This is a genomic window from Streptomyces sp. NPDC056128 (assembly GCF_042263835.1).
Lineage (GTDB): Bacteria > Actinomycetota > Actinomycetes > Streptomycetales > Streptomycetaceae > Streptomyces.
On sequence record NZ_JBHJVQ010000014.1, the window covers coordinates 94,562 to 138,856 of the forward strand.

Here is a 44,295-nt window from a genome sequence, read left to right on the forward strand (position 1 = left end):
CGGGGGCGGCCCGCGGCCACCCCGGGGGGGGGGACGGCCCCGACGCCTGTCCAGCCCCGCCGGGCCCCCGCCTTCGCGAAGCTCGCCCGGCACGAGCGACCCGGTGCCCGCGGACTGAACCCGCCGGCCGGCCGCGGCTCCCGGCTGGAGTCGCTGACGGGCCTGTGCCGGCGAGGCCGGCCGGGCTGGGCTGCCTCGCACTGTGCGTGCTGGTGGCCTGGACGGCGTACCGCTGGATCGAGGTCCCGCTGATGCGGCGGCTGCGTCCCCGCTCACCCGCCCCGGCGGCCGGGGGGACCGGCACGGTCCGCGGACGCCGTCAGCGCGGACCGTACGCCCGCATGAACACGCTGATGCCCCGCTCCACCACCGCGTCGATGCCGGCCTCGTCCAGGGGGGCCTGACCGAGCGTCGACTCCAGCTCGGCCTCACCGATCAGCAGTGCTCGCAGCTGCCGGGCCGCCGTCTCGGTGTCGTCGACATCCAGGTGGCCGGCCCGGCCGAGCAGCGCGAGTTGCTCGGCCACGGCACGGATGCCCGCGTCCCGGTCGATGCCGTGCAGGACACGGCGCAGGGACTCCTCCACCGGGGCCTCCGCCAGGATCCGCCGGCGCAGCGCGGCGGTGTCGCCGAGCATCAGCCGTACCCAGCGCCGGCCGAAGTCCCGGAACTGGGCCGGCAGGTCGGTGCCGTCGTGGGCGGCGATGGTCTCGCGCACCAGCGTGTCGAACTGGCCGGCCAGCGGGTCCATCGCCGCGGCCACCACTTCGGCGACGAGGGAGTCACGGTCACCGAAGTGGTTGTAGAGGGTCTGCTTGGCCACCTCCGCCTCGGCGGCGATGGTGTCGATGCTCGCCCGCGCGAAGCCGTCGCGGACGAACACATCGGCCGCCGCCTGGAGGATCTGCGCCCTGCGGTCCCGTCCGCCGTGCGTGCGGCGCGGGCGGGGCCGGGCCGTCTCCCGGGTCTTCGCCACTGCTGTTCCTCCTGGGACGTCCACGACTTGATTTCTGGACGGCCTAGTCTACTATCGAAATCTAGACGGGGTAGTCCAAGTTTCTGCCCCGCCGTGTTCTCCGGAGGGGACCTTGCCATGAACCGACCCACGCCCGCGCCCACCGTCGCGGAGCAGGACGCCCGCATCGACGGCTCCTTGTGGTGGCTGTGCGGCGTCCTGGTCCTGGGAGCGGTGACCACCCTGCTCGACGGCACGATCGTCAACGTCGCCATCGAGACCCTCACCCACGAGCTGGACGCCCCGCTCGACTCGGTCCAGTGGAGCGTCACCGGCTACCTGCTGGCCCTCTCCCTCGTCGTCCCCCTCGCCGGCTGGGCCATGGAACGCTTCGGCGCCAAGCGGGTGTGGCTGGCCGCCCAGGTCCTCTTCCTCGCCGGGTCGGTCCTCTCCGGCCTCGCCTGGTCCGTGGAGAGCCTGGTGGTCTTCCGTGTGGTCCAAGGCCTCGGCGGCGGCATGGTGATGCCGATGGCGCAGGCCATGCTCGCCCGCGCCGCGGGCCCGGCCCGGCTCGGCAGGGTGATGGCCGTGGTGTCCGTACCCGCCATGCTCGCCCCGATCATCGGCCCGGTCGTCGGAGGGTACTTCGTCGACGAGCTGAACTGGCGCTGGATCTTCTTCATCAACATCCCCATCGGCCTGGCCGCCATCGTGCTCGCCTGGATCAAGCTCCCCGCCGACCGCCCGCGGACCGACCGCCGGCTGGACCTCCTCGGCCTGCTGCTGCTCTCCCCCGGCCTCGCCCTGCTCCTGTACGGCCTGGCCGAGGCGGGCAGCGGCGGCTTCACCGACGCCGGAAGCCTGCCCTGGACCCTGGCCGGCACGGCCCTGCTGACCGGCTTCGCCGTGCACGCCCTGCGCACCCCCGGCACCCCGCTGATCGATCTGCGGCTGTTCGCGGACCGCGGCTACTCCGCCGCCGTCGTCACCCAGTTCACCCTGAACGCCGGTGTGTTCGGCGCGATGTTCCTGCTCCCCCTGTACTTCCAGCTGGACCGCGGCGCCAGCGTCCTCGAGGCCGGACTGATGCTCGCCCCGCAGGGCGTCGGCTACGTCATCGCCATGGCCCTGGCCGGCAAGGCCACCGACAAGGCGGGCGCGGGCCCCCTGGCCCTCGCCGGCGTCCTGATCACCCTGCTGGGCACCCTGCCCTTCGCCCTCGTCGACGACGGCACCGGCCGGGGCCTGCTCGCCGCCGCCATGGTGGCCCGCGGCATCGGCGTCGGCGTGGTGACCCTGCCCAGCCTCGCGGCCGCCTACCGCTCACTGGCTCCCGCCGCGATGCCCCGTGCCTCCAGCACCATGAACATCTTCCAGCGGCTGGGCGGTTCGGTGGGCACCGCCGCGGTCGCCATCGTCCTGCAGAACGGCCTGACCGACACCAAGGCCTCCAGCACCCCGGTGTCCGACGCCTTCGGCACCTCCTTCTGGTGGGTGTTCGGCCTGACCGCCGTCACCCTGCTGCCCGCGCTGCTCCTGCCGCGCACCGCGCCGGCGCCCGCCGCCGGCGCCCCGGCGAAAGAGACCGCCGCCGCCTGAACCCATCCCCCCGTCAGCGGCGGCAACGCTTCGGCCCGGCCCCTTCCTTCAGAAGGGGCCGGGCCGAAGCCGTCTCACCGGGCCGGGCTCAGGGCACCAGCACGACCTTGCCGAACAGCTCGCCCGCGTCCATCGCCGTCAGTCCCTCCCGCACCCGCGACAGCGGCAGCACCCGGTCCACCACCGGCCGTACACCGGTGTGCACGCAGAACGCCGCCAGCCGCGCCAGCTGGTCGGCCGTCCCCATGGTCGAGCCCACCACCGACAACTGGTTGGCGAAGATCCGCCCCAGATCAGCGGGCGGCAGGCCCCCCGTGGTCGCCCCGGACAGCACCAGCCGCCCGCCCGCGCGCAGCGCCTTCAACGAGGCCGCGTACGTGGCCTCGCCCACGGTGTCGATCACCGCGTCCACCTTGTGCGGCAGCCGCTCGCCCGGCGCCATCACCCGCTCCGCACCCAGCTCGGCCAGCCGGCACCGCTTCTCCGCGGACCGGCTCACCGCCCACACCCGCAGCCCCGCGGCGCTGCCCAGAGACACCGCGGCCGTGCCGACACCGCCGCCCGCGCCCTGCACCAGCACCACACCACCCGGCTCGACCCCCGCCTTCTCGAACAGCATCCGGTAGGCCGTCAGCCAGGCACCCGGGAGACAGGCCGCCTCGGCGAAACTCAGCTCGGCCGGCTTGGGGACCAGGCAGCGGCGCGGCACCGACACCCGTTGTGCGAGCGTGCCGGGCCGCTGCACCGAGAGGAACTCCACCGCCGGATCGAGAGTCTCGTCCCCGCCCCCGGCCCGCGGATCCCCGATCACCGGGTAGACGATCACCTCGCGGCCGTCCTCGTCGACGCCCGCGGCGTCACTGCCGAGGACGACCGGCAACTGCCCGGGCAGCACCGCCACTCCGCGCAGGGTCCACAGGTCGTGGTGGTTCAGGGCGGCGGCCCGCACCTCGACCGTGGCCCAGCCCTGAGGGGGGCGCGGCTCGGGCCACGGCCCGGTGCGCAGTCCCGCGAGCGGGTCCTCGGGCACGGAGCGCTCGGCCACGACGGCGTACATCCGCTCACCCCGCCCGCAGGCAGAGGGTGCCCCAGATGAACCCGGCTCCGATGGCCGAGACCACGACCAGCTCCCCCGGCGCCACCCGGCCCGCCTCCATCGCCTGGTGCAGCACCGTGAAGACGGTGGCCGCACCCGTGTTGCCGTACCGGTCCACGCTGATGCCGGCCCGCGAGCGGTCCACCCCGAGCGCGTCCATCGCCTCATGGACGATGTTCAGGTTCGCCTGGTGCAGCATGTAGTGATCCACGTCGCCCGGCCGCAGGCCCGCCTGGTCCAGGGTGGTCAGGATGCTCTCCGGCAGCCGCTTGGTGGCCTCCGTCCACACCGTGCGCCCGTCCATCTTCAGGAACTGGCCACGCGCCGCGACGGTCTCCTCGGTCGTGGGCCGGCTCGCCCCGCCCGCCGGGATCTCCACCGCGTACGACAGCGAGGCGTCCAGGTCCCAGGAGAGCAGTCCGAAGCCCGGTTCGGTCCGGCTCATCACCACGGCGCCCGCGGCATCACCGAAGAAGACCCGCGTCGAGCGGTCCTCGGGGTCGGTGACCCGCGACAGGCACTCCGCGCCGATCACCAGCACGTTGCGGATCCGGTCGTTCTGCAGCAGGTGCGCCGCGGTCAGCATGCCGTACACCCCGCCCGCGCAGGCCGCCTGGCTGAGGTCCAGCGGGAACGCCCGCGTCGCGCCGAGGGCCTCCTTCACGATCAGCGCGGTCGACGGCAGCGGCTGGTCGTAGGTGAACGTCGCGACGATCACCGCGTCGAGGTCCGCGGCCGACCGCCCGCTGCGCTCCAGCGCCTCTCGCGCGGCGGCCACGCACATGTCGGAGGTGGTCCGTCCCTCCTCCAGCCAGCGCCGCTCACCGATACCGGTGCGGCTCCTGATCCATTCGTCGGTGGTGTCCAGCGTCTCGACGAGTTCCGTGTTGGGAACCACCCGCGAGGGCACGTGGCAGCCGGTGCCGACGATTCCCACCGGAACGCGCAGGCCACCGGTGTCGATACGGGAGAGGGCCGGGCCCTCCGTGGTACTGGCGACGGTCATGGGCATCTCTGCTCTCTTCCCGGAAGAAAAGGAAACGCCGGCCCGAGGGGGCGCCTCCCAGGTCCGCGGAACCATAGGCAGCCGCACCGCGCCGGAAGAAGACGCGAAAGTCCAGCAAGGGCGGTGCGTTCGAGGCCCACGTCCGGCGCCGCCGGACGTGGCCGCCACCCGCCCTGCCCATCCGGGCAGGGCAGCCACCGGCCCCGGTGGGGGTGACGACAGGCCAGTCGGAAGGGGCCTTCCCGCCCTCCGGGACGGCGGAAAGACTCCGCCCCATGGAACCCATCGCATACGACAGGCCCCGAGGTGTGGGCATTAGGGCGATCGGCGGCCACCTGCCCGAGCGGGTCGTGACCAACGCCGACCTCGAACAGCGGCTGGACACCACCGACGCGTGGATCAGCGAGTTCATCGGCGTACGGACCCGCCGCTGGTCGGCCCCCGAGGAGTGGTCCTCCGACCTGGGAGCCAAGGCCCTGCTCGACGCGTGCGAGCGCGCCGGGGTCAGCCCCCACTCCGTCGACCTGGTCATCTGCGGCACGTACACCCCCGACAACCTCATCCCGGCCACCGCCGTGGCCATCATGGGCAAGGTCGGCATCCAGGACGTACCCGGCTTCGACGTCAACACCGGCGGTTGCCCCGGCGGCACCTGGGCCCTGGACGTCGGCGCCAAGTACGTGGCCTCCGGCGCCTACCGGCGGGTCGCCGTCGTCCTCGCCGACGTCAGCACCAAGACCTTCGACCCCGAGGACCGCACCGTCGGCGTCATCTTCGGCGACGGCGCGGCCTGCTACCTCCTCGAACCCGTCGAGGCCGGCCAGGGCGTCTCCTCCGCCGTGCTGCGCAGCGACCCGTCCGCCTACACCACCGCCTACGTCAAGCGCGAGAAGCGCACCTGGGACGACGGCACCCCCAAGCAGTCCGCCTTCGGCGACAACTTCGCCCACATGTACGGCCGGGGGGTGCGCGACTTCGCCCTCGATCGGGTCCCCGGCTTCGTGGAGGAGCTGGCCAAGACCAACGGCATCACCGTGGACGACATCGACCTCATCGTCTTCCACCAGGCCAACTACCACCTGATCCACTTGCTGATGGAGAAGCTGGGCCTGCCCGCCGAGAAGACCATGACCAACGTCCAGGAGTACGGCAACACCTCGGGCGCCGGCGTACCGCTGGTCCTGCGCGAGGCCATGGACACCGGCCGCGTCGCCCCTGGGGACAACGTCGTCATCGTCTCCTTCGGCGCGGGCATGAGCTATGGCGGCACGCTGATCCGCTGGACCGGCGCCGACGACTTCGGACAGCGACCGTGACCGTCGAGGCCCCCCGTCCTGCCCCGGCCCCGCGGGTACCGGCCGGCCCGGTCGCGGTCGTCGGCGCCGGCACCATGGGCGCCGGCCTGGCCCAGGTCGCGGCCGCCGCCGGCCGCCCGGTGGTGCTCTACAGCCGCACCCGGGAGTCCCTGGCCCGCGCCCGCGCCGCCATCGAGGAATCGCTGCGCCGGCTGGCCCGCAAGGGCGCGGCTCCCGGCCTGCCGGTACCCGCCGGGGTCCTGGACCGCGTCCAACTCACCACCCGCCTGGAGGACTGCGCCGGCGCGGCCCTGGTCGTCGAGTCGGTCGCCGAGGACCTGGCCGTCAAACAGGAGGTGTTCGCCCGGCTCGACGTGCTCTGCACGGACGCGGCCCTGCTGGCCAGCAACACCTCCGGCATCCCCATCGGCGCGATCGCGCGGGCCACCACCCGCCCCGAACGCGTCGTGGGCACCCACTTCTTCTCGCCGGTCCCGATGATGCGGCTGTGCGAGATCGTCCGCGGCCCCGCCACCTCGGAGCACGTCCTCGCCCTCGCCCATGCCTTCGCCGCCGAGGTCGGCAAGGAGAGCGTGCTGGTCGAGCGCGACACCCCCGGCTTCATCACCACCCGGCTGCTGACCGTGCTGATCCTCGAGGCGGTCCGGATGGTCGAGGACGGCACCTGCAGCCCCGCCGACCTCGACCGGGCCTGCCAGCTGGGCTTCGGCCACCCCATGGGGCCGCTCGCCTCCGTGGACCTCAGCGGGATCGACGTGTTCCACGACGTGGCGAGAGCCCTGCACCGCGCCACCGGCAACCCGGCCTTCGAGGCCCCCGCCCTGCTCGGGCAGCTCGTCGCGGCCGGCCACCACGGGCGCAAGAGCGGACGCGGCTTCCACGACTACCGCGGCGCCGCCGACACCGGCCCGGCCATGACAGGAGCGCGATGACCACCGACCCCGCGGCCCGGTTCCGCCGCATCCAGGTCACCTGGGAGAACGGCGTCACCCACCTGCGCCTGGCGCGCCCGGAGCGGCGCAACGCCATCGACCTCCGGCTCGCGCAGGAGCTGCTGCGTGCCACCCTGCTGGAGCCCACCGCCAACAGCGGCTGCGTTCTGCTGACCGGCGCGGGCGACCACTTCTGCGTCGGCGGCGACCTCACCTCCTTCGAGCAGTCGGGCGACCTGCCCAGCCATCTCATGGAGGTCACCAGCTACCTGCACGCCGCCCTGTCCCGGCTCGCCGCCATGCCCGCCCCGCTGGTCGTCGCCGCCCAGGGCCATGTGGCGGGCGCCGGCCTGGGCCTGGCCTGTCTGGCCGACGTCCTGCTGACCGCTGAAGGAGCCACCTACCGTTCCGCGTACGGTGCCCTGGGCCTGACCCCGGACGCCTCGACCAGCCACCTGCTGCCCCGGCTCGTCGGATTGCGCCGGGCCCAGCACATCACGCTGCTGGGCCAGGTCCTCAGCGCCGAGGACGCCCAGTCCTGGGGCCTGTCCACCGAGACGGTACCGGCCGGCCTGCTGCACAAGCGGGCCGCACAGCTCGCCCAGGAGATCGCGGCGGGCCCCACCCGGGCGTACGGGCAGACCAAGCGGCTGCTGAGGGCCTCGTTCGCGCGCTCGCTGGCCGAGCACCTGGAGGACGAGTCCACCACGCTCAGCGCGGCCGCGGCCACCACCGACGCCATGGAGGGCATCGCCGCCTTCCACGAGCGCCGCAGCCCCCGCTTCGCCCCGGCGGGCCCGGCACAGCCCTGGGCCGGAGGCGCCGCGTGACCACCCCCCTCACCCCCGCCGCCGCGGGCACGCCCGGCGACCCCGGCAACGCCGCGCCGCTCGTACGGTTCGAGCGCCGGGGCCACGTCGCCGTACTGACCCTGGACCGCCCCGCGGTCCGCAACGCGGTCGACTCGGCACTCGCGGCCGCCCTGGGCGCCGCCCTGACCGAACTGGACCGCGACCCGGCGCTGCGGGTGGGCGTACTCACCGGCGCCGGGCCGGTCTTCTGCGCCGGCGCCGACCTGAAGGCGCTGGCCGCCGGCGGCGTCGTACACGACCCGGACCACGAGGAGTGGGGCTTCGCCGGCATCGTCCACCACCCGGTGCGCACCCCGCTGGTCGCGGCCGTCGAGGGCGCGGCGCTGGGCGGCGGCCTGGAGATCGCCCTCGCCTGTGACCTGGTGGTCGCCGCCGAGGACGCCCGGTTCGGGCTGCCCGAGGTGACCCGGGGCCTGCTGGCCGGTGCCGGCGGACTGATCCGGCTGCCCCGGCTGGTGCCCGTGCGCGCCGCCATGGAGGCCGCGCTCACCGGCGAGCCGGTCACCGCGGCCATGGCCCGTCAGTGGCACCTGGTCAACCGTCTCGCCCCGCCCGGCCACGCCCTGCGCGCGGCCCTGGAGCTGGCGGAGCGCGTCGCCGCGCATGCGCCGCTCTCCCTCCAGGCGGCCAAGCGCCTGGTGCGGGCCGCGGCCGGGGGGACGTCCGAGGACGAACTGTGGCAGATCAACGCCGAGTTGAGCGCCCGTCTGCTGGCGAGCCGGGACGCGCGGGAGGGCATGACCGCCTTCGCCGAGCGCCGCCCGCCCGTCTGGCACGGGTGCTGAGGGGGGCACCACCATGAACATGCACGACAGCATCGCGCTGGTCACCGGGGGCACCTCGGGGCTGGGGCGGGCAGCCGTCATGCGGCTGGCCGCCGAGGGCTGCCGGGTGGTCTTCACGGGTCGCGCTTCCGAACGCGCCGAGAAGGTCGCCGCCGACCTCGGCGACCGGGCCGTGTTCGTCCCCGGCGACATCACCCGCACCGAGGACGTGGCCCGCGCCGTCGACACCGCGGCCTCACTGGGCCGGCTCGGCGCCGTGGTGAGCTGCGCGGGGATCGCGGTGCCCGGCCGCACCCTGGGCCGGCACGGCCCGCTGCCGCTGGAGACCTTCGCGGAGGTGGTCCGGGTGAACCTCCTGGGCACCTTCGACGTGGTCCGCCAGGCGGCCCGGGTGATGGCGGCCAACGAAGCGGTGGACGGCGACCGCGGAGTGGTGGTGTGCACCTCCTCGATCGCCGCGTACGAGGGTCAGGAGGGCCAGGTCGCTTACACCGCCTCGAAGGCGGCGGTGGCCGGCATGACCCTGCCGTTGGCCCGGGACCTGGCCCGGCACGGCATCCGCGTGGTGACCGTGGCTCCGGGGCTGTTCGACACGCCGATGGTCGCGGGGCTCGCCGACGAGGCCCGCGCCTCGCTCGCCGCGCAGACCCCGCATCCCGTCCGGCTGGGCCGGTCCGAGGAGTTCGCCTCACTGGTCGCGCACATCATCGACAACCCGATGCTCAACGGCGAGGTCATCCGGCTGGACGGGGCGGTGCGCCTTGGCCCGATCTGACGGCGCCCCGGCCCGCGGCGTCCGCGTCTGGTCGGCCCGTACCGACCGCCCCGCGGCGCAGGAGGAGGCCCTGCTGGACCTGCTCACCCCCGCCGAGCGCGAGCGGTACGCCGGCATGCCGCGTGAGGCGCGCTCCCCGTACGTCACCGCTCATGCCCTGCTGCGCCTCGGCGTGGCCCGGGTCCTGGAGGTGGCACCGCGCCGACTGCACGTGGTGCGGGACGCCGTCGGCCGGCCGGTGGTCCCCGCCGCCCCCTGGCTGCGGCTGAGTCTGTCCCACACCAGGGGCGCCGTCCTGGTGGGCTGTTCGGCCGGGAGCCCGCTGGGCCTGGACGTCGAGCGGGTCCGCCCGGTGCGCGGGGAGCGGGAGCTGGCCGCCCGGGTCCTCGACCCGGCGGATCTCACCCGCTGGTCGCGGCTGGCCCGTCCGGCGGCCCGGCCGGCCCTGCTCGCCCGCTGGACGTGCAAGGAGGCGGTGCTCAAGGGACTCGGCACGGGCCTGGCGGGCGGGCTGCGCCGGGTGAGGGCCGAACCGGCCGATCCGCACCGCTGGTCCGTCGCGGGGGCACCGGTCCCCCATTGGCGCACCACCCCCCTGGCCGTCGGCCCCCACCACGTGGCCGCCCTGGCGCTGCCCGCGGCGGGTTCAGACCAGACCCTCCTGGAGGGCGAGCGCCACGGCCAGCGTGCGGTTGGGGGAGTTCAACTTGGCGAGCAGGTTGGTGACGTGCCGCTTGACGCCGTGCTCGGAGATGGTGAGCCGTCGGGCGATCTGCTTGTTGCTCATGCCTTGGGCGAGCAGCGAGAGCACCTGCTGCTCACGGGGGGTGAGGGAGATCTTGCGTGAGGTTCCCACCGGGCCGGCTCCGCGCACCCGCACCATCAGGGACCGCGCCAGACCCGCGGGCAGCGGCATCTCGCCGCGCTCCAGGCGCACCACGGCCTCGTCGAGGTTGTGGGCCGTCAGCTCGGACTGCATCAGGAAACCGTGGGAGGAGAGCATGACGTCCTCGTCGATGGACTCGAGCCGCAGGTCCTCCAGGAGGAGCAGCACGCGTGCCTCGACGGCCTCGGCCTCCCGTATCAGCTCCGTCGCCGGTCCCCCGCTGCCGTGGCAGACCACGATGTCGGGCCGGTGCTCGGCCAGCAGTTCGCGGGCCGCGACCGGACCGCTGCACGCCCAGATGTCCCGGACCGAGGGGACGGTGCGCAGCAGGGTGGTGACACCGCAGCGCACCAGCTCGTTCTCGAGCACCACGAGCACCGACGTCCGCGCCGGGCCGGGCGCCGTGGCCGCCGCCTGTGTCTGTGTGCGTGTCACGGTCATCGCCCACCTCGCACCAGCGCCCAGGTCAGATCGGCGACCCCGGTCACGCTCATGCCGTTCCCCTGCTCGCCGTCGAACTCGCCGCGCACCCACCGGCCGATGACCGCCAGCACGGCCCCGCTGAGGAAGTGCGCGCGCACCAGCAGTGCCGTCTCGTCGAACGCGTCCGGCGTGGCCTCGGTCAGCAGCTGTTCGAACCACGCCTGCGCCAGAAGCCGTTCGAGGCGGGCGGCGAAACGCGGGCTGCCGTCCTCACCGAGCATCCGGCGGTAGACGGCGCGGTGCTTGTCGACATGTGCGAACAGGCTGGTCAGGTGCACTGGAGCGGTCTCGGACAGCACATGCGTGTGCGCGATCAGCCGGCAGGCGCGGGCCGCCTCGACCACACCGTCCATCGTCGACTCGGTGGCGTCGAGGAGCAGGTCCTCACGGTCCTTGTAGTGCAGGTAGACCGTGGCCCGGTTCACCTCCGCGCGCTCGGCGATGTCGCTCATGGTGATGCCGTCCAGGTCCTTCTCCATCGAGAGGTCCAGGACCGCGGAGCGCAGCAGCGCCCTGGTCCGCCGGGCGCGCGGGTCACGCGAGGCGCCCCGGGTGTTCGAGGTGTTCGGCATGGGACCACGGTTCCACAACACACGACAATAATGCAACACCTGTCTGTTAAGCGACATGTGTCGTACAGTCGGGGAGGAGCCGGCCGCACCAGGCCGTGCGCATACCCCGCAGTCCACCCATCCCCCCTGACAAGGAACACGGTTGAGATGAGCGCGATATCCCAGGCCTACATCGTCGACGCGGTGCGCACCCCGGTCGGCCGCCGCAAGGGCGGACTCTCGGGCGTCCACTCCGCGGACCTCGGCGCGCACGTCCTGAACGCCCTGATGGACCGCACCGGCGTCGACCCCGCAGCCGTCGACGACGTCGTCTTCGGCTGCCTCGACCAGCTCGGCTCGCAGTCCGGGGACATCGCCCGCACCAGCTGGCTGGCCGCGGGGCTGCCGGAGAACGTGCCGGGCGTCACCATCGACCGCCAGTGCGGCTCCTCCCAGCAGGCCGTGCACTTCGCCGCCCAGGCGGTCATGAGCGGCCTGTCCGGACTCGTCGTCGCCGGCGGCGTGCAGAACATGTCGCAGATCCCGCTCACCGCCGCCGCCCTCGTCGGCGACCAGTTCGGCCACCCCGACCCGTACTCGGGCTCCCGCGGCTGGCGCAAGCGCTACGGCGACCAGACCGTCAGCCAGTTCCACGCCGCCGAGCTGATGGCCCGCCACTGGGGCATCTCCCGCGAGGAGATGGAGGAGTTCGCCCTGACCAGTCACCGCCGGGCCGCCCACGCGGCCGACTCCGGCTGGTTCGAGCGCGAGATCGAGCCCTACGACGACGGCGAGCACGCCCTCGCAGCCGACGAGGGGCCCCGCCGCGACACCACGCTCGAGTCGATGGCGCAGTTGAAGACTCTGGACCCCGCCGGCCGGATCACCGCCGCCACCGCCTCCCAGATCTCCGACGGCGCGGCCGCCCTGCTCGTCGCCTCCGAGGAGGCGCTGCGCGAGCACGGCCTGACCCCCCGGGCCCGCATCCACCGGATGACCGTCCTGGGCGACGACCCGATCATGATGCTCAGTGCCCCGATCCCCGCCACCCGCAAGGCACTCGCGGACGCCGGCCTGGCCGAGGACGACATCGACGCCGTCGAGATCAACGAGGCCTTCGCCCCCGTCGTCCTGGCCTGGCAGCGCGAGATCGCCATCGCGCCCGAACGGGTCAACCCCGTCGGCGGCGCGATCGCCCTCGGCCACCCCCTCGGCGCCACCGGCGCCCGGCTGATGACCACGATGCTGCACCACCTGGAACGCACCGGCGGCCGCTACGGCCTGCAGACCATGTGCGAAGGCGGCGGCCAGGCCAACGTCACCGTCATCGAACGCCTCTGACCACGCACGGGGCCCGGACCGCCCGCAGCGGCCCGGGCCCTTTCCCGCACTCACACGCGGCGCCGGCGGCGTGCGCCGCTCATCCGGCCTTCCCGTACTCGGGGTTCATCGCGGCGGCGATCCGCAGATGCAGCGCCGCCTCCTCCCCCTCCCCCCGCCGCTCCAGGGTCCGGCCCAGCAGCAACCGGGCGTACGCGTCGTCCGGGTTCTCCGCCACCAGCCGCTCCAGCCCGCTCCGCGCCCGCGACAGCTGCGCCGAGTGGTAGTGAGCACGTGCGGCGAGCATCCGTACGCTCCGGTCCTCGGGGTGCTCCGCCATCAGCGCGCCCAGCAGCGTCAGACAGCCCAGCGGATCGCCCTTGTCGAGCAGCGCCTCGGCCAGCCGCAGCCGCTCGACCTCGGCCGGCAGCTCGCGCCGCGGCTCGGCCACGGCCCGTGCCACGAACCGCGCGATCACCTCGGGCGCGTGCGCCCCGGCCAGCGCCTCCCCGCCGACGACCAGGGTCGGCGAAGTCGTCACCCCGATCGCCTTGCCCCGCAGCAGGGCCTCCCGTACGTATTCCTGGGCCCCGCCCCCGCCCAGCAGCCGTGCGCCCTCGGAGAACCCGGCCGCGGAGGCGATGTCCTGGAGCGTCTCCATCCGGCTGATGTCCCGCCGCTCCACGAAGTGGGCACGCAACACCCCCTCCAGCACGGCATCCTGAAGGGCGGCCCCACCCTGCTCGTACGCCAGGGCGACAAGCCGGTGCGCGTCATGGCTCGAGGCCCGCCACGCCGCTCCCCACCGCGGACCCAGTCCCTCGGCGGCCGCGATCTCCGAGACCCTGACCCGGTTCTCCGCCGCGCTCATCCCGGGCGCGCACCCCTGCAACGCCCCGTCCACCACGGGGTCTTGCAGCACCTCCTCCAGCGGCTGCGCCCGCGCCGGTGCCATCGGGTCGATCCGGAACGGCCGCCACACCACCTCGACGGACTCGCCGTCCCGTCCCTCGAGCGCCTGCTCCAACCGCCGCTTACCGATGTACGCCCAGGCGCAGACCACGTCCGCCCACACTTCGATGTGCCTCATGCCCCCAAGTTATTCAACACGTGTCGTTTATTCAACACTCGTCGCACTTGGTGACCGGGGCGGGGCCGTCCCCCCGACCCCCGTGACGGGGGGACGGCCCCGGGTCTTTTCCGGTGGCCGGCCGGTCAGTACAGCTTGTTGACGGCCGTGTTCGTGGTCTTCTTGAAGGCGGCCACGGGGGCGTCCGTGAAGTCGCCCAGCTGTCCCCACCGCACGACGGTGACGGTCCTGCCGTCCCGGCCGACCGACAGCAGGGCGATGTCGGTGGCGCCCCAGGACGTCTCGGTGTGCAGGCCGCGGACGCGGGCGCCTTCCTCGACGGGCAGGGTGCCGTAGTCGCGGCCTTCGGCCTCGGTGTCGGGCGTGGTGTCCTCGATGCGGTCGGCGCAGGTGCGGATCAGGTCGTCGTAGTGCCTGGCCAGGGCTTTGGCCTGGGCGGGTGTACCCGTCACGACGGTGAGCTGGACGGCGCCGGTGTCGAGGTCGGTGCGGAACTGCCGGTGGCGGTAGTCGTAGGAGGGGACGCCCTCCGTGCTGACGCAGAGGCCGAGTTGTTCCGGGAAGCCGTCGGTGACCGGGCCGGCGGTCCAGGACGAGGCCGGGTGGGGCGGGAGCTGGGAGGCCGACAGGAAGGCGGGTGCGGGGGTCTTCGGTGCGGCGCCGGCGGCCGGTGCGGTGAGGATCGTGCCTGCGGCGAGGGCGGCGGCGGTGAGTGCGGTCAGGGCGCTGGTCCGGTTGCGGATGGGCATGGGTGGTCCCCCGTGGATGGGTGTGTGGGTGTGGGTGTGGGCGTGGGTGCCGCGGCGCGGCCGGCCGGCCGGTCCGGGCCTGGTCGGTGCGGTACCAGGAGCATCTGCGGTCGGGGCGGCCGGGCGCAACAGCCGGCGGCCGGTCGGGCGGGGTGGAACCATCCCAGCCCGTCTGACGTGCAGGTACTTGGGGTGCCTGGGATGCCGTCCCGGGCCGGGTGGGGCGTACGAGGACGGGGGACGTGTGTCGGCACAGGACGACGGCGGCGGCAGCGGCGGTGAGGTGGCGGAGTTCGCGGCGTTGCTGCGGGCGTTGAAGGAGCGCACGGACCGCAGTTATGGCTCGCTGGCGCGTCGTCTGGGGATGAACACCTCGACGTTGCACCGTTACTGCGCGGGTGACGCGGTGCCGCTGGATTTCGCTCCCGTGGAGCGTTTCGCGGCGCTGTGCGGGGCGACGTCGCAGGAGCGTGTGGAGCTCCATCGTTGCTGGCTTGGGGCGGTGGCGGTGCGGCGTCGGCCTCGTGCGGCGGAGGCGGCGGAGGCGGCGGAAAGCGTGCACGATGCGGCGGAGGGACCGGATGCGGGGGTGGAGGGTATCCCGGTGCCGGAGGGGGCGTCGGCGGCCGGTATGGCCGCGTCACCGCTTCCGCTTCCGGGGCGGCCCTGGTATCGGCGTAGGCGGGTCGTGGTGGGGCTGGCCTCGGTCGGTGCCGTGTTCGGGATGCTGGGGGCGCTGTCGGCGCTGCCGGACGGGCGGCGGGCGTCCGCCGGCGGTCCTGTCCGGGTCGGCGTTCCTGCGGTGTCCGGGTCGGCGGAGGCCAGGGCGCCTGAGCGGCGGGGTACCTCACCCGGGCCGAGCGGTACCCCCGCCTCCGGGCGGCCTTCGGGGTCGGCCACCCCGCAGAAGGAGCCGGGCGCCTCTCGTCCGCCCGGCGCGGCGGCATCCGCGCCGTCCGGCGGCGGTCAGGATGCCGGCGGGCTGCCGTTCGCCTGGTCCGTCAATTCCCAGGCGTGGAAGCTCGGTTGTGGTCACGACTATGTCATCGCCCAGCCGCCGGGCCGGGTGCCTCCTCCCCCGGTCCCGCAGGACGCGGCGCCGTGGGCGGCGGCGCAGGGCGCGGTGCACGGGGGTGAGACGCTCGTGCAGTTGTCGGTGCAGGGGCGCAGCGAGACGGCCGTGGTGCTGGAGGCGCTGCGGGTGCGTGTGGTGGGCCGTGCGGCGCCTGTCGAGGGCAATGCCTATGCCATGGACCAGGGCTGCGGGGGCTCGCTCACTCCGCGGTATTTCGCCGTGGATCTGGACAGGGACCGCCCGATCGCCCGTGCGGTCGCGGGGAATGATTCGGGCACGCCGATTCCGGCTGTGCGCCTGCCTTATCGCGTGTCGGCGGAGGATCCCGAGGTGCTGCTGATCACGGCCGAGGCCGGTTCGTGCGACTGCCGTTGGTATCTGGAGCTGGACTGGTCCTCCCAGGGCCGTACGGGCACGGTGCGCGTCGATGACGGCGGGCGCCCGTTCCGTACCAGCGGCATCGAGGGTCTGCCCCGGTACATGTACGACACTGTGGGGCGCCGGTGGGGGCCCTACAGCTGAGGGATGCGGGTCTACAGGGCGATGTCGATGTGGTCGATGTCGGTGAATTCGACGCCGAGGCCGTGGGCGCGGGTGTCGCTTGCGCGGAAGTACGTCTGGGCGAGGCCCTCGGCTGCGATGCGCTGGAGTTGTTGTTCGGTGGCGCCCTGCTCGCGGGCGGTGAAGAGCCGGTCGGCCCAGTCGGGCGGGAGGGCCTGGGTGAGGTCGCGGACGCGGGCGTCGTCGGTGGTGCCCGGGGCCGCGGTGAAGCCGAAGCGGGCGCGGGTGGACAGGACGAGGCCGTCGGTGGTGGACGCCTTTTTCCTGGCTCTGGCCCTGACCTGGGGCTGCCAGCGTTTGGTGACTTCGCGGTGCATGTGGTCGCGCAGTTCGGGGCGGGGCCGTCTGAGCTGTCCTTTGACGTAGCGTTCGACGGTGCGCTGGGAGATTCCGAGGAGCTGGGCGGCGGCTCTGGTGCCTTTGAGCTGTTTGACCAGGTATTTCATCTGGGCGTTGGCGCTCTTGGGGAGGGGGCGGGTGAACGCTGCCTGAAGGGAGCGGTCCAGGCCGTTCCCGACCGGGTCCAGCATCGTCGGTTACTCCCCTTCCCCGGCGGCCGGGTCGGTCTTGATGTGGTTGGCGATGTTGAAGACGCCGCCCTGTTCCTCGAACTGTTCCTCGGCCCACAGGACCGTCCGGGTGCCCTGGTGTTTGACCATGCCCGGGGAGATGCCGAGCCGGAAGGTGCCCGGGGCGGGCTTGCCGTCGGGTGTGTGGGGCAGGACGTCGAGCGGGGTGGGTCCGGGCGAGGGGTAGACGACGGCGTCGGTGCCGATCGCCACCGGGTAGAGGCCGGCCGCGGCGGCGGTCTTCATCAGCTTGCGGTGCAGGCCGATGCGCTGGTTGGCCAGGACCGCGGCGCGGATGTCGGGGCGCCACGTCTCCCGTTGCAGGGCCGGCCACGGTTCGTAGTAGGGCACTTGGCCGCGGTTGCGCTGGCGGAGTTTGCCGATGCCGCCTTTCGCGGTCGCCTTGATGGCGCCGGCCAGCAGGGCCATCGTCGGGTCGGTGTGCCGGGAGCGGGCCATGGCCTGGAGGAACTCGGTGCCGCCCATGGTGGTGGTGACGCCGAGGTCGGCCATCGTGGCGAGGTAGGCGTCGCGCAGTCGTTTGTACCAGGCGTCCAGGTAGCGGCCGGTGCGGGTGCGTACGTAGGCCTCGAGGGGTGCGACGTCGTGGCCGAGTTCGACCGCGTAGGCGACGGTGGGGGTGGCGTACCAGGCCGGTCCGGTGGGGTGTTCGCCTCTGGGGGTGAACGGGGAGGGGAGCCGGCCGGCGTCGATGGTGCGGCCGTTGATCTGGACGCGGGAGAGGTCGACGTGGCTGAGGTCGACCAGCCAGGAGCCGGGCAGTGAGGGGTCGAAGGGCGGGTTGCCGGTGCGGTGGGTGGGGCCGCCCAGGCCGACGGTCAGGCCGTTGGCGGCGGCGGCGAAGGACATGTTGATGTCGATGGCGACCAGGTATGGCCGCATGCACTCGTCGTCGGTGAGGGGGCGGCACCAGTCGTAGGGCTCCTCCATGAGCATCTCGGCCGGGGTGCGCTGGTGGTGGCGGGCGAATCTGCCCTTGAGCAGGGGGTGTTCGTCGGGGACCTCGCATGCGACCACGTCGTGCACCGCGGTGAGCGCGTCGTCGTTGAAGGCGCGGGTGTATGTGCCGGTGGCGGGGTCCTTCTCGGCGCGGGTCGGCGGGTGCAGGGCGGTCATCAGTTCCAGGCCGGTGACCGCGGCGGTGCCGCGTGGTGTCATGACCCGCTGTGCGTAGGCGCCGAGGTAGCGGGCGAGGTCTGCGGGGTGCATCGAGGGCAGGCGGGGGGCGTTGCGGTCGTCCCATTCGCGGGTGTCCAGGGCGTTCCAGGCCGGGATGCACAGTTGGACGCAGTGGCGCTGGGCTCCGTCGGCGGGGCGGTAGATCCTGGCCCAGGGGCCCAGTCCGCGCCGGGTCAGTTTCCAGTCGGCCCGGGTGAGTTGCCTGACGGCTTTGTGGCCGTCCGGGAGGCGTCCGGCGCGGCGTTCGTCGTCGGACAGGGTGGTGGGCAGTCCGTAGCGTTGGAGTGCGGTGGGGGTGAGGACGAGGAGGGGGTCGGCGTCGCGGCCGTTGCGGTGCAGGCGGGGCTGGCCGAGGCGGGCCTCGGTGAGGGTCCAGTCGATGAGCGCCGGGAGGGATTTGGCGGGTACGTCCAGGACCAGGCCGCCGGTGCAGTGGGCGAGGACGTGGCCGTCGTGGGCGTCGATGACGGCGAGGGGGCCGTTGTCGAAGCGCGGGGCGGTGGTGGGCGGGGCCGGCTGGTGTGCCGGTGTGCCGTCGTGCGGGGTGGGGGGTGGCGGGGCCGGCGGGGTGTGGTGCCGTGCCGGTGGGGCGGGAGCCGCGGTCGCGGGGGCCGGGGTCGCGGGGGCCGGCGCCTCGGGGGCCGGTGCCTCGGGGGCGGGGTGCGGGCTGCCGGCGCTTTCGGGGGTGTCGTGGGGCGGGAACTGCTGGGCCCAGCCGTCGAGGAGGCGCTGGTATGCCTGGCGGCGGGGAGGGCGGGGCTCGGCGCGGCCGGATTCCCAGTTCTTCACCGTCTGCGTCGTGGTCTGCAGTACCTGGGCAAGCCGGGCCTGGGTGATGCCGGCGGCCTCTCTGAGGCGGGCTCGTTCGGCGGGGGCGGGCAGGTGCGGCTCGCCTGCGAGCAGTGTGTCGACGGCCGCGAACAGCTCGTCTTGCGTCGGCATGGGACCTGTCACCTCCGCCCGTCACCGTAGCATTCGCCACCCTCCGATTTGGGGCAGTGTTTATCCCTGGATTTAACCTTGGTGTGTGGGCTGGAGGCCGCCGGAACGCGGGGGATGTCGTTCCGGCGGCCGGTCCGGTCAGACGGCGCTCAGGACGGCCGCCGAGTTGAAGCCGCCCCGGCCGCGGGCGAGGACGAGGGCGTGGCGGATGCCCGTCTCGCGGGGGGTGGTGACGAGGTCGACGGGGCAGTCGGCGGCGGGCCGGGTGGTGGCGGTGGTGGGCGGGATGATCTGGTCGCGCAGGGTGAGCAGGGCGGCGGCGGTGTCGAGGGTGGCGCCGCCGGCCAGGAGGCGGCCGGTCATCGTCTTGGGTGCGGTGACGGGGACGCCGCGGGGGCCGAACAGGGCGGCGAGGGCCTGGGCTTCGGCGCGGTCGGCGGTGCGGGTGCCGGCGGCGTCGGCGAAGACGACGCCGATGTCGGCGGCGTCCAGGCCGGCGTCGGTGAGGGCCAGGCGGGCGGCGTCGGCCAGGCGTGGGGTGCCGGGGCCGTCGAAGGTGGCGGCGTAGCCGGTGAACGCGCCGTAGACGGGGGCGTCGCGTTCGCGGGCGGCGGGGGCGTTCTCCAGGACGAACAGGGCGCCGCCCTCGCCGACGACGTGGCCGTCGGCCTGCGCGTCGAAGGGCCGGTAGGCGCGGGCGGGGTCGGCGCAGGGGCTGAGCCGGCCGGTGGCGAGGTGGGCGGCCCAGCCCCAGGGGCACAGGGCGGAGTCGACGCCGCCGGTGACCATCAGGCGGGCGCCTTTGCGGATCTGGCGGCGGGCGTGGGCGAGGGCGTCGAGGCCGCCGGCCTGTTCGGCGACGACGACGCCGCTGGAGCCGCGCAGTTGGTGGCGGATGGAGATCTGGCCGGTGTTGACGGCGTAGAACCAGGCGAAGGACTGGTAGGCGCTGACGTACTGGCCGCCCTTGGACCACAGGGCCTGCAGTTCGCGCTGGCCGAACTCGAAGCCGCCGGCGGAGGAGGCGGTGACGACGCCGGCGCCGTAGTCGGGCAGTGTGGCGGGGTCGCTGCCGGCGTCGTCGAGGGCTTCCTTGGCGGCGGTCAGGGAGAGGCGGGTGACGCGGTCGGTCTGCGACAGCAGGAGGCTGGGCAGGTGGTCCTCGTCGACGAAGCCGGGGATCTCGCCGGCGATGCGCACCGGGTAGCGGGAGGCGTCGAAGCGGGTGAGCGGGCGGATGCCGCTCTCGCCGCGCAGGGTGGCCGCCCACCAGGCTTCGGTGCCCAGCCCGTTGGGGGCCGTGACGCCGATGCCGGTGACGACGGGGCCGGTGGTGGCGCCGGTGGCGGCGCGCCGGGCGGGTCGGTCGAGGGTGGCCGTGGTCATGCCGCCTCCTGGAGTCGCGGCCGGGTCAGGACGATGGCGCTCTGGAAGCCGCCGAAGCCGCTGCCGACGCTGAGGACGGTGTCCGTGCGCTGTTCGCGCGCGGTCAGCGGGGTGTAGTCGAGGTCGCAGGCCGGGTCGGCCTCGTGCAGGTTGGCGGTGGGGGGCACGGTGTTGTGCTCGATGGCCAGGGCGCTGGCGGCGATCTCGAGTGAGCCGATCGCGCCGAGGGAGTGGCCGATCATGGATTTGATGGAGCTGACCGGGACCCGGTAGGCGTGGTCGCCGAGGCTGCGTTTGAAGGCGGCGGTCTCGTGGCGGTCGTTCTGTTTGGTGCCGGAGCCGTGGGCGTTGATGTAGTCGACGGCGGTGGGGTCCAGGCGGGCTTCGTCGAGTGCCGCGCGGATCGCCTCGGCCATCTCCGCGCCGTCGGACTTCAGGCCGGTCATGTGGTAGGCGTTGCTGCGGCCGGCGAATCCCGCGATCTCGGCGTAGATGTGGGCGCCGCGGCGGCGGGCGTGCTCGAACTCCTCCAGGACCAGGACGGCCGATCCCTCGCCGAGGACGAAGCCGTTGCGGGAGCGGTCGAAGGGGCGTGAGGCGGTCTCCGGGGTGTCGTTGCGGGGGCTGGTGGCCTTGATGGCGTCGAAGCAGGCCACGGTGATCGGGGAGATGGGTGCCTCGGTGGCGCCGGTCACCATGATGTCGGCGCTGCCCTCGCGGATCAGGTCGACGGCGTGGCAGACGGAGTCGATGCCGGAGGTGCAGCCGGTGGAGACCAGGGAGACCGGGCCCTGGGCGCCGACGGTGCCGGCCACCTCGGCGGCCATGGAGCTGGGTACGAAGTAGTCGAAGAGGTGCGCGACCGCGCGGGTGTGGTCGACCTCCCAGGTGCTGCCCCCTTCGCTGACCACGCCGTACTCGGTGTCCAGGCCGGTGGTGCAGCCGACGGCGCTGCCGAGGGTGACGCCGGTGCGCAGCGGGTCCAGGGCGCCGGCCAGTTGGCTGTCCTCGAGCGCTTCGCGGGCGCTGACGAGGGCGAACTGGGCGGCGCGGTCGAGGCGGGCGGCGTCGGCGGGGCCGATGCCGTGGGCGGCGGGGTCGAAGTCCGCTTCGGCGGCGATGCGCGAGCGGAAGGTGCTCGCGTCGAAGAGTGTGATGCCGCGGGTGGCGGTGCGGCCCGCGGTCAGCGTGTTCCAGAACGCGCGGGTGCCCACGCCGCCCGGGGCCACGACCCCGATGCCGGTGATGACGACCCGCCTCATCGGTTGTCCCTCACAGTTGTCCTCCAGTTATGAGCCCAGGTACGGGCCGAGTGCGCCGCACCACGCGGCAGGCGCGCCCGATCAGCCGGGGTGCGTGCGGGCCGCGGACGAAGAAGTGGCCGCCGGGGACGGTGCGCCGGACGAAGCGGCCGGTGGTCCAGCGCGCCCAGCCGTCGAGCGCGGCCGCGCCGGTGACGGGGTCGTTGTGGCCGTCGACGGCCAGGACGGGCACGGGCAGGGGGCGGTGTGCCGCGTCGGCGAGCGCGGCGGTGCGCAGGGCGGTGGCGAGCAGGAGGTCGTCGCGCAGTACGGGCAGCACGGTGCGGTACCAGAGGCTGCCGGGGGCGGCGAGGGGGCCGTGGGGTGCCGCGTCGAGGTCGCTCGCGAAGCGCAGCAGGTCGGTGTCGCTCAGTTCGCCGTGGTGGGGGGTGGCGGCGTGGGGCGGGGGGCTGGCGCCGACGGCCAGGAGTGCGGGGGCGGGCAGTGCGAGGTCGAGCAGGGCGCGGGTGAGGGTGTGGGCGACGACGCCGCCCAGGCTGTGTCCGTACAGGGCGTAGGGGCGGCCGTCGGTGATCTGTTCGGCCAGCGGGCCAAGGAGGGCCTCGAGGAGCTGGTCGCGTGTGGTGGCGCGGGTTTCGCGGCGCCGGGCGCCGCGTCCGGGCAGCAGGAGGGGTACGACGCTCACCGCGGGGCCGGTGGTGGCGGGCCAGTGGGCGAAGGCGGACACGCCGGCGCCGGCGTGGGCGAGGCAGTAGAGGGTGAGCGGTTGCCCGTCCGGCATGGTGTCGCACCTCCTCGGTCGCCGTGGTGGGAGCGTGTGGGCTGGTGCTGAGCCTCGCCGACGTGCCTGGAGCACGGCTTGAATCGGCCACGTGCGGTGCGGTGTTGGCGGGGTTGGCGCGGTGTGCCGGTGTCACTCCGCGAGCGGGGGCTGGGGCGTGGGGGTGGGGGTGGTGGGGGGTGGGGTGGCGGTGGTCAGGGCGTGGGCGGTCAGGGCCGGTGCGGCGCCCACGTAGGCGGTGGGGTCGAGGAGTTGTCCGAGTTCTTCCACGGTGTGGTGCGCGGTGACGTCCGGCAGGGCGGCCAGGACGTCCAGCAGGGGGCGCTGCTGCTGGTGGGCGGTGAGCGAGGCGCGGGCCAGGAGGTCTTTCGCGCGGGTCCGGCCCAGGCGGGGCGCCAGGCGGGCGGCCAGGCGTTCGCTGACCACCTGGCTCTTGGTCAGGCGGAGGTTGTGCAGCATGCGGTGGGGGTCCGGGGTGAGGCCGGCGGCCAGTTCCGCGGCCGTGTGGGCGGCGCCGCCGGCCAGGCGCAGCGCCTCGCGCAGCAGGAGCCACTCGGCGTGCCACACGCCCGCCGAGCGTTCGTCCTCGGTCACCAGGCACTGGGTGAGCCCGGCGGTCAGCAGGGGCACCTGCAGGGCGGCGCTGCGGATGAGTGTGGACAGGACGGGGTTGCGTTTGTGCGGCATGGCGGAGGAGGTGCCGCGCCCCGCGGCGGCGGGCTCGGCTACCTCGGCGATCTCGGTGCGGGCCAGGACCTGTACGTCGGCGGCGAGTTTGCCCAGGGCGCCGGTGGTGAAGGCGAGGGCGGCGGCGGTGTCGGCGACCGGGGTGCGCAGCGCGTGCCAGGGCAGGGCGGGCCGGGCCAGGCCGGTCTCGGTGGCGAAGGCGGTGACGAGCTGCTGCGGGTAGTCGCGGTGGGCTGCCGGGTGGGCCTGGGGGCCGGCGAACTCCAGGTATCCGGCGAGGGTGCCGGCCGCTCCGCCGAGGGAGACCGGCAGGCCACGGTGTGCGGCGCGGACGCGGTCGGCGGCGTCCACGGCCAGGCGGTGCCAGCCCGCGGTCTTGAGGCCGAACGTGGTGGGGACGGCGTGCAGGGCGAGGGTGCGGCCGGCCATGACGGTCTGCTGGTGCCGGCGGGCGAGGCGGGCCAGGGCGGTGGCGGTGCGGTCCAGGTCGGTGAGGATCAGGTCCAGGGCCCGGCGGCACACCAGCATGGTGCCGGTGTCCAGGATGTCCTGGCTGGTGGAGCCGCGGTGGACGTATTCGGCGGCCTGCGGGTCTGTTGCCGCCACCGCCGCGGTCAGGGCGGCGACGAGTGCGACGACGGGGTTGGCGGTCTGTCTGGCCTGCAGGGCGAGGGCGCGCGGGTCGAACCGTTCGGCGCGGGCGGCGCGGGTGATGGCGCGGGCCGCCGCGTGCGGGACGGTGCCCAGGGCGGCCTGGGCGCGGGCGAGGGCCGCTTCGGCGTCCAGCATCGCCTGGAGCCAGGCCGTTTCACTGACGGCCTCTTCGACGGGGGTGCCGGCCCGTACGGGGGAGAACAGTCCGGCGTCCGGGCCGCCGTCGAAGGGGGGTGTGTGTGCGGTCATGGCGTCGTCTCCAGCAGGCCGGCGGGGGGTGCGGGCAGGGGGGTGGCGGGCCGGGCGGGGGCGAGGCGCAGCACGTGGCGGGCGATGGCGTCGGAGTCGCCGAGGATGACGGAGTCGACGCCGGGGCGGATACCGGCCGCGGTCACCCAGTGCACGGACTCGGTGGGGACTCCGTAGGCGAAGCGCCGCGGGTGGGCGCGGCCTTGGGCGTCCACGGTGTGGTAGGGGCGGGTGGTGACGGCCAGGCCGCCCGATTCCCACGCTCCGCCGATGCTGTTGATCCGGTAGGGCGCCGCCTGGCCGGTGGTCAGCAGGCTGTGCAGCAGGGGGTCGGCGGTGTTGCGCAGGTCGGGTTCGGGCAGGCGGGCCTCGATGAGGACGGGGGCGCGGACGGGGGCGGCGCGGACCTGGCCGGAGCCGGCCACGAACGCGGGTCCGTCTCCGTGTGCGCCGGTGCTCAGGGACATACGGGTGCCCGGTCCCAGGAGCCGGACGGTGCCGGCCTCGATCAGCGCGGTCAGTTCCTCGATGCGTGAGACGGGCGGGCCGATGGAGAGGAACGCGTTGAGGGGGGTGTACCAGCCGGCCAGTTCGTCCCGGTACGAGGCGCCGTCCAGGCCTGCGTGGTCGACCGCGAGGCGTACTTCGTTGCGCAGGTCGCGCAGGACGTCGAGGGCCGCTTTGAGCGGTCCGTCGACGTTGCCGGCGCGGGCCTGGCGTATGTCTTGGTGCAGGTGGGCGAGGAGCCAGTGCTGGAACTGGTCCCGGCCGGCGAAGTGCCGTCCCCGGGCGGGGTGCTGGATGCGGTCCCAGTTCCACCGGTGGGCGGGGGTGATGCCGTGGGTGTCCAGGACGTGTTCGCGCTCGGGTGCGGTGGCGGCCGTGAGGTAGGCGGCGGCGAAGTGGGAGGCGTGGCGGGCGCGGTGGCGGGTGCGCAGCAGTGTCTCGTAGTAGACGCTCTCCACTTCCGCGGAGATCAGCGGCCACAGGTGGGTGGTGAAGCGGACCGGTTCCCCTTCCAGCCGGCGGCGGCGCAGCCGGTCGATGGCGGCGGCGGTGAGCAGGCGTGGTTCGTGGCGGCCGCTGGGGCCTTTCTGGTTCTCGCCGCGTGCGTGGTGGGGGACGCCGCGCCGGGAGCCGGCGTACAGGCGCGGCTCCCGGCCGGAGGGGAGGTAGACGGTGCGGCCGCGGCGGCGGACGAAGCGGCCGCCGCGGCCGAGGGTGAGCAGGGTGATCTGGTCGAAGAAGTTGAGGCCGAGTCCGCGCATCAGCACGGTCTGTCCCGGTGGGATGGTGTCGAGGTCCAGGTCGGCGGGGTTGGCGGGCGGGAAGTACGTCAGGTTGTGTTCCGCGGCGGTGCGGGTCCAGGCCGATTCCTGGGCGCCGGGGCGGCGTGGCAGGTGGCCCTGGGCGAGGACCACGGCGTCGAGGCCGCGCAGGCGGGTGCCGTCGGCGAGGGTGAGGATCTGGGGGCCGCCGGGTGCGTCGCTCTGGTCGCGCAGCGCGACGGCGCGGGTGCGGTGTTCGACGATGCGGCAGTGGGCCGGCGCGCGCCGGCTGATGCGCCGGTAGGCGTCCTGCAGGTAGCTGCCGTAGAAGGCGCGGGTGGGGTAGGCGTCGGGCCGCAGGGCGTGTGCCTCGGCGCGGGTGGACTCGTCGAACGGGCCGCCGGGCGTGGCGGTCCGGGCCACGTGGCGGGCCCAGGTGTACAGGTCGGGGCCGGGTTCCACCGGTCCTTTCATGGTGACCGTGGGGTCGGTGTACACGGTCACCTGGGAGGCGACGGTGTTCATCAGCAGCAGCCGTGACTGGTCGGTGCGCCAGACCTGTCCGGCGCCGGGCGGGGCGGGGTCCACGAGGTGGACGGTGACCTTGCGGGGTGCGGGGTCGGCGCGTTCGTTGGCGCAGATCCGTTCCAGTACGGACAGGCCGCGGGGGCCGGCTCCCACGACGGCGATCCGCAGGTGCTGCGTGTCCATCACGCGTCCTCGGATCCGGGCACGGGGCCGGGCGCTGGTACGGGGGCGGGGGCGGGGTGGTCGGGGGCGTCGGCCGGGGTGGGGCGCCGACGGTGGGTGGTCATGGCCGGGGCTCTCCTCGGGTCGGTTCACTGGAAGCGGGCCCGGCGGGCGCCTGGGCCATCCGCACCCGCGGCTGACCGGCCAGGGCGGCGAGCGCGGCGGCCACGCCGCCCGTGCCGCCCCCCAGGCGGGGCAGTTCGCGCAGCAGCCGGGCGCACTGGCCGACCAGGCGCGACGCGTCGGCGTCGGCGAGCCGGGAGCGGTCGTGTACGGCGGTCAGGACGAGGCCGTCGTCGGTGTCGCGGCGGGCGGAGAGGGTGACCGGGAACAGGGTCCGGGCGCCGGCCGGGCGGGGCGGGGTGACGCTGATGCCCTGGGCGGCGAGGGCGGAGCGCAGGTCGTCGCGGCCGGGCCGCAGGGTCTCGACGGCGATGACGCTCTCCGCGAGTTCCTCGTCCGCGCGGCACCCGCTCCACCGGTGGACCTGGCCGAACGAGACCCACTCGTAGGAGGCGATGTCCAGGGCCGCATCGCGCAGTTGGGCCAGCAGCCGGGTGACGGGCGCGGCGGGGTCGACCCGCACGGTCACGGGCAGCGTGTTCGTGAGCAGGCCGGGCAGCCGTTCGACGGAGTCCAGGGCGATGCCGCGGCCGGGAACGGTGACGCCGAAGCCCACCGTGGCGGGCCCGGTGGCGGCCGCCGCCCGGTACAGCAGCAGGGCCCACGCCGCCTGCAGCGCGCCGGCCTCGGTGGCCGCGCAGGACGCCGCCCAGGCGCGCAGCCGGCCGGCCTGGGCGGCGCCGAGGCGGGCCTCGCTGCGGCCGGTCCCGTTCAGGCCGGTGGCCGGTCCCGGCCCGCCGGGCAGCACCAGGGCGGTGCCCGGGGTGATGGCGCGGGACCAGAAGTCGCGGGCGGGGGCGGTGTCCTGGCGGGCGAGCCAGCGCGCGTAGTCGCGGATGTCGGGGCGCCGTTCGCCGCCGGGCAGGCGGCCGCCGGCGAGGTAGGCGCGGTAGAACTCCTGCAGCAGGACCGACACGCTCCAGCCGTCCAGCATGACGTGGTGGAAGGTGAGCAGCACCCGCACGCCCGGGTGGTGGCCGGCACCGGCGGGGGCCCTGTCGTCGAGGAGGTTCAGGCGCAGCAGGGCCGGGCGGCGCAGGTCGAAGCCGCGTGTGCGGTCGCGTGTGCTCAGGTGCTGGAAGCCGACGGAGCCGGCCGGATGCCGGACGACTTCGATGCCGGCGTGTTCGTGCAGGAGCAGGCGTGGTCCGTTCCGCCAGTCGAAGGCGGCGCGCAGGACGGTCTCCCGGTCGGCCACCGACTGCCAGGCGGCGGTGAACCGTTCGGTGTCCAGGGGGCCGCGCCAGCGCCAGTGCAGTTGCTCCACGTGCCGGCCGGGGTCGGGGTGGGCGAGGGCGTCCAGGAGGAGGGTGTGCTGGTGGGGGGTGAGCGGCATGGTGGCCGGTGGGGGGTGGGGCGGGGTGGGGTGGGCCGGGGTGTGTTCGCCGGGCTCCCCCGGCGGCGCCGGGGCGGCGTCCGGCAGCGGCTCCGGCTCCGGTTCACGCGGCGGCACCGGATCCGGCTCGGGTGCATGCGGCGGCACCGGATCCGGCTCGGGCCCGGAATCCGGATCGGGCCCGGGCCCGGGATCGGCCTCGGGATCGAGCCCGGGCTCGGGCTCGCGTTCGGGCTCGGGCTCGCGTTCGGGCTCGGGCTCGCGTTCGGGATCGGGCTCGCGTTCGGGATCCGGTGAGGTCAGTCTCGCCAGGGCGGGCCGGTCGGTGCTGCCGTCGGCGCGCAGGGGGATGTGCGGCACCCGGTACAAGCGGGCGGGGACCAGGTGGGCGGGGAGCCTCGCCGTCAGGGCGGCACGCAGTTCGGCCGGCGCCGTGCCCGTCACCACGTGGGCGACGATCCGCCGCCCGTCCGGGCCGGGTCCGGCCAGGCCGACGGCCGCCTCCCGCACCCCGGGCAGGGAGACGAGCGCGGCGTGCACCTGGCCGAGTGCGACCCGGTCGCTCATGTCGGTCTCCCGGTGTTCGGCGGCAGGACGGGACGACGGGCCCGGCCCGCTGTCGCCGCCGCTGCCGCCCGAGGACTGACGCACCGCTGACGGCTGCCGCCGCGCCTCACTTCGCCACTGTCATGACAGGGCGGTCGGGTGGACTCCGGCTGTGGCGCGGCTCGCGGGCCGCTGGTGCGCGCGGGGGCGGGAGGGACCGGACGGCAGCGGGCGGCGGCGGGCGGGGCCGCGGCCGGTGAGGGGACGAGCGCGGCGCAGGGGCTCTGCGACCGGTCCTCGACCCGTGGTCCAGCGCGGCGGCCGAGGATGCCGCCAGACGGGGAGGTGAGAGCACCTCCGTTTCGGCGTGAGGAGAGCGTGATGCGCAAGGTCGTTTCCCGGGACGGCACGACGATCGCTTACGAGAAGGCCGGCGACGGGCCGCCGATCGTGCTCCTCAACGGCTCCTTCCGCGACCACACCATCTTCGACGCGCTCGTTCCCGAACTGGCGCCGCACTGCACCACCTACGTCTACGACCGCCGCGGCCGCGGCGAGAGCGGCGACAGCCCCCACTACGACGTGGCCCGCGAGATCGAGGACCTCCAGGCCGTGATCCAGGAGGCGGGCGGCTCGGCGGTGGTGTTCGCCGGTTCCTCGGGCGCGAACCTGGCCGTCGAGGCGGCGCTCGCCGGGACGGCGATCTCCAGGCTCGCACTGCACGAGCCCTTCTACCGGGTCGACGGCTTCCCGAAGCCGCCGTGGAACGTCGCCAAGACGCTGCGTGTCCTCATGGAGGAGGACCGGCGCCAGGAGGCGGTCGAGTACTACCTGGGCAGCTTCCTGGGCCTGACCCCGGACACCGTCGCCGAGTGGCGCCAGGGACCGATCTGGGCGGTCAACGAGGCGAACGCCCACACCCTCGCCTACGACGTGGCGATCTGCGGCGACTGCACCGTCCCGGCCGAACGGCTCGCCGGGTACACGACGCAGACCCTCGTCCTCAACAGCTCCGGCACCAGCGAGTGGCTGCGTGCGGCGGCACGGGCCACCGCGGCCGCCCTGCCCGCCGGCCGGTCGCTGGAACTGCCCGGCTCCTGGCACCGGATCGACATGGACGTCCTCGGCCGCACCCTCGCCGAGTTCGCCACGGCCTGAGCACCGCTCCGCTCGCTCCCCCACACCATCCCCCGTCCAGGAGGGCTCCACCGTGACCACAGCTCACGCCCCGGCCACGAGGACCGACCCCGCCGGGGCAGCCGCCGGTGCGGGCGGCGCCACCGTGTGGCTGACCGGGCTGCCGAGCGCGGGCAAGTCCACCCTCGCCCGCGCCCTCGCCCGGCGGCTGCACGTCACCGGCCGCCGCGTCGAGGTCCTCGACGGCGACGAGATCCGCGGATTCCTCTCCGCGGGCCTCGGCTTCGGCCGCGCGGACCGGCACACCAACGTGCAGCGCATCGGCTTCGTCGCCGAACTGCTCGCCCGCAACGGCGTCACGGCGCTGGTCCCGGTGATCGCCCCGTACGCCGACAGCCGCGACGCGGTCCGCGAGCGCCACGAGGCGAACGGCACGCCGTATGTGGAAGTGCACGTGGCCACCCCCATCGAGGTGTGCTCGGTGCGCGACGTCAAGGGCCTGTACGCCAGGCAGGCCGCGGGTGAACTGACCGGGCTGACCGGCGTCGACGACCCGTACGAAATTCCCGGGACGCCCGAGCTGCGGATCCGGACACAGGGCAGGACGGTGGCCGACACCGCCGCCGAACTGCACACCTTTCTGACCGAGAGGGGCCTGGCATGACGGTAGCGGCGCAACCTCGCGAGGCGGTGCCCGAGGACATTGCGGCACTCCCCCACCTCGATGCTCTCGAGTCGGAGGCGGTGCACATCTTCCGTGAGGTGGCGGGTGAGTTCGAGCGGCCGGTGATCCTGTTCTCCGGCGGCAAGGACTCCATCCTCATGCTCCACCTCGCCCTCAAGGCGTTCGCGCCCGCGGCGGTGCCGTTCTCGCTGCTGCACGTGGACACCGGGCACAACTTCCCCGAGGTCCTCGACTACCGCGACCGCACCGTCGAACGGCACGGGCTGCGGCTGCACGTCGCCTCCGTCCAGGACTACATCGACCGCGGTGTGCTCCACGAACGCCCCGACGGCACCCGCAACCCGCTGCAGACCCTGCCGCTGACCGAGAAGATCCAGGCCGAGAAGTTCGACGCCGTCTTCGGCGGCGGACGCCGCGACGAGGAAAAAGCCCGCGCCAAGGAACGGGTGTTCTCGCTGCGCGACGAGTTCTCCCAGTGGGACCCGCGCCGCCAGCGCCCCGAACTGTGGAACCTCTACAACGGCCGCCACGCCCCCGGCGAACACGTCCGCGTCTTCCCCCTGTCCAACTGGACCGAGCTGGACGTGTGGCAGTACATCGCCCGCGAGAACATCGAACTGCCCGCCATCTACTACGCCCACGAACGCGAGGTCTTCGCCCGCTCCGGGATGTGGCTGACCGCCGGCGACTGGGGCGGGCCCAAGACCGGGGAGAGCGTGGAGAAGCGGCTGGTGCGCTACCGCACCGTCGGTGACATGTCCTGCACCGGCGCCGTCGACTCCGACGCCGACAGCATCGAGAAGGTCATCGCCGAGATCGCCGTCACCCGGCTCACCGAACGCGGCGCCACCCGCGCCGACGACAAGATGTCCGAGGCCGCGATGGAAGACCGCAAGCGCGAGGGGTACTTCTAGACATGACCCGCACCACCGAACCCACCGGGGCCCTGTCGGTCTGGCAGCTGTCCGAAACCACCCTGCTGCGCTTCGCCACCGCCGGCTCCGTCGACGACGGCAAATCCACCCTCGTCGGACGCCTCCTGCACGACTCCAAATCCGTCCTCACCGACCAGCTCGAAGCCGTGGAGCGGGCCTCCGCGAGCCGCGGGCAGGACGCCCCCGACCTCGCGCTGCTCACCGACGGCCTGCGCGCCGAACGCGAACAGGGCATCACCATCGACGTCGCCTACCGCTACTTCGCCACCCCCAGGCGCCGGTTCATCCTCGCCGACACCCCCGGGCACGTGCAGTACACGCGGAACATGGTCACCGGCGCCTCCACCGCCGAACTGACCGTCATCCTGGTCGACGCCCGCAACGGGGTGGTCGAGCAGACCCGCCGGCACGCGGCGATCGCCGCTCTGCTGCGGGTGCCGCACGTCGTCCTCGCCGTGAACAAGATGGACCTGGTCGACTACCGCGAGCCCGTGTTCGCCGCGATCGCCGAGGAGTTCACCGCCTACGCCACCGAGCTGGGCGTCCCCGAGGTCACCGCGATCCCGATCTCCGCGCTCGCCGGGGACAACGTGGTCGAACCCTCCGCCGTCATGGACTGGTACGGCGGACCCACCGTGCTGGAGCACCTGGAGACCGTGCCGGTCAGCCACGACCTCGCGCACTGCCACGCCCGGCTGCCCGTGCAGTACGTGATCCGGCCGCAGAGCGCCGAGCATCCCGACTACCGGGGTTACGCCGGGCAGATCGCCGCGGGTACCTTCCGCGTCGGCGACGAGATCACCGTCCTGCCGTCGGGCCGGACTTCGAAGGTGTCCGGGATCGATCTGCTGGGGGTGCCGGTCGAGGAGGCCTGGACGCCGCAGTCGGTAACACTGCTGCTCGAGGACGACATCGACGTCTCCCGCGGCGACCTGATCGTGCCCCGCAAGGACGCACCGGCCACCAGCCAGGACGTCGAGGCCACCGTCTGCCACGTCGCCGACGCGCCGCTCACCGTCGGCCACCGGGTCCTGCTCAAGCACGGCACCCGCACCGTCAAAGCGATCGTGAAGGACATCCCGGCCCGGCTCACACTCGACGACCTGTCCCTGCACCCGCACCCCGGACAGCTCGTCGCCAACGACATCGGCCGGGTCACCATCCGCACCGCAGAGCCCCTGCCCGCCGACTCCTACGCCGACTCCCGCCGCACCGGGTCCTTCATCCTCATCGACCCCAGCGACGGCACCACCCTCACCGCCGGCATGACCGGCGAATCCTTCGCCACACGCATCGGCCGACCGTGAGCGCCGGGCCAACGAGAGGAATCCGTCCGTGCCTGCCACCACCGCTCTGCGCCGCACCGTCACGGGCCTGATCGCGCTGCCGCTGCTGATCCTCACGGCCTGCGGGTACGGCTCCGAGGCCGTGAAGGACGACGGAGCGAAGGTCGCCGCCGGTGCCGAGAAGATCGACGGTCTGGACTCCGTCCGGATCGGGTACTTCGGCAACGTCACCCACGCCACGCCGCTGGTCGGCAACCAGAAGGGCTTCGTCCAGAAGGCCCTGGGCGCCACCGAGGCCAAGTACGCCACCTTCAACGCGGGCCCCTCCGAGATCGAGGCGCTGAACTCCGGCTCCATCGACATCGGCTGGATCGGCCCCTCCCCCTCGATCAACGGCTACACCAAGTCCGGCGGCAAGAACCTCCGCATCATCGGCGGTTCGGCGTCCGGCGGCGTGAAGCTGGTCGTCAACCCCGACAAGATCAAGTCGCTGAAGGACGTCAAGGGCAAGCGCATCGCCACCCCGCAACTCGGCAACACCCAGGACGTCGCCTTCCTCCACTGGATCGCCGAACAGGGCTGGAAGACCGACGCGCAGAGCGGCAAGGGCGACGTGACCGTCGTGCGCAGCGACAACAAGGTCACCCCCGACGCCTACAAGTCCGGCTCCCTGGACGGCGCCTGGGTGCCCGAGCCGACCGCATCCAAGCTCGTCGCCGAGGGCGGCAAGGTCCTGCTGGACGAGTCGACGCTGTGGCCGGACAAGAAGTTCGTGATCACGAACATCATCGTGTCGCAGAAGTTCCTCACCGAGCACCCGAAGGCCGTCGAGGCGGTGCTGAAGGCGTCGGTCGACACCAACGAGTGGATCAAGGCCAACCCGGACCAGGCCAAGGCCGCCGCCAACAAGCAGCTGGAGAAGGACACCGGCAAGGCCCTGCCCGCCGACGTCCTCGACCCGGCCTGGAAGTCGATCCAGCTCACCGACGACCCGCTGGCCGCCACCCTCGACGCCCAGGCCGAACACGCCGTCAAGGCCGGTCTACTGGACCAGCCCGACCTCAACGGCATCTACGACCTCACTCTGCTCAACAAGGTCCTCAAGGCCAAGGGCAAGCCCACCGTCCACGACGCCGGACTCGGTCACCGGCCCTAGGCAGCCGGCGCCGATCACGCCCAGGGACCAGGACCAGGGACCAGGAGGTTCGACCGACCATGGCCACGACCACGACCCCGCCCGTCGCCCAGGACACCCGGGCCGGCGCAGCCACCACCGCCGGGAAGACCGCCGCGGCCACCGCGCGCGCCGCCCGCATTCAGCACGTCTCGAAGTCCTTCGCGGGCCCCGCCGGGCAGCAGCTCGTGCTGGACGACATCACCCTCGATGTCGCGCCCGGCGAGTTCGTCACCCTCCTGGGGGCCTCCGGCTGCGGCAAGTCCACCCTGCTCAACCTGGTCGCGGGCCTGGACAGGCCCAGCACCGGCGAGATCACCACCGACGGACGCCCCGCCCTCATGTTCCAGGAACACGCCCTCTTCCCTTGGCTCACCGCGGGCAAGAACATCGAACTCGCCCTGAAACTGCGCGGCGTACCAAAGGCCGAGCGCCGCGACAAGGCCGAGGAGCTGCTCGAACTCGTCCGGCTCAAGGGCGCGCACGGCAAGCGCGTGCACGAACTGTCCGGCGGCATGCGCCAGCGCGTCGCGCTCGCCCGGGCGCTGGCCCAGGAGAGCAAACTGCTCCTGATGGACGAGCCGTTCGCGGCGCTGGACGCCATCACCCGGGACGTGCTGCACGACGAACTGACCCGCATCTGGCGCGAGACCCAGCTGTCCGTCCTGTTCGTCACCCACAACGTACGCGAGGCCGTCCGCCTCGCCGAACGCGTCGTGCTGCTGTCCTCCCGCCCCGGGCGCATCGCCCGCCAGTGGACCGTCGGCATTCCGCAGCCGCGCCGCATCGAGGACACCGCCGTATCGGAACTCTCCGTCGAGATCACCGAAGAACTCCGGGGGGAGATCCGCCGACATGGCCAGCACTGACCCCTCCCTCAAGGGTGACGCCGACCTCGCCGGCCTGGAAGCGGGCCTCGACGCCCTGGAGACCCGACACAGGACCCGTATCCCCTTCCGGCAGACCTTCGTGGAGAAGATCCTGCCGCCCACCGTCGCCGTCCTGCTGGTGCTCGCGGTGTGGCAGGCGCTGGTCTCCTTCAAGATCGTCGACGACCCGACCAAGCTGCCGGCCCCGGCGGACGTATGGCGGGTGGCGCAAGACGCCTGGCTCCAGGGCGAACTGCTCGGCTACATCTGGACCAGCGTCTCGCGCGGACTCTCCGGCTTCCTGCTCGCCCTGCTGATCGGCACCCCGCTGGGGCTGCTGGTCGCCCGCGTGAAGGTCGTCCGCGCCGCCATCGGACCCATCCTGTCCGGCCTCCAGTCCCTGCCCTCGGTCGCCTGGGTACCCCCCGCCGTGATCTGGCTGGGCCTGAACAACTCGATGATGTACGCCGTCATCCTCCTCGGCGCCGTCCCCTCCATCGCCAACGGCCTCGTCTCCGGCGTCGACCAGGTCTCCCCCCTCTTCCTGCGCGCCGGACGCACCCTCGGCGCCACCGGCCTCAAGGGCACCTGGCACATCGTCCTCCCCGCCGCGCTACCCGGCTACGTCGCCGGCCTCAAACAGGGCTGGGCGTTCTCCTGGCGCTCACTCATGGCCGCCGAGATCATCGCCTCCTTCCCCGACCTCGGCATCGGCCTGGGCCAGCTGCTGGAGAACGGCCGCAACGCCAGCGACATGGCCATGGTCTTCGAAGCCATCCTCCTCATCCTGATCGTCGGCATCGCCATCGACCTGCTCATCTTCAGCCCACTGGAACGGTGGGTGCTGCGCAGCCGCGGCCTGCTGGTCGTGTCCTGACGACGGTGCGCCCCCGCCCCTGTCCCCTGCCCCTGCCCCGGGCCTGGGCCCGTTTCGCTCCAGCCGCACTCGACGCAATGCCTGCCCGTTCTCAAGGGGCGCCCATCAGGGTGGCGGTGAACGGGTTGGCCGGCGAAACGGAGAGCGACATGCGGACACGGCACGCATCCGCCGTCAGGGCCATCGGCAGGAGCCAGGGCGACTGCGGCGCCAAGGCGGGCCTGACGGACCGTGTCGCGGTGGTGGGTGCCGGCGCGGCCGGCGCCCTGACGGCGGTTCAGCTGATGCGGCAGGCCGAACGGGCCGGGCATCGCCTCGGGGTGTGGCTGATCGACCCGGCCGGGCACACCGGCCGGGGGGTCGCCTACGGCACGCCCGATGCCCGTCATCTGCTCAATGTGCCCGCCGCCCGCATGAGTGCCTTCCCGGACGATCCCGGGCACTTTCTGCGCTGGCTGACGGGCCGGCACCCGCACGCCGCGCCCGGTGACTTCGTTGCCCGCCAGGAGTACGGGCGCTACCTGGGCGATGTCGTCGAGCAGACCGTCGCCGCGTGCCGGCACGCGCGGCTGCACCGGGTGCGGGAGCGGGTCGTCGCCGTCCGCGAGGAGGGCGGCAGGCCGGTGCTGCGGCTGTCGGGCGGGGGTGAACTGCGGGCGGACGCCGCCGTACTGGCGCTGGGCAGCCTGGGGCCCGACCCTGCCTGGGCCGGGCCCGGGCTCAGGGCGTCCCGGCGTTTCGTCGCCGACCCGTGGGCGCCGGGGGCACTGGAGGGGCCGGCCGCGCAGGGGGACGTACTGCTCGTCGGGACCGGTCTGACCATGGTCGATGTGGCCCTCACGCTGGCCGGCCCCGGCCGGGTGCTGCACGCGGTGTCCCGGCACGGGCTGCTGCCCCGGGAGCACCTGCCCGCGGCGGCCGCGGCGACAGCGCCACCACAGCTGGAGGGTGCGCACACGCTGGAGGCGCTGCGGCGCGGTGTGCGGCTGCATCTGGCCGCCGGCCGCCGTGTGTGCGGGGACTGGCGGCCCGCGCTGGACGGGCTGCGGCCGGTGACGGCGGCCCTGTGGCAGCGGCTGTCCGCGGCCGACCGGCGGCGTTTTCTGGCCGAGGACCTGCGGACGTGGGAGGTGCACCGCCACCGTGTCGCGCCCGCGACGGCGGGCGCGCTCGGTGAGCTGCGGGCGCGGGGTCTGCTGCGGGTGGGGGCCGGGGAGGTGGTGCGGGCCGTGGAGGACGAGGACGCGGTGGCCGTGAGGCTGAGCGACGGCAGGCGGCTGCGGGTTGGTGCGGTCGTCGCATGCACCGGGGCGCGCCTGGACCTGCGCCGCACCGGCGATCCCCTGGTGCGCTGCCTGCTGGAGCACGGACATGCCCGGCCCGGGCCGGCCGGCCTCGGTCTCGACACCGGCGAGGAGGGGCGGCTGGTGCCCACGGCGGGTGTCCGGGGCGTGCGGCTGTGGACGATCGGGGCCCTGCGGCGGGGGAACCTGCTGGAGACCACCGCCGTCGCGGAGATCCGGGCGCAGGCCGCCGAGGTCGCCGGCGCGGTGCGGGAGGCGCTCGCCGTGCGCCGGCCTTGACGGCCGGCCGCTGCGGGCAGCGGCTGAGGGGCTCGGCCGGGCCTCCAGCAGGAGTCGACGGATCGCCCGCCGGTTGTTGAGGCGCTTCGGTCAGGGTGGCGGTGAACGGGGTTGGCCGGCGAAACGGAGACCGTCATGCGGGCACGGCAGGCATCGGCCATGAGGGCGCTCGGCCGCAGTTTCGGCGAGGGCGTCATGTGGATGGGGTTCGGATGGTTCGGGGCGTTGCCGCCCCATCCGTGGTCCGGTTACGCGTTGCCGCCCGTCGAGCAGCCGTGTCTGCCGCCGCTGTCGCAGGAGGAGTTCGTGCGGTGGACGGCGCCGGTCAAGGACCTGTGAGAGGTGGCCGCGGCCTGTGCGCGGCCTGCGAGACGTTTCCGCCCGAGGACAAGCCGACGAAGAAGGAGACCCAGGTGAGGCGCACCGGGCCGGCCGCTGCCGCTGCTCATGTTCCTGTGCCCAAGCGGCGCATTCTCAAGCTGTTCCGTCCCTACCGCAGGAGCCTGCTGTTCGTCGGGTTCCTGGTGGTGGCTTCGTCGCTGGTCTCTCTCGTCAATCCGTTCCTGATCCGCGAGATCATCGATGTGGCGCTGCCGCAGGGCAGGACCGGGCTGCTGTCCGTGCTCGCGCTGGGCATGGTCGTCGTCGCGGTCGCGAACAGCTCGTTCAACGTGTGGCAGACCTATCTGTCCGCGAAGGTCGGCCAGCTCGTCATGCACGATCTGCGGACGGCCGTCTACTCCCATCTGCAGCGGATGTCGCTGGCCTTCTTCACCCGGACCCGTACCGGTGAGGTGCAGTCGCGGATCGCCAACGACATCGGCGGGATGCAGGTGACGGTGACGACGACCGCGACGGCGCTGGTGTCGGACGTGACCACGGTGCTCACGACGGTCACCGCGATGGCGCTGCTCGACTGGCGGCTCACCCTCGCCTCGCTGTTCGTGCTGCCGGGGTTCGTGTGGGTGAGCCGTCATGTCGGGGACGAGCTGCGGGTTCTGACCCGTGCGCGGCAGCGTCAGTTCGCCGACCTGTCGTCGAACGTCCAGGAGTCGCTGTCGGTGAGCGGGATCATGCTCGGTCACACCATGGGCCGTTCGCGTTCGCTCAGCGACGCCTTCGCGGGGCAGTCGCGCAAGCTGACCGACATCGAGGTGCGGGCCAGCACGGCGGGCCTGTGGTACCAGTCCACGATCTGGATCGTGATGGCGGCCATGCCGGCGGTGATCTACTGGGTGGCGGGGCTGACCGCCGGCGGCGGCCACATGTCCATCTCCATCGGTGCGCTGGTCGCCTTCGCCACGCTGCAGCAGATCCTGTTCCGGCCGGCGCAGCGGCTGCTGACGATCGGTCTGGACATCCAGAGTTCCCTGGAGCTGTTCGGCCGGATCTTCGAGTACCTCGACCTGCCCGTGGACGTCGCCGAGCCGGAGCGGCCGGTGGTGCCGGCGGGTCTGCGGGGCGAGGTGCGACTGCGGGGGGTCGGTTTCCGCTATGCGGGGGCCGAGCGGGCGACGCTGGAGGGTGTCGATGTGACGGTGGGCGCGGGGCGCAGTCTCGCCGTCGTCGGGGAGACCGGGTCGGGCAAGACGACCCTGAGTTATCTCATCCCGCGGCTGTACGACGCGACGTCGGGCACGGTGACGATCGACGGTGTCGATGTGCGTGACCTGTCGTTCGACACGCTCGCGGCCGCCGTCGGTGTGGTCTCCCAGGAGACGTATCTCTTCCATGCCTCGGTCGCCGACAATCTCCGGTTCGCCAAGCCCGACGCGAGTGACGAGGAGCTGGTCGCGGCGGCGCGGGTGGCGCACATCCACGACTATCTGATGTCGCTGCCCGACGGCTACGACACGGTGGTGGGCGAGCGCGGGTACCGGTTCTCCGGCGGGGAGAAGCAGCGGCTGGCCATCGCCCGGGCGATCCTGCGCGATCCGCCGGTGCTGGTGCTGGACGAGGCGACCAGTGCGCTGGACACGCAGACCGAGCGGGCCGTGCAGCAGGCCGTCGACGCGGCGAGCGCCGGCCGTACGACCATCACGGTCGCGCACCGGCTGTCGACCGTCCGCAACGCCGACGAGATCCTGGTCCTGGACGCAGGTCGGGTCGCCGAGCGCGGCACCCATGACGAACTGCTCGCCCTGGGCGGTCATTACGCGACGCTGGTGCGGCGGGACGGTGAGATGGCCGTCGTCTAGTGCTGTGACCGCAAACGATCAGCGGAGTGGTGTTCGTGGTGCTCGGGCCGGTTGGATGTGACGACCCAGGGTCCGCAGGCTGACCGAGCAGGAGGGGCAGAAGCTGCAGCGGATCGTGCGGCGGGGCAGCACCAGCACGGTGCGGTTTCGCCGGGCGGTGATGCTGCTGGCCTCGGCGGGCGGGAACAGCGTCCCGGTGATCGCCCGGCTCGTCCAAGCGGACGAGGACACCGTTCGCGACGTGATCCACCGCTTCAAGGAGATCGGCCTGGCCTGCCTGGACCCTCGTTGGGCGGGAGGCCGTCCCCGCCTGCTCACAGTTGACGACGAGGACTTCGTCATCCAGACGGCCACCACCCGCCCGACCAGTCTGGGTAAGCCCTTCACCCGCGGGTCGATCCGGAAAATCACCGACCACCTGTGCCGGGACCACGCCCGCCCGATGCGGATCGGCTGCGAGGCCCTGCGCTGCCTGCTCGCCCGCCGCGGCGTCACCTTCCAGCGCGCCAAGACCTGGAAGGAGTCGACCGGCCCTGACTTCGACGCCAAGCTGGACCGGATCGAGTACGCGCTGAACGAGCGCCCGGACCGCGCTTTCGGCCTTCGACGAGTTCGGCCCTCTGGGCATCCGCCCGACCGCTGGCTCCTGCGGGGCCGAGAAGGGCAAGCCCAACCGGCCGCCGGCGACCTTCCATCGCACCCACGGCACCACCTACTTCCACGGTTGCTACTCGGTCGGCGACGACACCCTCTGGGGCGTCAACCGCCACCGCAAGGGCACCGCGAACACTCTGGCGGCCTGAAGTCAATCCGGGCCGCCCGCCTGGACGGCGCCCCCATCTACGTGATCCTGGACAACCTCTCCGCTCATACCGGAGCCAAGGTCCGCCGCTGGGCGGCCAAGAGCAAGGCCGAGCTGTGCTTCACGCCGACCAACGCGTCCTGGGCGAACCCCATCGAGGCGCACTTCGCACCGCTGCGGCTGTTCACCCTCGCCAGCTCCCACCACCCCAACCACACCGTCCAGACCCGTGAGCTGCACCGTTACCTGCGCTGGCGCAACACCGACGCCTGCCACCCCGACGTCCTGGCCGCCCAGCGGCGCGAACGCGCCCGCATGCGCGGTGAGAAAGGCATCCGGTGGGGCGGCCGACGACCCTCCATCCCGTCCTGATGGCCAGAGGCCAAGAGTCACGCGTCGCTGCCGCCGAGGTGCCGGGCCGCGAGCACGGTGACCTGGGCAGCCAGGTCCGACAGGACGGAATCGCGCAGTGCGGCGGCGTGCGCGAGCCGGGCCACGTCGCTCACCCAGGCGCCGGTGGCCCGGTCATCCTCACCGATCCGGGCGAACCCCCGGTCCAGCAGGCCACGAGCCTCGGCGTCCCGCTTGCGGGCCACAGCCTTGACCGCGCCGACAGCATTGGCCAGGGCACTGGCTGGCCGTGACCACTCGCCCTCACGGGCGCGCACTGCCGGGTTCCCGGCGTCGTAGTGCAGGTCATCTGCGACCGATGCGGTGCGGACATCCAGGTCAAGCCGCCAGAACAGCGGCACCCCCGCGAAGCGGACGAACAGCAGGCGGCGACGGTCGGAGCGGTGGAAGTCCGAGTCACTGCGGACGCTGTCGACCGGCTGGACCCTGCCCAGCGCCTCCACCATGCGCGCCAGGCAGTCCGGGAACTGCGCGTCCGGCACCACCCATGCGATGTCGATGTCGCTGAAGACGTCCGCCATGCCGGATGCCAGCGAGCCAATCAGCTTCGCACCCGAGCCCGGGCAACACCTCTTCAGCGCGATGCACACCTCGGCGGCCAGGGCGGCGCGATCGGTCTCTCTCGCCATGACACACACCGTAGGTCCGCCCCGCGCCACACCAATCGTCCTCAGCAATCCCTGACGTAACCGGCTGCCCCACCCCGGTGATCGTTTGCGGTCACAGCACTAGGGACGCCCAACGGGGTCCGAGACACCAAGGCGGTCGGTGAACCGCCGTGCGGTGCAGCGGGCTTCAAGCGGTCCTGGAGGGGTCATTGCCTACGATCCGGCGAGTGACTCCACCCACGATACGAATCGCGGGCTTCCTGGGTCGGTGGCTGAGCACCGTCGCAGAGGGCCAGCCCGGCCCTGTGCAGAACGTTCAGTGCGCCCACGCGGTCGGCGTTCTCCACCAGCCCGCACTGGACACACTCGAACTTCGCTTGGGTGACGCGGTTCTCCTTGGCGACGTGCCCGCATCCGCCTATCGCGGGTGGGCATGTGCGGGAGGTGTTGCGGGCGTCCACTTGGATCACACGGCGAGCGGCTCTCTCAGCCTTCTGCGCCAGGATTCCGAGGAACTGTCCCCAACCCGCATCCAGGATGCTCCTGTTGAGTCCCGCTTTGGCGGCTGCACCGTTCGCAAGGAAAGCGCCGGCCTGCTCGGGGTCGGGCTTGGGGGCAGGCGCTTTGGTCATGCCCGCCGTGTTCAGCTTCTCGTGCCCGATCACGTCGTTGTGGCGAACCAGGGCGAGAGCCGTCTTGTGGTGGTGGTCGAGGCGCTGACGCCGGATCCTGGCATGCAGCTTGGCGACCTTCCGGGCAGCGGCCCGGTGTTTCTTCGTGCGCCGTCGGGTGCGTTTGGGAAACGTCGCCAGGTGCTGCTGGGCCTTGGCCAGTTCTTCAGCCATCGCGTGCAGGAAGCGGGGGTTCGGCTCGTGCCTTGCGTTGGAGTCGGTGAAGAAGTGCACCGTGCCCATGTCGATGCCGACAGTACGGTCCGTGGCCGGGAGCGGTTCGGTGGGTACTTCGTCGCAGGCAAGAACGACGTACCAGCGGCGGCCTTCCCGCTTGATGCTGATCGTCCTGACCCGCCCGCGCACGGGGCGGTGCTGGTGTACCCGGACGTGCCCGATGCCTTGCAGCCGGACACGGACTTGCCGGTCGTGCGGGGTGGAATCCCAGCGGCAGCCGTCACCGTCCTTCGGGAAGGTCACGGTGTCGAAGTGACCGACTCCCTTGAAGCGTGGGTATCCGGGTGTGAGGCCGGCCCTTACTCGCTTGAAGAACGCCTGGAATGCCTTGTCGAGGCGCCTCAGGGTGGCCTGCTGAGAGGAGAACGACCAGCGTCCTTGCCGTTCGGGGTCGAACGCCCGGATTTCCTTGAGCTGGGCGGACTGGCCGCCGTATCTGATGCTCGTCCTGCTGGCGTGGCGGTAGGCGTCGCGGCGTTCCTGCAAGGCCCCGTTGTAGAGCGAGCAGTGGTCGGCCAGCATCGCCCGAAGCGACTCCCCTTGGCCGGCCGTGGGACGCAGGAGGAACTTGCACGACCGGATCACGAAGCCTCCCCCTTGCCCCACTGGGTGTTGAGGTATCTCCTCACCGCGGCCACCGAGACTGCGCCGACCGATGCGCCGACCGATGCGCCGACCGATGCGCCGAAGTACAACGACGACCACAGAGTGGGCACTCGGCGCCACCGAGGACCGGACAACAGTACGGCGGGCACCACACCACGTGGAGCCCGAGGCCGTACACGCAGCCGGAGAATCGGCGAACCTTCCTGGTCACAGCCTCACAAACACTCCACACACGCTGTATGTCTCATCCGACAGAGAGGGCAACGCAGGTGAACAGTGCAGATTCACAAAGCGAGTTGAGGTCAGAGCAGCCCAGAGAAGCCACCCCCTGCCCTGCCACAGCGCGGCGTCCCCTGGCCAGGTCCTGATGGAGACCGCGTCTGCCGAAATACCGGACCCGCACTCGGTCGGCCGGCGCGCCCTGCTGCGCGGTGGTGCCGTCGCCGGGCTGGGTGCGCTTGTGTCGTCGTCGTCCGTCTTCGCCTCGCCCGGCCCGGCTCCGGCCGGGGCCGGGGAGCCGTCGGCGGAGGGACTGCTGCTGACGAAGTTCAGGGATCCGCTGCGTACGCCGCCGGTGCTGCGTCCGCGTGAGCGCGGCGGGCACGACGAGCTGACGGTGCGCATGCGTACCGCGGACGTCGTCGTGCACTCGGAGCTGCCCGCGGTGCGGATGTGGACGTACGAGGGCAGTTGGCCGGGGCCGACGATCGAGACGGTCCGCGGGCGGCGGCTGCGGGTGGTGTGGGAGAACGGGCTGAGCGGGGACATCCCGGTCACCGCGGTGGAGTTCGGGCGGCCGGGCGGGCCGATGCCGGATCCGCTGTCGAACTATCCGGGCACACAGGGCTGCCGGGAGGTGGCGGGTGTGGCCGGCCTTCAGCCGTGGGCGGCGGTGCATCTGCACGGCATGCTGACCGGTGGCGGCAACGACGGCTGGATGGAGAACCTGCTCGCTCCGGGTGAGGTGCAGTTGTCGGCGTATCCCAACGACCAGGCCGCGACGACCCTCTGGTATCACGATCACACCCACCACGTGAGCCGGTTCAGTGTGTACGCGGGTCTGGCGGGTCTGTTCGTGTGCCGCAACGCGGAGGAGCGTGCTCTGGGGCTGCCGCGGGGCCGGTTCGAGGTGCCGCTGGTGCTGAGCGACCGCAACTTCGATCTGGACGGGTCGGGGGCGCCGGTGGGGCGTCTGGTGCACAAGGTGGAGATGGTCGGTACGAAGCTCATGCGGGCGCATGCCGCTCCCTACACCCTGGTCAACGGTGTGGTGTGGCCGTATCTCGATGTCCAGCCGCGCTGGTACCGGTTCCGGATCGTCAATACGGCCAACTCGCGGATCTACCGGCTGATGCTGCTGGCGGACGGCGCACCCGTCGCGGGCGCGTTCCAGGTGATCGGTACCGATCAGGGGCTGGTCGACAGGCCGCTGCCGGTGGAGGGGGCGCTGAACCTCTCCCCCGGTGAACGCGCCGATGTGCTGGTGGACTTCGGCGCGTTGCGCGGCCGGTCGGTGAAGCTGGTCAACACGATGGAGGGTGTGGTCCCGGGCGGTTCCAGTGTCCGTGACGATCTGCTGGAGCCGGATGTGATGCAGTTCCGTGTCGCCGCCCGGGGATCCGGCGGGCGGTTCACCCTGCCGCGGACCCTGTCGCCGACCTTCGAGCGGCCCACGCATCACGATCTGCCGCACGGCGGGCGTCCCCGGTGGGTGGTGCTGGTCGGTCCGGGTACGGCGAACGTGCCCGAGCTGTGGGAGATGGAGGAGGTGGAGGCGGCCGAGGCGGAGCAGATCACCCTGCCCTCGGCGGGCGTCGTCCAGGTCCGGGATGCCCAGGGGGCGGTGACCACGCTGCGGCGTACGGCCATGCGCTACGACGACGGGAACACGTTCACCGTGGCGCACGGCGGTGTGGAGATCTGGAAGTACCTGAATCTGGCCGCGTCGCCGCATCCCATGCACATTCACCTGGCGCACTTCCATGTGCTGTCCCGGGAGCACTACGACGTGAGCGGTTTCGACCGGGTGGTGCGGGGTTCGGCCAGGCCGGTGGCGTTCCTGGAGGCGGGGCGGCTGGAGGCGCACGAGCGCGGGGAGAAGGACACCGTCCGGGTGGGCACGGCCGGGCGGATCGTGCCCGGGCCGCAGGGGACGCCGGGTGAGATGGTCACCGTGGCGGTGCGTTTTCCCGTGGTGGGCCGGGGGGTGCACCACTGTCACATGCTGGAGCACGAGCAGCACATGGTGCGTCCGCTGGTGGTCTCTCCGGCCGGTCACGGGCACGCGGGCGGCCATCACTGACACGCCGTGGGGGCGGGGGGGGGGTGGGGGCGGGGCCACGGCGGGGCCCCGCAGGGGGGGGGGGGGGGGGGAGGCGGAGGTGGGGGCGAAGGAAAACGGGCCGGGCGGCC

At 73.0% G+C, this 44,295-nt stretch carries 37 protein-coding genes and 1 pseudogene; 21 read left to right on the top strand and 17 right to left on the bottom strand.

The annotated features are described in order from the left end of the window. Positions 1 to 319 precede the first annotated feature (319 nt). Positions 320 to 976, bottom strand: a complete 657-nt coding sequence (locus ACFC1X_RS24665; protein ID WP_376357008.1) for a TetR/AcrR family transcriptional regulator — start codon at positions 974 to 976, stop codon at positions 320 to 322. Between the two features lie 117 nt (positions 977 to 1,093). Between ACFC1X_RS24665 and ACFC1X_RS24670 the strand changes: the two genes are divergently transcribed. Next, a complete protein-coding gene (locus ACFC1X_RS24670) occupies positions 1,094 to 2,554 on the top strand; it encodes an MDR family MFS transporter (protein ID WP_376357010.1) in 1,461 nt (486 codons plus the stop codon). Between the two features lie 88 nt (positions 2,555 to 2,642). On the opposite strand, the gene ACFC1X_RS24675 is transcribed toward ACFC1X_RS24670, so the two are convergent. Then, positions 2,643 to 3,611, bottom strand: coding sequence for a zinc-binding dehydrogenase (locus ACFC1X_RS24675; protein WP_376357012.1), 969 nt, complete (start codon positions 3,609 to 3,611; stop codon positions 2,643 to 2,645). Between the two features lie 4 nt (positions 3,612 to 3,615). Then, positions 3,616 to 4,656 carry a 3-oxoacyl-ACP synthase III family protein gene (locus ACFC1X_RS24680; protein WP_376357013.1) on the bottom strand — a complete coding sequence of 347 codons (1,041 nt, stop codon included), beginning with the start codon at positions 4,654 to 4,656 and terminating at the stop codon, positions 3,616 to 3,618. A gap of 275 nt (positions 4,657 to 4,931) precedes the next feature. Between ACFC1X_RS24680 and ACFC1X_RS24685 the strand changes: the two genes are divergently transcribed. The 6 genes and pseudogenes from ACFC1X_RS24685 to ACFC1X_RS24710 form a co-directional block, all read left to right on the top strand. Continuing rightward, positions 4,932 to 5,972, top strand: a complete 1,041-nt coding sequence (locus ACFC1X_RS24685) for a 3-oxoacyl-ACP synthase III family protein (RefSeq protein ID WP_376357015.1) — start codon at positions 4,932 to 4,934, stop codon at positions 5,970 to 5,972. Beyond that, positions 5,969 to 6,904: a 3-hydroxyacyl-CoA dehydrogenase family protein gene (locus tag ACFC1X_RS24690; protein ID WP_376357017.1), complete on the top strand. Its 936-nt coding sequence runs from the start codon at positions 5,969 to 5,971 to the stop codon at positions 6,902 to 6,904. Before ACFC1X_RS24685 ends, ACFC1X_RS24690 begins: the two co-directional genes overlap by 4 nt. Next, a complete protein-coding gene (locus ACFC1X_RS24695) occupies positions 6,901 to 7,734 on the top strand; it encodes an enoyl-CoA hydratase/isomerase family protein (protein ID WP_376357019.1) in 834 nt (277 codons plus the stop codon). The genes ACFC1X_RS24690 and ACFC1X_RS24695 overlap by 4 nt, the downstream gene beginning before the upstream one ends. Beyond that, positions 7,731 to 8,561 carry a crotonase/enoyl-CoA hydratase family protein gene (locus ACFC1X_RS24700; RefSeq protein ID WP_376357021.1) on the top strand — a complete coding sequence of 277 codons (831 nt, stop codon included), beginning with the start codon at positions 7,731 to 7,733 and terminating at the stop codon, positions 8,559 to 8,561. Before ACFC1X_RS24695 ends, ACFC1X_RS24700 begins: the two co-directional genes overlap by 4 nt. A gap of 13 nt (positions 8,562 to 8,574) precedes the next feature. Next, positions 8,575 to 9,336 (top strand): SDR family NAD(P)-dependent oxidoreductase, encoded by a 762-nt coding sequence (locus ACFC1X_RS24705; protein ID WP_376357023.1) that lies wholly within the window; start codon positions 8,575 to 8,577, stop codon positions 9,334 to 9,336. Between the two features lie 115 nt (positions 9,337 to 9,451). Next, positions 9,452 to 9,925: pseudogene (locus ACFC1X_RS24710) on the top strand (4'-phosphopantetheinyl transferase family protein); the annotation flags it as partial. 57 nt (positions 9,926 to 9,982) lie between these two features. Here the strand turns inward: ACFC1X_RS24710 and ACFC1X_RS24715 are convergent. Then, complete coding sequence (locus tag ACFC1X_RS24715; RefSeq protein ID WP_376357025.1) at positions 9,983 to 10,657, bottom strand: response regulator transcription factor; 675 nt, start codon at positions 10,655 to 10,657, stop codon at positions 9,983 to 9,985. A gap of 2 nt (positions 10,658 to 10,659) precedes the next feature. Continuing rightward, entirely contained in the window at positions 10,660 to 11,277 is a 618-nt protein-coding gene (locus ACFC1X_RS24720) for a TetR/AcrR family transcriptional regulator (RefSeq protein ID WP_376357027.1), read from the bottom strand. A 156-nt stretch (positions 11,278 to 11,433) separates the two neighbouring features. Between ACFC1X_RS24720 and ACFC1X_RS24725 the strand changes: the two genes are divergently transcribed. Continuing rightward, positions 11,434 to 12,597: an acetyl-CoA C-acetyltransferase gene (locus ACFC1X_RS24725; protein ID WP_376357103.1), complete on the top strand. Its 1,164-nt coding sequence runs from the start codon at positions 11,434 to 11,436 to the stop codon at positions 12,595 to 12,597. A 79-nt stretch (positions 12,598 to 12,676) separates the two neighbouring features. Here ACFC1X_RS24725 and ACFC1X_RS24730 read toward each other — a convergent pair whose 3' ends face one another. Together ACFC1X_RS24730 and ACFC1X_RS24735 are read right to left on the bottom strand one after the other, a co-directional pair. Next, entirely contained in the window at positions 12,677 to 13,666 is a 990-nt protein-coding gene (locus ACFC1X_RS24730) for a DsbA family protein (RefSeq protein ID WP_376357028.1), read from the bottom strand. A gap of 125 nt (positions 13,667 to 13,791) precedes the next feature. Continuing rightward, entirely contained in the window at positions 13,792 to 14,415 is a 624-nt protein-coding gene (locus tag ACFC1X_RS24735; protein ID WP_376357030.1) for a hypothetical protein, read from the bottom strand. Between the two features lie 244 nt (positions 14,416 to 14,659). On the opposite strand from ACFC1X_RS24735, the gene ACFC1X_RS24740 reads away from it, so the two are divergent. After that, entirely contained in the window at positions 14,660 to 16,012 is a 1,353-nt protein-coding gene (locus ACFC1X_RS24740) for a helix-turn-helix domain-containing protein (protein WP_376357032.1), read from the top strand. A gap of 11 nt (positions 16,013 to 16,023) precedes the next feature. On the opposite strand, the gene tpg is transcribed toward ACFC1X_RS24740, so the two are convergent. The 8 genes from tpg to ACFC1X_RS24780 all read right to left on the bottom strand — a co-directional run bounded on the left by tpg (position 16,024) and on the right by ACFC1X_RS24780 (position 27,825). After that, positions 16,024 to 16,581 (bottom strand): telomere-protecting terminal protein Tpg, encoded by a 558-nt coding sequence (gene tpg, locus ACFC1X_RS24745; RefSeq protein WP_376357034.1) that lies wholly within the window; start codon positions 16,579 to 16,581, stop codon positions 16,024 to 16,026. Positions 16,582 to 16,587: 6 nt separating this feature from the next. Next, positions 16,588 to 18,762: a telomere-associated protein Tap gene (tap, locus tag ACFC1X_RS24750; protein ID WP_376357036.1), complete on the bottom strand. Its 2,175-nt coding sequence runs from the start codon at positions 18,760 to 18,762 to the stop codon at positions 16,588 to 16,590. A 138-nt stretch (positions 18,763 to 18,900) separates the two neighbouring features. Beyond that, a complete protein-coding gene (locus ACFC1X_RS24755; RefSeq protein ID WP_376357038.1) occupies positions 18,901 to 20,148 on the bottom strand; it encodes a ketosynthase chain-length factor in 1,248 nt (415 codons plus the stop codon). Beyond that, entirely contained in the window at positions 20,145 to 21,410 is a 1,266-nt protein-coding gene (locus tag ACFC1X_RS24760; protein WP_376357040.1) for a beta-ketoacyl-[acyl-carrier-protein] synthase family protein, read from the bottom strand. The genes ACFC1X_RS24755 and ACFC1X_RS24760 overlap by 4 nt, the downstream gene beginning before the upstream one ends. Before the next feature lie 10 nt (positions 21,411 to 21,420). Then, positions 21,421 to 22,191 (bottom strand): thioesterase II family protein, encoded by a 771-nt coding sequence (locus ACFC1X_RS24765; protein WP_376357041.1) that lies wholly within the window; start codon positions 22,189 to 22,191, stop codon positions 21,421 to 21,423. Positions 22,192 to 22,323: 132 nt separating this feature from the next. Continuing rightward, a complete protein-coding gene (locus ACFC1X_RS24770; RefSeq protein WP_376357043.1) occupies positions 22,324 to 23,781 on the bottom strand; it encodes a lyase family protein in 1,458 nt (485 codons plus the stop codon). Next, positions 23,778 to 25,760, bottom strand: a complete 1,983-nt coding sequence (locus ACFC1X_RS24775; protein WP_376357045.1) for an FAD/NAD(P)-binding protein — start codon at positions 25,758 to 25,760, stop codon at positions 23,778 to 23,780. Before ACFC1X_RS24775 ends, ACFC1X_RS24770 begins: the two co-directional genes overlap by 4 nt. A gap of 100 nt (positions 25,761 to 25,860) precedes the next feature. Next, positions 25,861 to 27,825, bottom strand: a complete 1,965-nt coding sequence (locus ACFC1X_RS24780) for a condensation domain-containing protein (RefSeq protein WP_376357046.1) — start codon at positions 27,823 to 27,825, stop codon at positions 25,861 to 25,863. A 360-nt stretch (positions 27,826 to 28,185) separates the two neighbouring features. On the opposite strand from ACFC1X_RS24780, the gene ACFC1X_RS24785 reads away from it, so the two are divergent. From ACFC1X_RS24785 to ACFC1X_RS24835, 11 genes are all read left to right on the top strand, one after another. Then, positions 28,186 to 28,962 carry an alpha/beta fold hydrolase gene (locus ACFC1X_RS24785; protein ID WP_376357048.1) on the top strand — a complete coding sequence of 259 codons (777 nt, stop codon included), beginning with the start codon at positions 28,186 to 28,188 and terminating at the stop codon, positions 28,960 to 28,962. Positions 28,963 to 29,014: 52 nt separating this feature from the next. Next, complete coding sequence (gene cysC, locus ACFC1X_RS24790; protein ID WP_376357050.1) at positions 29,015 to 29,605, top strand: adenylyl-sulfate kinase; 591 nt, start codon at positions 29,015 to 29,017, stop codon at positions 29,603 to 29,605. Continuing rightward, the gene (gene cysD / locus ACFC1X_RS24795) at positions 29,602 to 30,540 is read left to right on the top strand and encodes a sulfate adenylyltransferase subunit CysD (RefSeq protein WP_376357052.1); all 939 of its coding nucleotides are present in this window, start codon (positions 29,602 to 29,604) and stop codon (positions 30,538 to 30,540) included. Before cysC ends, cysD begins: the two co-directional genes overlap by 4 nt. A gap of 2 nt (positions 30,541 to 30,542) precedes the next feature. Beyond that, positions 30,543 to 31,868: a sulfate adenylyltransferase subunit 1 gene (locus tag ACFC1X_RS24800; RefSeq protein ID WP_376357054.1), complete on the top strand. Its 1,326-nt coding sequence runs from the start codon at positions 30,543 to 30,545 to the stop codon at positions 31,866 to 31,868. Positions 31,869 to 31,896: 28 nt separating this feature from the next. Beyond that, positions 31,897 to 33,003 carry an aliphatic sulfonate ABC transporter substrate-binding protein gene (locus ACFC1X_RS24805; RefSeq protein ID WP_376357056.1) on the top strand — a complete coding sequence of 369 codons (1,107 nt, stop codon included), beginning with the start codon at positions 31,897 to 31,899 and terminating at the stop codon, positions 33,001 to 33,003. Positions 33,004 to 33,062: 59 nt separating this feature from the next. Beyond that, positions 33,063 to 33,890: an ABC transporter ATP-binding protein gene (locus ACFC1X_RS24810; RefSeq protein WP_376357058.1), complete on the top strand. Its 828-nt coding sequence runs from the start codon at positions 33,063 to 33,065 to the stop codon at positions 33,888 to 33,890. Then, positions 33,877 to 34,767 (top strand): ABC transporter permease, encoded by an 891-nt coding sequence (locus ACFC1X_RS24815; RefSeq protein WP_376357060.1) that lies wholly within the window; start codon positions 33,877 to 33,879, stop codon positions 34,765 to 34,767. The genes ACFC1X_RS24810 and ACFC1X_RS24815 overlap by 14 nt, the downstream gene beginning before the upstream one ends. A 149-nt stretch (positions 34,768 to 34,916) precedes the next feature. After that, positions 34,917 to 36,350, top strand: coding sequence for an FAD/NAD(P)-binding protein (locus ACFC1X_RS24820; RefSeq protein ID WP_376357062.1), 1,434 nt, complete (start codon positions 34,917 to 34,919; stop codon positions 36,348 to 36,350). Positions 36,351 to 36,485: 135 nt separating this feature from the next. Next, on the top strand, positions 36,486 to 36,689 hold the full coding sequence (locus tag ACFC1X_RS24825; RefSeq protein ID WP_376357064.1) for a hypothetical protein: 204 nt from the start codon (positions 36,486 to 36,488) through the stop codon (positions 36,687 to 36,689). Positions 36,690 to 36,763: 74 nt separating this feature from the next. Next, positions 36,764 to 38,548, top strand: coding sequence for an ABC transporter ATP-binding protein (locus ACFC1X_RS24830; RefSeq protein WP_376357066.1), 1,785 nt, complete (start codon positions 36,764 to 36,766; stop codon positions 38,546 to 38,548). 115 nt (positions 38,549 to 38,663) lie between these two features. Beyond that, entirely contained in the window at positions 38,664 to 39,722 is a 1,059-nt protein-coding gene (locus tag ACFC1X_RS24835; protein WP_376357068.1) for an IS630 family transposase, read from the top strand. Between the two features lie 17 nt (positions 39,723 to 39,739). Here the strand turns inward: ACFC1X_RS24835 and ACFC1X_RS24840 are convergent, their stop codons facing one another. Continuing rightward, on the bottom strand, positions 39,740 to 40,390 hold the full coding sequence (locus ACFC1X_RS24840) for a hypothetical protein (protein WP_376357069.1): 651 nt from the start codon (positions 40,388 to 40,390) through the stop codon (positions 39,740 to 39,742). A gap of 185 nt (positions 40,391 to 40,575) precedes the next feature. Continuing rightward, a complete protein-coding gene (locus ACFC1X_RS24845; RefSeq protein WP_376357071.1) occupies positions 40,576 to 41,862 on the bottom strand; it encodes an RNA-guided endonuclease InsQ/TnpB family protein in 1,287 nt (428 codons plus the stop codon). Between the two features lie 388 nt (positions 41,863 to 42,250). Between ACFC1X_RS24845 and ACFC1X_RS24850 the strand changes: the two genes are divergently transcribed. Next, complete coding sequence (locus tag ACFC1X_RS24850; RefSeq protein ID WP_376357072.1) at positions 42,251 to 44,185, top strand: multicopper oxidase family protein; 1,935 nt, start codon at positions 42,251 to 42,253, stop codon at positions 44,183 to 44,185. Positions 44,186 to 44,295 lie beyond the last annotated feature (110 nt).

What these genes read in the sequence shown, in the direction of transcription:
- ACFC1X_RS24820 (WP_376357062.1), top strand. Translation starts at nt 34,917, where the DNA reads ATGCGGACACGGCACGCATCCGCCGTCAGGGCCATCGGCAGGAGCCAG.
- ACFC1X_RS24775 (WP_376357045.1), bottom strand. Translation starts at nt 25,760, where the DNA reads ATGGACACGCAGCACCTGCGGATCGCCGTCGTGGGAGCCGGCCCCCGC.
- ACFC1X_RS24800 (WP_376357054.1), top strand. Translation starts at nt 30,543, where the DNA reads ATGACCCGCACCACCGAACCCACCGGGGCCCTGTCGGTCTGGCAGCTG.
- ACFC1X_RS24780 (WP_376357046.1), bottom strand. Translation starts at nt 27,825, where the DNA reads ATGAGCGACCGGGTCGCACTCGGCCAGGTGCACGCCGCGCTCGTCTCC.
- ACFC1X_RS24785 (WP_376357048.1), top strand. Translation starts at nt 28,186, where the DNA reads ATGCGCAAGGTCGTTTCCCGGGACGGCACGACGATCGCTTACGAGAAG.
- ACFC1X_RS24735 (WP_376357030.1), bottom strand. Translation starts at nt 14,415, where the DNA reads ATGCCCATCCGCAACCGGACCAGCGCCCTGACCGCACTCACCGCCGCC.
- ACFC1X_RS24760 (WP_376357040.1), bottom strand. Translation starts at nt 21,410, where the DNA reads ATGAGGCGGGTCGTCATCACCGGCATCGGGGTCGTGGCCCCGGGCGGC.
- tap (WP_376357036.1), bottom strand. Translation starts at nt 18,762, where the DNA reads ATGCCGACGCAAGACGAGCTGTTCGCGGCCGTCGACACACTGCTCGCA.
- ACFC1X_RS24670 (WP_376357010.1), top strand. Translation starts at nt 1,094, where the DNA reads ATGAACCGACCCACGCCCGCGCCCACCGTCGCGGAGCAGGACGCCCGC.
- ACFC1X_RS24765 (WP_376357041.1), bottom strand. Translation starts at nt 22,191, where the DNA reads ATGCCGGACGGGCAACCGCTCACCCTCTACTGCCTCGCCCACGCCGGC.
- ACFC1X_RS24840 (WP_376357069.1), bottom strand. Translation starts at nt 40,390, where the DNA reads ATGGCGAGAGAGACCGATCGCGCCGCCCTGGCCGCCGAGGTGTGCATC.
- ACFC1X_RS24810 (WP_376357058.1), top strand. Translation starts at nt 33,063, where the DNA reads ATGGCCACGACCACGACCCCGCCCGTCGCCCAGGACACCCGGGCCGGC.
- ACFC1X_RS24730 (WP_376357028.1), bottom strand. Translation starts at nt 13,666, where the DNA reads ATGAGGCACATCGAAGTGTGGGCGGACGTGGTCTGCGCCTGGGCGTAC.
- ACFC1X_RS24695 (WP_376357019.1), top strand. Translation starts at nt 6,901, where the DNA reads ATGACCACCGACCCCGCGGCCCGGTTCCGCCGCATCCAGGTCACCTGG.
- ACFC1X_RS24850 (WP_376357072.1), top strand. Translation starts at nt 42,251, where the DNA reads ATGGAGACCGCGTCTGCCGAAATACCGGACCCGCACTCGGTCGGCCGG.
- ACFC1X_RS24675 (WP_376357012.1), bottom strand. Translation starts at nt 3,611, where the DNA reads ATGTACGCCGTCGTGGCCGAGCGCTCCGTGCCCGAGGACCCGCTCGCG.
- ACFC1X_RS24685 (WP_376357015.1), top strand. Translation starts at nt 4,932, where the DNA reads ATGGAACCCATCGCATACGACAGGCCCCGAGGTGTGGGCATTAGGGCG.
- ACFC1X_RS24825 (WP_376357064.1), top strand. Translation starts at nt 36,486, where the DNA reads ATGCGGGCACGGCAGGCATCGGCCATGAGGGCGCTCGGCCGCAGTTTC.
- ACFC1X_RS24770 (WP_376357043.1), bottom strand. Translation starts at nt 23,781, where the DNA reads ATGACCGCACACACACCCCCCTTCGACGGCGGCCCGGACGCCGGACTG.
- tpg (WP_376357034.1), bottom strand. Translation starts at nt 16,581, where the DNA reads ATGCTGGACCCGGTCGGGAACGGCCTGGACCGCTCCCTTCAGGCAGCG.
- ACFC1X_RS24815 (WP_376357060.1), top strand. Translation starts at nt 33,877, where the DNA reads ATGGCCAGCACTGACCCCTCCCTCAAGGGTGACGCCGACCTCGCCGGC.
- ACFC1X_RS24680 (WP_376357013.1), bottom strand. Translation starts at nt 4,656, where the DNA reads ATGACCGTCGCCAGTACCACGGAGGGCCCGGCCCTCTCCCGTATCGAC.
- cysD (WP_376357052.1), top strand. Translation starts at nt 29,602, where the DNA reads ATGACGGTAGCGGCGCAACCTCGCGAGGCGGTGCCCGAGGACATTGCG.
- ACFC1X_RS24755 (WP_376357038.1), bottom strand. Translation starts at nt 20,148, where the DNA reads ATGACCACGGCCACCCTCGACCGACCCGCCCGGCGCGCCGCCACCGGC.
- ACFC1X_RS24720 (WP_376357027.1), bottom strand. Translation starts at nt 11,277, where the DNA reads ATGCCGAACACCTCGAACACCCGGGGCGCCTCGCGTGACCCGCGCGCC.
- ACFC1X_RS24705 (WP_376357023.1), top strand. Translation starts at nt 8,575, where the DNA reads ATGAACATGCACGACAGCATCGCGCTGGTCACCGGGGGCACCTCGGGG.